The sequence below is a fragment of the Altibacter sp. genome, assembly GCF_019913785.1.
Lineage (GTDB): Bacteria > Bacteroidota > Bacteroidia > Flavobacteriales > Flavobacteriaceae > Altibacter.
The window spans coordinates 1-45,871 of the sequence record NZ_JAIOHK010000022.1 but is presented as its reverse complement, the minus strand read 5'-3'; the positions used below and the strand labels follow the sequence as shown (position 1 = coordinate 45,871).

Sequence of the window (45,871 nt, the reverse complement as noted above, 5' to 3'; positions counted from 1 at the left end):
TAAATGCTTAGTATAAGTAACACTTAAGTTAGGTTCACCCGTGTTTCACCCGTATTTAAGCCTACCTATAAGTAAGGTAACCTACAGGTTACGGGCAGGGAGAGGTATCGATAGTATAACTGTAATTCAGTATATCAATCTGCAACGATTCCTTCTGTATCCAGCATCGGTATTTTTACCAAGTTGCTTTCAGTAATCGAATGGGCCTCAAATACAAAGGAGCGTTCAAATAGTTTTCCTTCCGCAAAAAAAGTAACCAAATATTCATTGGTAAACCCCAATACCTCGTCGGTAATAAGTTCGACTTTATTGGATGTTTCTGGAGCCATATTTCCCAATCCATGTCGCAGGGTCGATGTCTTTCGATCTTCACTATTCCCCCTGCTTAACACCAAAACGGTTTCGATAGTATCCTTTCTCTGGTTCAAGAGATGCACATTCCAATTTTGAGAAAGAAAGTCTTTATCCCATTCTCTAATGGCTACAATTAAAACCTTGCTTGCAACGTGAAATTCAATATCTTTTTTCATGAATTTGGTAACTGAATTTGTTTCCTTCGGAAGACAAATAGGAAGAAATACTAATCGGCGCTTTTAAATTGATCCAAAAAGCGAATATCGTTTTCGCTAAACATACGAATGTCCGGAATTTGATGCAGCAGTAACGCTATTCGATCGATTCCCATGCCAAAGGCAAAGCCGGAATATTCAGAAGAATCTATTCCGCAGTTCTCCAAAACGTTGGGATCTACCATACCACAGCCCATAATTTCTAACCAACCGGTACCCTTGGTCATTTTATAATCGGTTTCGGTCTCAAGACCCCAGTACACATCAACTTCGGCACTAGGCTCTGTAAACGGAAAGTAAGACGGTCGCAATCTAATTTTTGACTTGCCAAACATTTCAGTAGTAAAATACTGAAGGGTTTGCTTAAGGTCGGCAAAACTCACTCCCTTGTCCACATACAGCCCTTCTACTTGATGAAAAAAGCAATGTGATCGTGCTGAAATAGCTTCGTTTCTATACACACGGCCCGGAGAAATCGTTCTAATAGGCGGTTTATTGTTTTCCATATAACGCACCTGTACCGATGACGTATGTGTGCGCAGTAAAATATCGGGATCTGTTTGAATAAAAAAAGTATCCTGCATATCGCGTGCCGGATGGTATTCAGGCAGGTTCAGAGCCGTAAAATTATGCCAATCGTCCTCAATCTCAGGACCTTCAGAAACATTGAAACCAATACGAGAGAAGATGTCAATGATCTTATTTTTTACAATGGAAATAGGATGTCGAGCTCCTAGCGCAATAGGTGCTCCCGGTCGCGAAAGATCACCATAGCTACCTTTGGATTCTTCCGAAGCCTCCAACTTGGCTTTTAGCGCATTCACCTTATCCTGTGCCGCATTTTTAAGTTGGTTGACCACCTGTCCAAATTCCTTCTTTTGACCGTTCGGGACACTTTTAAATTCGGCAAAAAATTCATTCAGCAGGCCTTTCTTTCCCAAATATTTAATTCGGAATTGTTCTATTTCTTCAGTCTTTGTGGTGGCAAAGGCTTCTACTTCGGCAATGTGTTTTTTTATAGTATCAATCATATTCATCAACTACTTTCGTCGTAAAACTACGTATTTCTATTTAATCGCTTCTCGCTCCAAAAAATATTGAACGATGGCTTCCTTCATCAAAACGCTCTGTTCTCCCGCCTTTAAAGGAGGCAATTGCTCCAGTATCTTATAATGTGGCCAGCCTTGTTCGTCAAAAAATTCAAATTCATAATACCCGAAAGGCTCCAACAGCCTGCAAATTGCAATATGCATTAGGTTGATCTTTTCGTCTTTTTTAAATTTCCGATGCAACTGCCCCAGCTCCTGAACTCCTACCAGATAGATCACGGCATCCAAATCTAGGGCTTCACCATCGGCAAACCTATTGCTAAGAAGCGCAACCACTTCTTCCCATCGCTGTTTTAATTGTTCGTCTCTCGCCATATTGAATGCTTCGGCAAAGATACGGGTCTGCCGAAAAATATTGCTAATGCTTCTCTCTAAATATTTCAGCTAAACTATTTGCGAACCATTAAAACGATCTCATATACATCTGAAAAGTGAAATTTAAAAGTTATAGTATCTTTATGACAAATAGATAGTATGAGTATTGTAGACATTGCATTGGGTTTTGTATTATTAATTGGATTTTACGCCGGCTTTAAAAATGGCCTTTTTGTGGCTTTGGCCTCACTTCTTGGGATTGTAGCAGGGGTCTATGGTGCCCTGTATTTTTCCGATTATGCCGCGGGATATATATCGAACTGGTTCGATTGGAGCCCGCAGACTACACAATTAGCGGCTTTTGCAGCCACCTTTTTGGGCATTCTTTTTCTGGTATCCATGGCGGGTAAATTTTTAACAAAAATGGCCGATTTTGCCATGTTAGGTATCGCTAACAAGATATTGGGAGGTGTGTTTAATGCGCTCACCTACGCCTTTATTATCAGCGTTGTTTTTATGTTTGTAAATGCATCATCCGGCTTGAGTGGTTATGTAATTTCTGAAGAAAAAAAGGCAAACTCAAAACTATATGCGCCAATTGCCTCGATAGCACCCATCATTTTACCACATATACTGAAAGAAGTAGATAGAATTGAAACGAAAAAGGAAGAGGAAGAATTGCCCGAAAAATAATTAAAGCTCCTTTAATTCGGAAGTCGGAAGCCATCCGTCCTTTCCATCGGCCAATTCAATACGGCACCATTGATTGTCCTTTTCCAAGATCTGAACCTTGGTCCCCTCATGCAAAATAAAAGCAACTTCACTCCCCAAGGTAGGCTCACTTTTAACCTCGGTGCTTTCGGCAAAAATAATCGCAGGGCGATCTTTTAAAAAGTCGTTATAGGTTTTAAATGCTAGGGTAAGCGAGAATAGCAACACCACAACACAGCCCATAGCAGCTGCAAATAGAAGTCGTTTTTTTTGTTCTGAAGTTGAAAAATAATACAGCAAGAACAAAGTGACAAATAGGATGGAGAACACAGTAGCTGCCATCGCCCATCCATCAAAAGTTAGGATGCCGGAAATTCGTTTATACCATCGTTTGAAAATAGTCTGTGGAAGGGGTTCAATGGCATCTATTCTGGCGTTCTCTGCGAATGCCAAATTATTCTTGATGTCTCTGTCGTTTGGATCAAGTTGTAAGGCCTTTTCATAATAATAAATACTGGGGCCAATATTGTTTAACTTATAGTGTGCGTTGGCTATATTGAAATATAAGGCTGCGGAGTGCTGCTCACTTTGTAAAATGGACGACCATTTGTCCAAAGCCTGCTGATATTTTTCGGCTTGGTACAGATTTTTTCCCTGCTCAAACAAGGCTTCATTCTGAGCCACTCCCGAAACGGAGATCAGTAATATCCATAAAAAAATTATCCTTTTCATTTTTTCTATTCTGAAAAATTTACTGAAGTTGTTTATCAATAGTAGTAATGGTTTCCACCGCCTTATTATAATCCTGTTGAATGGTTACAGTTGATGCGGGTGTATATCTAGCAAATTCACAACTTTGCAACAAACTCTTAAATTGGTCAATAGTCACCCCTGAAACATTTCGTTCGGCTAAGTACACTGCGATCCTGTCCTTGGACATATCGGAAGTTTCTATATTCAATTTTGCCTTTAAATAATTGTGCAACGCCCGTTCTAAAGCTTCATAAAAGGTTGCTTTGTCCTTCATGTTCTTCTTGGCTTCGACCAAATATTTCTTTGCCAAACGCTCTGCTTTGCGAAGTTTATTTCCTTCAAAATCGGCCATGCGCTTTTTGCGTTTTTTGCCTGCAATGATAAACAAGGGTATCAATAGCATTGGCCCGCCCAGCAATGACCAAAACAGCGTTGACTTAAAAAATGGTTGATGTGTTACCGGTTTTAAGTTTGCGTTTAGTTTTATATACTTGAATTGTTCTTTCGAAAGCACCACGGCTTTTTTAGTACCATTCCCTTCGTGTTCGGTTGTCTGTTCAGCGGTAAGAGGACCGTTTTCAACATTGAGTACTATTTCTTTCGATGAAAGAGTTGTGTATCGTTCTGTCTGTGGGTTGAAATAGGAGAATGAAATAGGACGAATAGGATAGTTCCCTTTAAACTGAGGTATAATCGTATAGCGCTCGCTTATATCGCCATTCATCCCGGATAAACCAGTACGTACATTCTCTTTTCGTTCGGGTTCGTACATTTCTAAGGAATTTGGCAATTTTACACTTGGTAAATTAAACAGTTTAATATTTCCATTCCCCGAAACTTTCACGTTTAACTCCAAGGCTTCCCCTGCGTCAAGCGTGGTTTTATTGGTAGTAACATCAAATTGAAAAGTCCCAACCGCACCGTTGAAATTATCGGGACGCCCTGCTGCGGGTAAGGGTTTCACGTTTATGGTTCTGTTTCCTGCCGAAATGGTCTTATTAACACGGGTCATCAATCTACGGCCAAAGATATCTCTTCGGTTACCCTGCACATCGATGGGCACGTCCAAGGTAAGTGGCTCTATGTCTAATTCGCCTGTTTTTTGAGGATATAATACTGTGGTACGCAAGATCACATATCGATAATCCTGCCCCTGATATTTCCCCTCATAGATCTTAAAATTGCCTTGATTGTCAATATTCTGGCTCCAGAAATCGGCATACTTTGGCGTGTCGATTTCACGCCAACTACTTGTAATGCTTACATCGTGAGATACATATAGTTTGTAAACCACCGTGATGGCTTCGTTCAAGTAGGGATTGACATTGGATATTTCGGCTACTAAATGCACATTTTCACTTGCCACATAATCGGCATTATTCTCATCTTTAGGTCGATCCACCGCAGCCGTAACTTCTACCTGAATGGGCGTTGTTTTATAGATCTGTCCATCTACATCGATGGTGGCCTGACCAATGGTAAATTTTCCGCGAGATTGGGGGGAAAGAAAATATGAATAGGTTTTCGAATAGCTTCGTTTCCCGTTAATGTAGGAATTACTAATGGCTTGATTTGGCCCTCCAACCACTCGAAAGCCTTGGAAATCGGGAGGATTGAAATTGTCCCCGTCCTGGTTCATTTCAAAATCGACACGCAGTCGTTCATTGATCCCCAACCGAGTTTTGCTCAATTTAGCCTCAAACTGGACTTGAGCCTGCATGGTGCCAAGGGCAACAAAAAATAGTATGTATATGAAATGCATCCGTTTCATGTCTACCAATCCTTATTAGATTTTACCTGAGCTCCTTTTTGCTTTTTGGCGTTAATTTTATCTTGTACTTTTTTCTCTTCGTTGTTCATTGCCTCCAACAAGTTCTTTATTTGTTGCGGAGATAATTGTCCGGGAACAGGTTGCTGCTGCTGTTTTTCTTTGTCGCCTTCTTCTTCTTTCTTTTCATCGGGCTTTCCTTTATCCTTCTCCTTATCTCCGTCCTTGTTTTCATCTTTCTGATCGCCCTTGTCCTTATCTTCCTTCTCATCCCCTTTATCTCCTTCTTGCTCGTCGCCCTTATCTTCTTTGTTCTCTTTGTCCTGATCCTTATTTTCCTGGTTTTGATCCTTATTGTCGTCACCACCGCCATTCTTTTGTTCTTCTTCTAACATCTTTTTTGCCAATGCAAAATTATAACGGGTTTCATCGTCGGTGGGATTGTTTCGCAATGCATTTTTATAGGCTTCTACCGCTTCTTTGTATTGCTTGGCATTCATAAATGTATTACCTAAATTGTGGAAGGCCTTGTGCTTTTCAGGCTTATTCACTGCTACGGTAGCTGCTTCTTTAAAACGTCGCATCGCCTCGGCATTCAATGTTTTGTTGTAATACGCATTGCCCAGATTGTATTTTCCGGTTTCATCCACCGGGTTTAAAGCAATCGCCTTTCGGTAATCGGCTTCGGCTGTTGGAAAATTATTTTTCTGTAATTTTTCTGAAGCCTCCGATAGGTATTTCTGCGATTCCTTCAACAACCTGTGCTGTTCCTTATCCTTTTGTGCTATCCCATAGGCAGAACAGACAAAAATAAGGAAGAGGACCGCAATTCGCACTGCTGAAACAAATTCAGAAAATAAGGATGTTCTCATAGTTACCATGTTATTCTTTTCGCTCATTGAACAGATTTAATTTTTTCAACCAGGCCGTTTTTCGTTCCAACAGCAATACATCAAAAACCAGCAAAAACAATGCCCCGGCTAAAAACCATTGAAACTGATCTTTAAAATCGGTGAATTGCTTGGCTTCGAATTCTTTTTTCTCCATTCCGTTTAAAATAGCCGTAACGGTTTCAACCACCTCTTTTGTATTCGCACCATCAATATATTCGCCATCCGCTTCTGCCGCAATTTCCTGAAGGGTTGCTTCTCCCAAACGGGTAATTACCTGTTGGTTATTTTCATCCCGTTTATAATACTGAAGTGTTCCATCTTGCTTAATAGGAATTGGACCGCCCTCAATTGTTCCTACACCAATGGTAAAAATGCGAATTCCTTGGCTAGCAGCTTCTTCGGTAATTTCCCTTACATTTCCCTCGTGATCTTCCCCGTCGCTAATTATAAACAACACTCTGTTTGTCTGCTCCTCGTCATTATAAAAGGTCTGTGCCAATTGGATGGCCTCGTTGATGGCTGTACCTTGTGACGAGACCATATCTGTATTCATTCCGGTAAGGAATAATTTGGCCGAAGAAAAATCGGTCGTAATTGGCACCTGCGGAAATGCACTTCCGGCATAACCAATAATTCCGATTCGGTCCCCTGCCAGACTATTTATTATTTGTGTGATCAGCTGCTTCGATTTCTCCAGACGGTTGGGTGCAATGTCTTCGGCCAACATACTTTTTGAAACATCCAAGGCAAAGACCACATCTACCCCTTCACGCTTTACGGTTTCCAGTTTGGTACCAATCTTTGGGTTTACTAAGGCAAAGCTCAGGCAGGCCAATGCCAAACAGACTACCAAAACCTTTAGGACAGGTTTGAAGGTTGATTTGTTCGGACTTAATTTTTTTAACAGAGGCGCATCGGCAAAACGTTTTTGCGTCCTCCTTTTCCAAACAGTTACCAGTAAGAAAAGCAGCACTACCACCGGTATGGCGGCTAGCAGATAAAAATATATGGATGCCTCTAATTGATACAAATTCCTATTTTTTTATTAAACAAAACTCCTAAACAATGTATATCTAACCAATAATTCTATACTCAATAGGGCGAACGCCAGTAATGCCAATGGACGAAATTTTTCATCGTAATTACGGTACTTAAATTCCTCCACATCGGTCTTTTCCAATTTATTAATCTCGTCGTAAATTTCGACCAATTTTGAAGTACTGGTTGCTCTAAAATATTGCCCTCCCGTGGTTTTGGCAATTTCCTTCAACAGGGTCTCGTCGATCTCCACCTGTACACTTCCGTACTGAAAGCTTCCATCGGGTCGAATACCTATTGGACTCTGCGCCATTCCGTTGGTTCCAAGACCAATTGTGTACACTTTAATTCCAAACTCCACGGCCAATTCGCTTGCAATTTTAGGGTCAATAAAACCACTGTTATTCACCCCGTCTGTTAACAGGATAATCACCTTACTCTTTGCTCGGCTATCCTTTAAGCGGTTCACCGAGGTGGCCAATCCCATTCCAATCGCAGTCCCTCCTTCAATGGTCGTATTGTATTTTATGCTATTTAAGGACGACAAAACGATGCTTTTGTCACTGGTCAAGGGTGTTTTTGTATAACTTTCGCCTGCGTATTCTACCAGTCCAATACGATCATTGGGACGATCGTTTATAAATCGGGCAGCCACCGTTTTTAAGGCTTCCAACCGGTTGGGGCGCAAGTCCCGTGCCAGCATACTTGCCGAAACGTCAATCGCCATCACAATATCAATTCCCTTGGTGGTTTTAATTCGGGTAGATTCGTCTACAGTTCGTGGTCGTGCCATTGCAACAATAATTGCAGAGAGGGCTAGCAACCTAAATACAAATAGTATTGGGCGTAGTTTTGTCAACCAATTTTTACTGGTCTTAAAGCCTTTGGTACTGGATATTTTTAAGTTTGCAGTTTGTTTATTTCGCTTCCATACATACCATAGCAGTAAGACCGGAAGTATTACGAACAACCAGAAAAACTGTGGATTTACAAATTCAAAATTCTCAAACATCATTTCTTACTTTCTGAAACTTCTATTTCAACCGAATTGACAACACGTTCTTTCACTTGGGCGGCATAGCTGTCCTCTTTTTTATAATAGATCGCAACTACTTGAAGCGAGTGGCCCTTTCGAAACAGCAATAATTCATATTCCATTTTTTTACTTTTCCCGGTATTCCCGGTTGCCGAAAAATCGAACTCACCGTATAATTTCTCCCCATCCACACCTTCTTCGGTAGAAAAGGTTTCTTTTTTCACAATCATATTGGATGCCCCTTGTTGCTCTAGCATCGACAAAATCCCTTCAGAAATAACATCAAAATTCAATTCGACTCCCTCTGTATAGGTCGCTACATTTACCACTATAAAAAACGAATCTGTCAGACTTCCATATTGAAATAGTTCGTTGGAAATCGTTATTTGTTGTCCCTCCTCCGGTACATTCATGGGTGTGCGAACCAATACTTTAGGGGTTTCAATCAGCACGGCAGGTACTCCGTACTCGCTTCGCACCCATCTTCCTTCCAACAACTCTTTGGTTGGATGCCCAATAACGGTATCTTTAACGTACGACCAGCCGTAGGTCGCCGTTAAAATCCCACCAACCACCAGCAAGGCAAACACGCCCGAAATGGCCCCCATTGCAATGCGCCTATTGCGTTTCCTTATTTTCTGAGCTCGCAGGTATTCCAGATTCTGGAGTAATTCTTCTTCCGAAGGTTCCGGGATTACCTCATGTGTTTCGGTAATAATTTCTTCAATGGTATTTCGGTCGGCTTCTGCCTGTCCGGCCTCTTGTTGCATTTTCGCAAATTTCACCAAATCGGCACGTTTTAGTATCTGGTCCAAGTGGCGAATCGTCTCCATATCAAAATCGAAATGCCCTGCGTCTTTATGCAGCTGAAGTCGAGCGATTAATTCGTCACTGGTACTTTCTAAGGCAGCGTCATCCACCTCACGATCCAAATAGCGCTTTACAATTTCGGTAAGATGCGAATAGTATTCTTTCGATTTGTTTTGCTTCAGAAGGTCCGAGCTGTCCAATTTCTTTAAGGCAACAATGGCTTCTTCGAAGGGCGGTAATTGCTTTTCTTCGGCTTCCTTTCTTTTTTTTCTTCGGAATAACAAATAGACCAAAGCTCCCAGTATAAGTAGTATAGGAAGTACCCAATACAACAGTTTCAGCAAATCAAAAGGCGGATCCTTTACTTCGATAGCGGGTTTTATCTCGAACATTTTCTGCGTGGTAGTATCAACGACAACATCCTTCACTTCTATGATAGTAGAATCTGTTAGATGTGCTTTTTCGTTAATCATCACCCGTTGTTGCGGAAGGGAATATCGGCCCGAATCGAATTGTGTCAATCCGTATTTTTTTATGAGTCGGTAGGTAGCCTGCTCATAGGTAGTATCGACCTTATACGACTCGATTACTTCTAAAGGAAGAAACGTTTGTCCTTCCGGAAAGACGATTAGATCTGTTGTATCTGCCAGTACTTCAATCGTATACCTTAGCTCTTCTCCTATTCTAATTTGAGTAGTATCAATAGAAGATGTGACCTGTGCAAAAGTTAATGTGGTAAGCATAAGACCACAGATCATGGTAAGATATCGCCCAATCGAATAAACCGAATTAAAAACCTTATGTTGTTTAAATCTTTCCATCAACTGCTATCTCTTTTTAAAATAGCCTAATAATTTCTGTACGTAACTCTCGTCAACGCGACAACTCAAAGTGCCGGCGCCACTCTTCAAAAAGGATTCTTCGAAATAGTCGACTCGCTCACGGTAATAGGCATAATAACTATTTCGAACTCCTTTTGAAGCGGTATTTACCAAGAGCAATTCGCCGGTTTCTTTATCTTCCATTTCGACCATCCCGAGGTTCGGGATAGTTTCCTCATGCTTGTCGTAAACACGTATACCGGTAACATCGTGTTTTCCTGCAACTATCTTCAAGGTGTCTTTGTAGCTATCTGTGATAAAGTCGGAAAGCACAAAAACGATGGCCTTCTTCTTCATAACGTTGGTCAGATATTTCAACGCCTGTGCGATGTCTGTCTTTTTACTTTTCGGCTGGTGTTCAATCAATTCGCGAATAATTCGGAGCACATGTGATTTTCCTTTTTTGGGAGGAATAAAAAGCTCTATTTCATCGGAGAAAAGTATGAGTCCGATCTTATCGTTATTCTGCATGGCTGAAAAAGCCAAGGTGGCAGCAATTTCGGTTACAATTTCATTCTTAAACTGCGTATCGGTACCAAAGAACTCGGATCCACTAATGTCTACCATGAGCATCATTGTTAGCTCGCGTTCTTCTTCGAAGACCTTGATAAAGGGTTCATTGTATCGAGCGGTCACGTTCCAATCGATATTTCGCACATCGTCCCCGAATTGGTATTGACGCACTTCGCTGAATGTCATCCCGCGTCCCTTAAATGTACTGTGATATTCGCCACCAAAGACATGGTCGCTCAAGCGCCGTGTTTTGATTTCGATCTTTCGTACTTTTTTAAGAAGTTCTTTTGTATCCACTTGGTTCTTTGTTAAATGCTTCAGATTATTGGTTGGTTACCACTAAACTATGAACGTGCAACTTTAAACGGCTATGGTACTTCTATTTCGTTAACGATCTTGTTGATGATATCTTCAGAAGTAATGTTTTCGGCTTCTGCCTCGTACGAAATACCTATACGATGACGCAATACATCATGGACTACGGCACGAACGTCTTCTGGAATTACATAGCCTCGACGCTTAATGAACGCGTAGCATTTTGAAGCGATGGCAAGATTGATACTTCCCCTTGGAGATGCCCCAAAACTGATGAGTGGTTTTAGATCGGCCAAACGATAATTTTCGGGAGTACGGGTTGCGAAAACGATATCGAGTATGTATTTCTCTATCTTTTCATCCATATACACCTCTCGAACTGCCGCCTGAGCTCTTTTAATCTGATCTAAAGTCACAACTGGATTAATCTGCTCGTACCCCTCTTTTAGGTTTTGACGAATGATAAGTTGTTCCTCAGCAATTTGAGGATATTTGATTACTGTTTTTAGCATAAACCGGTCTACCTGTGCTTCGGGCAAGGGATAGGTTCCTTCTTGTTCGATAGGGTTTTGCGTGGCCATTACCAGAAATGGGCGATCCAATATAAAGGTAGTATCGCCAATGGTGACTTGTTTTTCCTGCATCGCCTCCAGCAGTGCCGATTGCACCTTGGCAGGAGCCCGGTTGATCTCATCGGCAAGTACAAAATTGGCAAAAATGGGTCCTTTTTTTATACTAAAATCATTCGATTTCATATTGTAGATCATGGTTCCTACCACATCGGCCGGAAGCAAATCGGGCGTAAATTGAATTCGACTAAAACTTCCGTGAACAGCCTTAGACAGGCTATTGATCGCCAAGGTCTTTGCCAACCCGGGCACCCCTTCTAGTAAAATATGTCCTTGTCCCAAAAGTCCAATGAGTAGTCGTTCGACCATGTGTTTTTGCCCAATAATAACTTTATTGATTTCTAATGATAGGATATCAACAAAGGCACTTTCCTTTTCAATTTTTTCATTCAATGCGCCAATATCCAAGGCGGTTTTAACTTCTTCCATAGTAATATTATTTTCGAATAAGGGTATCTGTATTAAGGACACGCAAATTGGAGATTTCTACTGGAAATCCCTGTTAACAATTGGTTAAAAATTATACTAAAATAAGGGTGTTTTAGCTGTTGTAATGCCACCCGTTTTCCTATTTTTAAAGAGGATCAAATTTATTAAGTTTCTGAAAAAAATCAAAAAATGAGTCAAAAAATTGCATTGATTACAGGAGCCACTTCCGGAATTGGAAAAGCAACGGCTTCTCTCTTTGCCAAACACGGCATCAAACTTATTTTGTGTGGCAGAAGGAAAGAACGATTGAACGCTATCGCTTCGGAGCTTCAAAAACAAACTGAAGTACATACGTTAAGTTTTGATGTGCGCGATAAGGCTTCGGTTATTGGTTCTCTTCAAAGCATTCCTGCGAGCTTTTCAGAAATAGATATTTTAATTAACAATGCCGGAAATGCGCATGGTTTGGATCCAATTCAAGAGGGAAATATAGAGGACTGGGAAGCCATGCTCGACATCAATGTAAAAGGTTTGCTCTATGTTAGTAAGGCGATTATCCCCGGAATGATTCACAGAAAAAGGGGTCATATTATCAATATTGGATCGACAGCGGGCAAGGAAGTGTATCCCAAAGGAAATGTCTATTGCGCCAGTAAATACGCGGTCGATGCGCTAAACCAAGGCATGCGAATTGACCTCAACGGAAAAGGGATTAAGGTTGGTGCTATAAATCCCGGTTTGGTGGAAACCGAATTCAGCAAGGTGCGCTTTAAAGGAGATTCAAATCGTGCCGAAACCGTGTATCAAGGATATATCCCCTTACAACCTGAAGACATAGCCGATATTATTTGGTTTGCCGTAACGCGCCCTCCCCACGTAAATATAACCGATCTCACCGTGATGTGTCTGGACCAAGCTTCGTCGACTATCGTTAATAAAAACTATGACAACATTTGATATTAATTTTTTAGACCATGTCGCTATAAGAGTCAAGAATCTGGAAGCCTCAGTCGATTGGTATGAACAGGTGCTCGGACTTAAAAAGTATCAGCTACCCGAGTGGGGTGAATTTCCCATTTTTATGTTATCTAATAAGACAGGGGTGGCGATATTTCCTGCAAATGCTATGGATCCGAAAATAAACTCAGCTTCAAGGAATGTAAAAATTGATCATTTTGCGTTTAATTTGACTTCAGAGAATTTTCGAAAGGCAAAGAAACGATTTGAAGAACTAGGTGTACCTTATGAATTTCAAGATCATTTTTATTTTCATTCAATCTACCTAAAAGATCTCGATGGACATACTGTGGAACTCACTGCGCTCGTTGTAGATGAAGCGTCCTTTTACAAATAATTGATACTCCATGATTAACAAACGCCTTTTGATTAAAAACCTGCTTGCTCACAATGATGAGAGCAGTTTCTATGACAAAAAGCGGATGATCGATCTCAGCAACAAGGAGGGAAAGGCCAAATTCTTAAAACATGTATGTGCGTTAAGCAATAGCAATCCTAACAATAATTCGTATATCGTGATTGGTGTGGAGGATGAAACCAACGAGATTCGCGGAGTCGATTTTTTTGACGATAGTAAGATTCAGAATCTAGCAAATGCTTATCTAACTCATGCCCCATTGATTGTCTACGAAAATGTGGCGTTCCCGCATTTACCCGAAGACAAGGTGGTAGGTTTAGTGACCATCCGACCCAATGGAAAAATAACATCGCTGCGAAAGAATATCTGGAAATACTGGGGCGGTTCCATTTTTTTACGCGATGGCAGCATCTCAATGCCGAAGGATTTCGACATCGTGATCGAAGATGTGAACTCGGAGATCGTTCAATCCATTGAAACCAACGCCAAAAATAATATTGAACTCACCCTAGACGGCGTCATCGATTTTATCAATCACCGCCACAGGGATTTGGAATCCAACTACAAGGTTTTTAAAGAATTGTTTGTGGTGTGTTGGGCGGGAAACACCAAACAGGTTAAGGGAGAAACCTACTTTTCGCGAGTGGATATTGAACTCATTAACGAACAGGTGCGTTTGTTTTATTCGGCCCTAGATGAGGTGAGCATTATGTATACTGAAGATGAATTCAAGATCACCGAATATGTGCACTTAGGCCTTAATAAGCAGTACAAATATTATCCTTTGGAGGAAGTGGTAATCACCTTCGGAGAAAATGGTTCGCATCATATTGAGTCGAAATTAATTTTTCAACCCCCTCGTTTCAACAAAAAGACCCTGCACCATATTTACAATGCCAATAACAGTCTGATTGAAAAATTAAAAAAGAATGTGCCTTTAACGGCTTCCGAAGAAAAAGACTTGATAAGCCTGCCGGCGACTTATCTTATTTGTTATCTGAACGACTTCGATGATGCCATGGAAAAATTGTACGAAGCCAAGGCGCTTTTGAAACAAACGAACGGAAATGTATACCAATCGTTTAAGGAATCGGTACGAATCCTTCGGAAAGTGAAATACAATTGATTTATTTTCTCATTATTTTATACCTTTAAACTTCAACAATTTTAATAACAAAACCCATGGGCATTTTCGACAAAATCAAAGAAAAACTAAGTCACGAATTTATAGACATCATCGAATGGCTGGACTATACAGACGATACCATCTGTCATCGGTTCGAGCGCTATCAAAATGAAATAAAGAATAACGCCAAACTCATTGTCCGCGAAGGACAGACGGCTGTGTTTATTAATGAAGGGCAGTTGGCCGATGTTTTTAAACCGGGCACTTACACCTTAAACACTCAAAACATGCCCATACTTACCACCTTAAAAGGTTGGAAATACGGATTTGACAGTCCGTTTAAGGCCGAGGTCTATTTTGTGAATACGCATCTATTCACCGATGAGAAATGGGGCACCAAGAACCCAATCACGCTTAGCGACGATCGTTTTGGATTGGTGGAAATTCGTGCATTTGGAACCTATGCCTTTAAAATTAGCGATCCCGGAAAGTTCCTAATAGACATTGTGGGGACCGATAATAATTTTACCAATTTCGAGATCAACGAACATTTAAAGAGTTTGATCGCAACGCGCTTTACCGATACGGTAGGACAGGCCAATCTGCCTATTGAATTATACGCGGCCAACACTACGGAGTTATCTGAAACTTGTAAAGACGTTATGCAGCCGGAATTTGGCAGCGTAGGGATTTCATTAGAAAAATTCTATATCGAAAACGTCTCCATGCCCGAAGACCTCAAAAAGGAGATCTTCGAATACAGTCGTATTGACAAATTGGATTTAGACAAATTGACCAAATTCAAAACGGCCAAGGCGATTGAAGCTGCCGCTTTGAATGAAGGCGGTACGGCAGGCGCCGGAATGGGTATGGGAATGGGCTTCGTGCTTGCCCAACAGATGGGAGGCATGATGAATCCACAAATGGGCGGACAACAACAGGTACCTATGCAACAGCAGGGAGGCGCTATGCCACCGCCAATGCCAGCGGCCGTTCAATATTTCTATTCTAGTAACGGACAACAGGCAGGACCCGTGAGTTTTGATCAACTTCGTGCCTTATTTGCTAGCAGGACTGTTAATAAGGATACACTTGTTTGGAAACAGGGAATGCAAAATTGGACTGCTATTAGTGAAGTAGAAGAATTGAAAGTCTTCTTGGGTGGGAATACACCTCCACCGCTTCCGGGGCAATAATCCATTATTATTATTTCGAAGCGATTTTATATCGCTTAAAGACTATTATTTTACCTTCTTTAGATTATCGTGGAAGAAACTGCCTCGCAAAAATCGGAACTAAAAAAATCCTGCGTCAACTGTGGGGCAGAATTGCTATATGCCCCCGGTACCACAGAGCTCAAATGTGAGTATTGCAGTTATACACAGTCCATTACCCCTTCCGTAAATGGTTTTGAAGAGTTAGAGCTAAAACCCTATCTCGAAGAATTGGGAAGTCGTTCCCACAGTGAAGAAATTACCATGCTTCACTGTAAAAATTGCGGGGCGCATCAGCATGTGGAAGAAAATTACAAGTCCTTACACTGTGTTTATTGTGGGATGCCATTAATTGTTGAGGATATGTACAAGGAAGATTGGATTCTTCCGGGGGCTGTATTGCCGTTTCAGTTAGATCAAAAAAAGGCACACCAACTTTTTAAGAAATGGGTGTCCGGTTTATGGTTCGCTCCTAATAACTTAAAAAAAGCCGCGATTGATCCGCAAAACACAAAAGGGCTATATGCTCCATTTTGGACCTTCGATGCAAAGCTGTATGCCAATTATACCGGTCAACGGGGTGATTATTATTATGTAACAGTTCCTTATACAACTACCGTCAATGGAAAATCGGTTACTCGAACTCGGCAAGAGCGTAGGACCCGTTGGACCTTTGCATCGGGGAGTATCAGTGGCTTTGTGGACGATACGCTCATTAAGGCATCGCATCAAAAAGCGGGTATTATTCCTCCAAAAGTGGCCAAATGGAATCTGAAAGAGCTCAAACCTTTTGACAGTAGTTTTCTTTCCGGATTTGTCACCGAAAAATATACGATTCCTTTAAAGGACGGATACCTATCCTCAAACGAGGAGGCCCGAAAAATTGCAGATCGCTGGGTACGACAAGATATAGGCGGTGACACCCAGCGGGTTACGTCCATCGATATGAAATTAACCGACGAAACCTTTAAACACATATTGCTTCCGGTCTATATAAGCGCTTACCGCTTTAAGGGAAAACGTTATAATTTCTTCGTGAATGGGCAAAATGGCACCCTCTCTGGGGAGCGTCCTTATTCCTTCTGGAAGATCTTTTTCTTGGTATTGGCCATTGTTATCGTTTTGGGCATCATTATCTTAGTTACACAATTATGAGGACATTAGTCGTAGGTGATATACATGGAGGGCTACGTGCCTTACTACAGGTATTGGATCGTGCTGATATTTCTTCGGAAGATCAGTTTATTTTTATTGGCGATTATGTGGATGGTTGGAGTGAGGCTGCTGAAACAGTTTCATTTTTAATAGCTTTTTCTGAAACCTACAACTGTGTCTTTCTGCGAGGAAATCACGAAGAGTTGTTATATAATTTTCTGAAGGGTGAGCAACACAATCCTATGTGGTTGGCACATGGGGGAGAAGCCAGTAAATTTAGCTATTCCAAACTTTCCGAAGCAGCGCTGCAAGACCATATGCATTTTTTCGAACAACTCAGTAATTATCATATAGATACCGAAAACAGATTGTTTTTACATGCCGGTTTTACCAATATGCACGGGCCGCAACACGAGTATTTTAAAAATATGGTGTATTGGGACCGTACCCTGTGGGAAATGGTATGCTCTATGGATCATTCCATTTCAGAAAAAGATAAAAACTATCCCAAACGCCTGAGCCTTTTCAAAGAAATATACATTGGCCATACGCCCGTTACACGCATTGGGGAAACCACGCCTGTGAATTATGCCAATGTATGGAACATAGACACCGGGGCCGCATTCAAAGGACCACTTACGATACTGGATGTGGATACCAAGGAATTTTGGCAAAGTGATCCTGTTTGGACCTTATATCCTGAAGAAAAAGGGCGGAATTAACAATCGTTTTAAGTACAAAAAAAACCGCTTCTTTCGAAGCGGTTTCAATGCTACTTTAAATATTCTATTACAGATCGAACTTGATCCCCTGCGCCAAAGGCAACTCGGTGGTATAGTTAATGGTATTCGTCTGTCTTCGCATATAGATTTTCCACGCATCACTTCCGCTTTCACGTCCGCCACCGGTATCCTTTTCTCCTCCAAATGCGCCTCCTATTTCGGCACCTGAGGTCCCAATATTTACATTGGCTATCCCACAGTCGCTTCCGGCTACCGACAAGAAATGCTCGGCTTCTCGCAGGTTATTGGTCATGATGGCCGAAGACAATCCTTGATTAACTCCGTTTTGAAGCTCCAAAGCATTTTCTACCGTACCGCTGTATTTCAATAAATATAAAACCGGAGCAAATGTCTCGTGTTGTACAATTTCGAAACTGTTTTTAGCTTCTGCAATGGCCGGTTTTACATAGCAGCCACTTTCGTAGCCTTCACCACTTAATACACCGCCTTCAACAATAAGTTTACCTCCTTCAGCGACCACTCTTTCCAATGCCGACTCATACATCTTTACCGCATCTTTGTCGATCAGTGGGCCTACGTGGTTATTTTCGTCAAGAGGATTACCAATTCGCAATTGCCCATAGGCCGCTACGATAGCATCTTTTACCTTGTCATACATACTCTCGTGAATAATTAATCTTCGAGTAGAAGTACAACGTTGTCCGGCCGTACCAACCGCTCCAAACACGGCACCGATTACGGTCATTTTAATGTCGGCATCCGGGGTGACGATAATCGCATTGTTCCCGCCCAATTCCAACAAAGATTTTCCTAGGCGTTCTCCTACAGTCCTTCCAACAATTTTCCCCATACGTGTAGATCCGGTCGCAGAGATCAATGGCACTCTTTTATCGGTTGTCATGAATTCACCTACGCGATAGTCTCCATTGATAAGACATGAAATCCCCTCAGGCATATTGTTCTTTGCAAATACGCTGGCGGCGATTTTCTGACAGGCAACGCCACAGAGCGGTGCTTTTTCTGAAGGCTTCCAAACACATACGTCACCACATATCCAAGCTAAGGCTGTATTCCACGCCCAAACAGCTACCGGGAAATTAAAGGCCGAAATAATTCCAACGACCCCCAATGGGTGGTATTGTTCATACATACGGTGTCCCGGACGTTCGGAGTGCATGGTTAATCCGTGCAATTGTCTTGAGAGTCCGACAGCAAAATCACAGATATCGATCATTTCTTGGACTTCGCCCAAGCCTTCCTGATAACTTTTTCCCATTTCATAAGAGACTAATTTCCCAAGAGGTTCCTTTAGTTTTCGTAACTCTTCTCCAAATTGACGAACAATCTCACCACGTTGTGGCGCAGGGATTAAACGCCAACTTTTAAAAGCCGAAGTGGCCTTGTCCATCACTTTTTCGTAATCTTCCTTTGATGTGGTGGTCACTTTTCCGATTAATTTTCCATCTACGGGAGAAAACGAGGCCAATGCCTCACCTTCCGAAAACCAATCGTTTCCGGTGGAAGTTCCTTTGTTTACTTCTTTAATTCCTAGTTGTTCGAGGGCTTCTTCAATTCCAAAGGATATTGCTACAGTTGACATAATTATAGAGTGTTTTTATTCGCGAATTTATGAGCTGCGAAGGTACACAATACCGCGAAGATTTTGAAATGAATCCTATAGAGTTTCTATATGGCGGGAATTGAAGTTTGAATAGTGACTTATTCGGCCGTAAAACGAGGGTCGGTTTCCATAACGGTGCCGCATTTATCACAGCTGCGGTGCGTCTCACTACCGTAGAATATTTTAAAATGTTTTAAAAAATCTCTTTCAATGTCTTCTAGCTGAAAATACACCTCGTACAGTTTATTGTTGCAATTATCACAAAACCACATCAGACCGTCTTTGGCACCCGTTGCAAATCTCTTTAATTCAACCACCAGTCCTATAGAGTCTTCCATACGAACCGGGGAATGTGGAATTTTGGCAGGGTGGAGATACATATCGCCCGGACCTAGTTTCATGGTTCTTTTTTTACCATCTTCCTGAATATGTACTTCTATATTCCCTTCAAGTTGGTAGAACAACTCTTCGGTTTCGTTATAGTGATAATCCTTTCGGGCATTCGGCCCGGCGACAATCATTACAATATAATCTCCGGCATCAGTATAGAGATTTTTGTTTCCTACGGGAGGTTTTAACAATTCCCGATTTTCTGAAACCCACTTCGTTAAATTGAAAGGTCCTTGAATAGCCATAGCCGTATCTTTATTATTTTCATAAAAATACGGCAAAAGCTTTAAAAGAAAAAAAGTAGAGGAGTTTTACTTTCTATAGAATAGTTGTGTAAAATAATATTTTCCGTCGGAAGACTGCATGACTCCAAATCCGGAGTGCGTATAGTTTCCTTCGATAATCTTTTTATGTCCGGCACTATTTAACCAGGCCGTCACTACTGCTTCGGGAGTTGTATAGCCATACGCCACGTTTTCGGCAACTACCTGAGCACCTCGTTGTTTAAGTGCTTCAGAGCGTATACCAAAATTATCATGGCTAATTTTTTTCAAGTCGATCATATATTGGGTATGATCTACTGCGTACGCAGAGGCATATTGTTGATCCCTGGCAATTGCCGAAAGACCTTGAGTAGCTCTGTGTTCATTGATCAGGTTTAAAATGGCATCTGCCATAACCCAGTCGGTTTCTTGAGCAAGATTAAGATCAATAGAATAGTTTGCTTCTTCGACAGCTACCCCTTCGTCTTTTTGACATGAGGTAACAAGGCACATTAGTACCATAGCCAGTAGGCCTGTTTTAAGTAGGTTCATAATACGGGGGGCATCAAATTTGGGGCATGATGCTGGTTCAAATATAAAAAAATATCTTACACAAAATGCCTTTCATCGATTTTTTAAAGCCTTTCATCGATTTATTTGATTGTATTCATATATATTTCCTACAAGAAAAAAAGAGACGACCCAAGGAAAACACTGGATTTATGGTTATCTTGGTCCATAAAATGGTCTATATGAAACAATTAAAAATTTTAACACTTTTAATCGGTGTTTTTGTGCTTTTCAGCTGTATTTCTAAAGATAATTCGTCGGATTCTTCTTACAAAACAACAGATACTGTTAAAAATTCTTCCGAAAAATTCGGGCTTGTTATTCATGGCGGGGCCGGTACCATTCTAAAAGAAAACATGAGCGATTCTTTGGAAGCTGCATACAAATTGAAGTTGGAAGAAGCCATTCGGGTAGGTCACGAAATCCTCAAAAATGGTGGCACTGCCATGGAGGCTGTCACCAAGACCATTAATGTGATGGAAGATTCGCCTTTATTCAATGCAGGCAAAGGCGCGGTATTTACGCACGAAGAGACCAATGAATTGGATGCTTCGGTGATGGACGGGGCTACCTTGGATGCAGGAGCGGTCGCAGGTGTTACACATATTAAAAATCCCATCGACCTCGCTTTAGCTGTCATGAACGATTCTCCACATGTGATGCTAAGCGGAAAAGGGGCAGAAGTTTTTGCGGTATCCAGAGGTTTTGAATTAGTAGACCCTTCTTATTTTTATACCGAAAACCGATTTCAGTCTTTACAACGCATTAAGGAGAAAGAAAAGACCGAACTAGATCACGATGGAAAAACTGCCTTTATAGATCCTTTTATAAAAGATTCGAAATTTGGAACGGTGGGTTGTGCCGCCTTGGATAAAAATGGAAATCTAGCTGCCGGAACCTCAACCGGAGGGATGACTAACAAGCGCTGGAACCGAATTGGGGATGCGCCAATTATTGGAGCAGGAACCTATGCCAACAATGCAACCTGCGCCGTCTCGTCTACCGGCTGGGGCGAATATTTCATTCGGGCTATGGTGGCGCACGATATTTCGGCACTTATGGAGTACAAAGGGCTTTCCTTAGAAGAAGCGGCTCGTGAAGTGATTCAGAAAAAAGTACCCGCCTTGGGAGGCGATGGCGGCATTGTCTCTATTGATAAAGACGGAAATGTCGCAATGGAATTCAATACGGCAGGAATGTATCGAGCGCACATGAATGCTGAAGGAACATTGACTATAGGTATTTATAAGGAGTAAGTGTATGAACTCGCCGTATTACGCAGTAATTTTTACATCGACCCAAACTTCTCACACCGAAGGCTATGCTGAAATGGCGGAAGCCATGGAAAATCTAGCCAAAATCCAACCCGGTTATCTCGGTTTGGAACATGCCCGAAGCGAATTGGGAATTACCATAAGCTATTGGGAAAGCTTGGAGGCCATTTCGAACTGGAAGAAAAATCTAGATCATTTGGAAGCGCAGCGTTTGGGAAGGTCCAAATGGTACGAATGGTATAAGATTAGAATCTGTAAAGTGGAACGAGAATATGAATTTCAACGATCATAGCCGAAAGCGACGCAACCTTTTCTATTCTTTCTAATCTATTTCATATAAAACACGAGACTGCCCTTGGCCAGTATTACAGGAACCTATCTAAACTATCGCTACAGGAGAAAAAATACATCTATACTTTAACAAACATATTTACATAGATGAATTTTAACAAGCACCTCTCCATTGTCTTTTTAAGTGCCATTTTTATTACCTTTTTATTTTACCGTCAGTCGTTAGGGCTCAATCTGGTCTTGTTCGAAGTTTGTTTTATTGCCGGTTTACTGCTTTCAAAAGCACTTCCAAAAACCGGAACGGGGCTCTTTTGTCTTTCTGCCTTACTTATTAGTTTGTTTGCTACGCTCATCACACACTCCCTCTTTGCGTATATCGTCCATTTTGTGGTCCTGTTTATATTTGTGGGTGTTCTAAATTACCCGAAAGTCACCTCCCTTGTCAATGCAGTGGGACTGGCATTTTCTTCTACTGTCGAAACACAAGCTATGTTTATTAAAAGGGTGTTTCGAGCAAAAATAAAAGGTAAAAACCTAGGTGGTTTTCTGTGGAAGTCGAGAATTTTTATCATTCCGTTGGGCATCATTTTTATATTCCTAATTATTTATAGTGCCTCAAATCCAATCTTTAGTGATCTTATTTCTGAAATTATTCAGACTGTAAACAAAGGATTCCTTTTTCTATTTAAAGATCTTGAAATCGCACTTTTTTTAACCTTTTTCCTCGCTTTACTAATAAGCAATTTTCTTGTGTTTAGAACGCCAAATTCAGATATCGTCACCTACGACCAAAATGCGAAAGAGCAGTTGCGCAGAACAAAAGTTAGAAGAAAACGCTTTTTTAAACTTCCCGCGCTGCGCAATGAATTCAAAGCCGGTATCTTTCTTTTTATCATTTTGAACATACTACTCCTTGTCCTAAACATTACCGACATCTACTGGGTGTGGTTCAACTTCGAATGGGAAGGGCAAAGTCTCAAACAATTTGTTCACGAAGGCACCTACTTATTAATTTTTTCCATCCTAATTTCGATGGCGGTCGTGCTGTATTTCTTCAGAAAAAATCTCAATTTCTATCCTAAGAATAGGTGGTTGAAATATCTGGCCTACGCCTGGATTGTACAGAATGCAATTCTGGCATTTTCGGTTGTAGTTCGCAATTTGTGGTATATCAACTATTTTTCTTTGGCCTATAAGCGAATTGGCGTTTTCATTTTTATAGTATTGACCCTTTTTGGTTTACTTTCGGTATTTATAAAAATTCGGCATAAGAAATCTGCTTTCTATCTTTTTAAAACAAATGCCATAGCGCTGGTAGCTGTTTTGGTCATTTCTTCAGCGATCAATTGGGACTCCCTGATCGCGAAGTATAATTTCAGTCATTCAAACACGGCATTTCTACATTTGGAATGGTTGGCGACTTTGTCTGATAAAGCCTTACCACATCTCTCAAAAACTAAAGCGGAACTCGCAGGTATTGAAACTATTCAAAGGCAGAAATTCGAGGATCCGAGATTGACCGAAAATTATCCCGAATACTTCAACATCATCGAGAAGAGGAAAGCGGCCTTCAAAGAAAGGTGGGAGTCTAAGTCTATTTTGTCATGGAATTTAGCCGAATATTTGGCCTATAAAAAGTTGTTTATCCCCTAAACACAATTACAAGTAGGAAATTAAGCCAAATACTGAACCACTGTTAAACTCTTCACAAATGCCAAAATGCATATACGAAGCAGCAACAATCCCTCGTTTTATAAGCCACCACCTTCCCTAAAATTTGCTTAATTTTTAAAGACGAGTGTCATTTGTCCTTTAGCAACTGACATCGAAAACACCGTTGTAATCATAATTGAGAACAGCATCGAAATTACGCATCGCTTTTTGTAACTTTAATTCGCTTTAAACCATCATTTATGAAAAATCTTCATCGATTACTCGCGTTCGCTTTCTTCCTAATTCTAACTTCTTGTGGCGATAAAAACGACCCTTCAGAAACCGACAATCTATTCAAATTCAAAGACTATATTAGTTATAATACCTACGGAAATCAATCCATCGCAGCACCTATCCGTATTGAACTAGCCAAAAACCTAGAACAATTCGACATCGCTCAAGAACTGCCTTCAGATTACCTTAAAATATCTCCTAAAACCAAAGGAAAGCTACTCATTGAAAATGGTAGCACCCTAATTTTTCAACCTGAAGAATATCTAAAGCCCGACACCGAATATACCGTGACGGTTAAACTGAATAAGCTATATGAAGATGTAGAAAAAGAGTTTAAACACTACACCTTCAGTTTTAAAACCATTACTCCAAACTTTAAGATAGACCTTGGCAACCTACAATCCTATTCCAAAAAATGGCAATACGTAGAAGGAGCTATAGAGGCTTCAGACCTCATCAGTTTAAAAAAAGCGAAGCAATTGGTTTCGGTAAAACAAGGCAAGAAAAAACTCGAACTAAGGTGGTCTTCCGAAGAGGGACATGCAAAATTCTTTAATTTCAAAATTGATAGCATTCAGCGAGATATAGAAGATTCGGAGATTGAAATCAGTTGGGATGGCAAAGCCATCGATAGTAAAACAAAGGGATCAAATACCTTCGCTATTCCGGGTCAAAACAATTTTACAGTGGTCGATGTAAAAAGCACTCTCGCTCCACAAGCTTCCCTTTCTATAAATTTTTCCGACCCTTTGCGGGACAGTCAGAACTTTTCGGGATTAGTCGCAATTGAAAATACCACCGATCTGCGCTTCGAAGTAGACGGAAACGTATTGCATGTTTATCCGCCAAATCGCGTGATAGGAAATGTTCGGGTAACTATTTTTAACGGGATTAAAAACACGGATGGCTTCTCCTTAAAGAAGGAGTTTTCCGAATTGATCTCCTTCGAACAGCTAAAACCGGCCGTACGTCTTATTTCCAGCGGAAGCATCTTGCCCAATGCCGCTTCTACCCCACTTTACTTCGAAACCGTAAATCTATCCTCGGTGGATGTTCGGGTTATAAAGATCTTCGAGAACAATATGCTACAGTATTTACAGTCGGCCGATCTCAATGACGCCAATTACTACGACCTCCGGAAAGTGGGGAGGCGAGTGGCTAAAAAGACCATTAACCTACAAGGAAACAGTATTGGCGACAATGGTCTATGGAAGGCCTACGCTTTAAATCTTTCTGAATTTTTTAATGCCGATCCCGGTGCGCTTTACCGCGTAGAAATTAGTTTTAAGAAGGAATACAGCAACTATGACTGTACTGCTTCGGAAAGTACTTCGGAAACGGATAATGAGGATGACTACTACGAAGACGATTATTATTACGAAGAAGAGTATGCCGTTGCCGACACCGGCGATGAGGACGAACGCGAAGAGCGATACTGGGATAACGAATTATACCGCTGGCGCAACTATACCTACAATTGGCAACAACGCGACAATCCCTGTCATGATGCCTATTACAACGAAGACCGAGTGACCAGCACCAACATTTTAGGCAGCGATCTGGGCCTGATCGTGAAAAAAGGAAACAATCGTAGCTATCATTTTGCTGCCAATAATCTTCTGACCACAGATCCTGAAGCAGGTGTAAAAATTAATCTCTATAATTATCAACAGCAACTCCTAGGCAGCGTTACGACAGAATTGGATGGTCTCGCCCTCTTCGACAGTGATAAAACGGCGGCTTATGCCGTTGCTCAGAAAGGCAATAACTATGCCTATGCAAAATTGGAAGACGGAAATGCCCTATCGCTGAGTAATTTCGACGTTTCGGGACAACAGTTACAGAAGGGGTTGAAAGGATTTTTATATACCGAAAGAGGGGTGCATCGTCCCGGAGATAGCATTCACCTAACCTTTGCTTTAAACGATGTTGCAAATCCCTTGCCGAAAAATCACCCTGTAAAATTGGAAGTCACCGATGCCCGTGGAAAACTGGTACAACGAAATGTGGCTACATCGGGAGTGAATGGCTTTTATTATTTTCCAATAATGACGGAGCCTACGGCGCCTACCGGAAACTGGAATGCCACCATTACAGTAGGAGGTGTTTCCTTCAATAAGACATTAAAAGTAGCTACTATAAAACCTAACCGACTCAAAATAAAACTGGATTTTGACGACGAAATTCTGGATGCCAGTAAGCCCATTAAAGGAACTGCAACCGGATTATGGCTTCACGGAGCGCCGGCCCGGAATTTAAAAATCGAGATGACAACCACGCTTCGAGCCACAAGCACGGCCTTTGATGCATTTAAAAATTACAATTTCAATGATCCTATCCGTAGTTTCGATGCGGTAGAGTTACCTATGTTAGACACCAAGCTTTCTTCGGAAGGAACAACCACTTTTTCTGAAAAATTGGAAATAAGTAACAATGCTCCCGGCATGTTGAAAGCCACTTTTCTCACCAAAATATTTGAAGGTGGGGGTGATTTCTCCATAGATGTCTTCTCCAAGAATGTAGCTCCTTTTAGTCATTTTGTTGGTCTTCGGTCTCCCGAAGCGCACCGCTATGGTTCTTATTTCACCGATGAGAATACAGTATTCGATGTCGCATCGGTTGATGCACAAGGGAAAGCGAGTGGCAATAGAGAACTGGAGGTAAAAGTATTTCGAATTGAATGGCGCTGGTGGTGGAATAGAAGTCAGGACAATCTTTCCCGCTATGAAAGTGCATCGGTCCACCGACCGGTACAGGAGTTTAAGGTAACCACCAACGGAAACGGAAAGGCAAATTTCACATTAAATATTCCCGAAAAGGAAGGCGGGCGGTATTTGATTCGGGTAATCGATACACAATCTGGTCATGCCACAGGACGAATTACCTATTTCTACAAAAATTGGTGGAAAGCGCCAATGGATGGCGATGCAGAAAGTGCTAAGATGCTTGTGTTTTCAGCAAACAAAGAAAAATACAATGTGGGTGATGCAGCCACAGTTACCTTTCCTTCCGGAAGTAAGGGGCGTGCCTTGCTAAGTATTGAAAATGGCACTGAAGTATTGTCAACTCAATGGATCGAAACCAAAAAAGGGGAAACGAAGGCGACCATTAAAATGACCAAAGAAATGGCGCCCAATGTATATGTAAATATTTCATTATTGCAACCTCACGAACAGACCAAGAACGATCTCCCTATTCGCTTATACGGTGTCATACCATTACTAGTAGAAGATCCTTCCACCGTTTTACATCCCGAGCTGGAGATGCCCAAGGTGCTGAAACCCAAAGAAAAATTTACGATACAAGTTTCTGAAAAAGATGACAAGCCCATGACCTATACCATTGCTATGGTAGATGAAGGCCTGTTAGATCTTACCCGTTTTGAAACCCCTAAAATCCATGAAGCGTTTTATACCCGTCAAGCACTTGGGGTAAAAACTTTCGATATCTACGATTATGTCATTGGCGCTTACTCAGGAAGCGTAAATAACATTTATGCGATTGGTGGAGGTGATGAGGCTGCGGGCGCCAAGAACCGTAAGGCCGATCGTTTTAAACCCGTGGTGAAATATTTGGGACCCTTCGAGTTGAAAGCGGGAAAAAAAGCAACACATGAAATTACTATGCCCAATTATATCGGGTCGGTACGCACCATGGTCATCGCCGGAACCAATCCGAAGAGTGCCTACGGAAAAACCGAAGTTACTACTCCGGTTCGGAAGCCTTTAATGGTATTGGCCTCACTTCCGCGGAAGCTATCTCCCGGTGAAAAAGTGACGCTTCCGGTCACCGTATTTGCCATGGAAAAGAAGGTAAAGAATGTCACGATTACTGTAAAAACAGGAGATGCTCTAAAACCCCTAGACGGAAGCTCAAAAAGCATTTCGTTTACAGAACTTGGGGAACAAATTGTGAACTTCGAATTTGAAGTATTGCCTACCGAAAAAATACAAACCATAGAAGTTTTAGCTTCAGGAAATAGTGAAAAAGCAAGCTATAAAGTTGAAATCGATGTAGAGAACCCAAATCCTATTTCACAAAAAACACTTCAGCTTACACTTTCAGAAAATGGCACAGAAACTATCAACTTCGAGACCTTTGGTGTTGCGGGTAGTAACGATGCCTTACTTGAATTTTCAACCCTGCCTCCCATGGATTTCGGCAAACGTATGGAGTATCTTATTCGGTATCCCCATGGCTGTGTTGAGCAAACTACTTCGGCGGCATTTCCGCAGTTGTTCCTCGCCGATGTATTTGACATAACCTTTGATAAGAAAAAGGAAATCCAAGGAAATATTGAGGCAGCCATCCGCAAATTAGGCACCTACCAAAACGCGAGCGGCGGAATGAGCTATTGGCCAGGAGAAGGCGAATCTGATGCCTGGAGTACCAATTATGTGGGTCATTTTATGCTAGAAGCCAAACAGAAGGGATATGCCTTACCGCTCACTTTTATGAGCAATTGGTTGCGCTATCAGCAAAACAGTGCTCGACAATGGCGCAATAGTGATACGCGCTATAATTCTAGTTTACTACAGGCCTATCGCTTGTATACGCTAGCACTGGCGGGTCAGGCCGAATTAGCCGCCATGAACCGCTTACGTGAGTCGAAGCACCTGAGCAACGATGCCAAATGGCGTTTGGCAGCAGCCTATGCATTGGCTGGCAAGAAGAAAGTAGCAACTCAAATTGCACAAAGTGCCAACATCGATTTTAAACCGCAGCGTTACGATTATTACACCTATGGTTCTCCATTCAGAAACAAGGCAATGGCTTTAGAAACCATGGTGGCCTTGGGTGATCCAAAGCAACGCGACTTAGCCGTTTCACTGGCTAAATCACTATCTTCTCAAAACTGGTACAGCACACAAGAAACCGCTTATGGTTTATTGGCAATGGCCAAAATGATTGAAAAAAATGGCGGAAAGGCCATGAGTATAACCTTCACGCAAAACGATAAGGTGACGGTCATAAATACCGATCGTGCAGTGGCTCAGCGATCAATTGGTCATATAATGGGTAGCAACTCGGTCACAGTTTCTAACAAAAAAGCCAATGTCGTATATATGACCCTGATCCAAAAAGGGAAGTTACCGCTAGGCGATGAACTCACCGAACAACGGAACTTAAGTGTAAAAATGCAGTATTTGGATGGGGATGGAAACGCTTTGGATATAAGTAAATTACGTCAAGGAACCGAAATTACAGCCAAAGTTTTGGTGACGAACTCATCAAATGATTATGCCGGCAACGTAGCCCTAGCCCAGATCTTTCCGAGTGGTTGGGAAATTGTGAATACCAGTTTTACCGAATTAGGTGGTGGTGCTTCAAGCAAAGCCCGTTATACCGATATTCGGGACGACCGAGTGAATTTCTATTTTGATCTGCCTGCAAAGGGATCCAAAACATTTACAGTCAAATTGAACGCGTCGTATTTAGGCACGTATTACCTACCCGGAGCACAGACCGAAGCCATGTACGACAATACCTACTACGCCCGAAACAAGGGGCAATGGGTCACGGTGCAACAATAGGTGTTTTATGAACTTAAAGCGACAACATATCATCAACTATCTTTGGCGGCACAAAATAAAATTTGGTGCCCTGTTCCTGCTTTTTGTGGGATGGTTGTTCTGTCTTCCGGCACCTTTATTCAAGGTGCCTACAGCTACCGTTGTGGAAAGCAAAGAAGGCGTTATGTTAGGGGCTCGTATCGCAGAGGACGGACAGTGGCGGTTTCCTAAAATGGATTCGGTGCCCTACCGATTTGAACAGTCAATATTACTTTTTGAAGACGAGTATTTTTACCAACACCCCGGCTTTAATCCTGTTTCCATGGCAAAGGCCTTGTGGCAAAATCTTACTACCGATTCTCGTCGTGGAGGAAGTACGTTGACGCAGCAAGTCATTAGGCTGTCCCGTGAAAATAAAGAACGTTCTTATGTCGAAAAACTCATCGAACTCTTTCAGGCGACCCGTTTAGAAGCGGGCTATTCAAAAAAGGACATCTTGACGTTTTATGCCTCTTATGCGCCCTTCGGGGGCAATGTAGTAGGCCTGGAAACTGCTTCATGGCGTTACTTCGGAATTCCATCCACCGAACTGAGTTGGGGGCAATCGGCTGCCTTGGCAGTATTGCCAAACGCCCCCGCTCTGATCTTTCCGGGGAAAAATGAGGCGATCTTACTGAAAAAGCGAAACGCACTGCTTTTAAAATTGTTTCAGAAAGGTAGTATCGATCAAATGACCTATGAACTAGCGCTGGAGGAGGCATTGCCCGGAAAGCCTTTCCCGCTTCCGGACGTTGCTTCACATCTAACCGAAAAGATTCGCAGCGAAAATCGCGGGGAACGCATTCAAACAACAATTGCGTATGGCCTTCAGCAAAAAATAAACAGAATTACGAAAGAACATCATTTTACCCTCGCTCAGAATCAAATTCACAATCTGGCGGTATTAATCCTCGATGTAAATACCAGAGAAGTACTTGCCTATGTTGGCAATGCACCTACTTCAAATGAGAACAATAATTATGTAGACGTTATTGACAAATCGCGAAGCACGGGAAGTCTGTTAAAACCATTTTTATACGCTTCCATGTTGGATAGTGGCGAGTTGTTGCCCGATATGCTGGTGGCCGACATTCCAACCACCGTGAATGGCTACACGCCCGAAAACTTCGATAAAAAATTTAACGGGGCCGTTCCCGCTAGTGTGGCCTTGTCGCGTTCTTTAAATGTTCCGGCAGTGAGGATGCTTCGGGAATATGGCCTGGAACGGTTTCATAAACGTGTAAAGCAATTGCATTTCAACGGCATCGATTATCCGGCCAATCACTATGGTCTGGCCTTAATTTTAGGAGGTGCCGAAAGTTCCTTATGGGATATCACCAACGCCTACGCCGGAATGGCAGCAACCTTAAATTATTTTAATGCATCCTCCAGTGCATACCGATCTAATGAATTTGTTGCTCCTATTTACATTAAAGGAAAAGAAATCGACTTCGGAAAAACACAAAACAACGCACCTATCTTTAATGCAGGAGCTATTTATCATACCCTTAATGCCCTTCAGGAGGTAAACCGCCCCGAAGGAGAAGTGAATTGGAGCTTTTTTAGCAGTGCACAGCCCATCGCTTGGAAGACAGGAACCAGTTTCGGCTTTAAAGATGCCTGGGCCGTTGGGGTCACCTCCAAATACGCCATTGGAGTCTGGGTAGGAAATGCCGATGGTGAAGGTCGCCCCGGACTTACAGGAATCCAGGCGGCGGCACCTGTTTTGTTTGATGTCTTGGAAATACTTCCAAAAAGTGAGTGGTTTGCGATACCATACGATGAATTGACCGAAGCGGAGCTATGCAAAAAAAGCGGTCACTTAGCCGGTGTCTTTTGTGAAGAAACATCCATGGAATGGATTCCGAAAGATGGCGCAAAAAGCACTGCTTGCAACTATCATCAACGGGTATTTTTAAATAGCACTGAATCCTTACAGGTAAATACAAGTTGTTATCCCTTGGCAAATATGGTGCAAAAAAGCTGGTTCGCCCTGCCTCCTGTTTTGGAATATTACTACGCGCCCTTGCACCCCGAATACAAACCTCTTCCGGCCTTTGCACAAGACTGCCTAAAAGAAGGAGAGCAAAAAATGGATTTTATTTTTCCGAAAAGAAACGAGGCTATCTTACTGCCAAAGGGATTTGATGAAAATATAAACGAAGTTATTTTTAAATTGGCGCATCGAGCTCCCGAAACAACCGTTTTCTGGTATCTGGATGATCGCTATTTAGGTACCACCGAAACCTTTCACGAACTTGCCATTGCCCCGAAGCCGGGGAATTATATCTTAACTGTAACCGACAGCGACGGAAATGAACTCAAACAACGGGTTGAAATTGCGAAAGCTTCGTTATAAATATTTCGCTTCCTGCTAATTTCCTATTTTAGTGGCATGCGAATCCACTTCAAAGTCATTTGTGTTTTTTTGGTTGTTCTAACGGCCTGTGACAGCTCGAAAAATGACGTCGAATATCAGTCTCTAACCGGTGATTGGCAGTTTTCGGAAGTGAACGACACGCTGTGGATGCCTGCAAAAGTACCCGGTACGGTACAAGCCGATTTGTTGTCTATCGGAAAAATCCCGGATCCCTTTATTCAAAACAACGAAGATACTATTCAATGGGTTTCTGAAAAAAACTGGTTGTATAAAAGGCGATTTTCGGTTTCCGAAGCCATCTTAAAAAAGAAGAAACATATTTTAAAATTCGATGGGCTGGATACCTATGCTTCGGTTTATTTTAATGATAGCCTCATCTTACAAGCCAACAATGCCTTCCGAAGCTGGGAAATAGATCTGAGTGATGTCCTTAAGGCTGAAAATGAATTGCTAGTGCAATTTCAATCTCCCGATTCCATCGAAACAGCCGAAACAGCTAAACTAGATTATGAACTACCCGAGGCACCTAGAGTCTTTACCAGAAAACCACAATTTCAATACGGCTGGGATTGGGGCCCTACCATTAAGACGATAGGAATTTGGAAGAGTATCACATTGGCCTCCTATGACATAGCCCGCTGTACCGATGTTTTTCTGGAGACCACATCCATCTCAGATAGTCTGGCTGAGGTGGTGGCAAAACTCACCATTGAAACGCCCCATTACAATGAAATAACCGTCGAAATAACCAACCGGAATACGGACGAATCATTTGTTTCGTCTTTTGAAATTTCACCAAATCAGACCCAATATGACATTCCTTTTACCATTAAAAACCCTAGTCTTTGGTGGACGCATAATTTAGGAGATCCATTTTTATATGACATTGACGTAGATCTTAAACAAGGAAGGAAAAAACTCGAGCGTTATTCGAAAAAACTCGGGATTCGAAGCATTGAATTGATCACCGAAACGGATTCCATTGGCGAAAGTTTCTATTTCAAACTCAATGGAAAACCCGTCTATATGAAGGGTGCCAATTATATCCCGCAACAAATCATGCACCCCAAAGTAGTTCGGGAAGAATATGAGAATTTAATCACCGATGTAGTTGCTGCCAATATGAATATGCTTCGTATTTGGGGCGGTGGTATCTACGAGGATAATTTGTTTTATCAATTGTGTGATGCCAAAGGTGTTTTAGTGTGGCAAGACTTTATGTTTGCCTGCGCCATGTATCCCGGTGATGCCAATTTTCTGGAAAACGCCAAACAAGAGGCCATTGAAAATGTAAAGCGACTAAGGCAACACCCCAGTATAGCCCTGTGGTGTGGCAATAACGAAAATAGTGAAGGTTGGTATCGTTGGGGCTGGCAGGAGGGGAAAACAGATGCGCAAAAGCAAGAAATATGGAGTGGATATTACGCCTTGTTTAATCATATTCTGCCGAGAGTAGTAGATAGTCTGAGCCCGGCAATTGATTATTGGGAGAGTTCCCCCAAATATGGTCGTGGCGACAAACGCTATCAATTTGAGGGCGATGCCCATGACTGGTGGGTCTGGCACGATGGCTATCCTTTTGAGCATTTTGAAGAGGCGGTACCGCGTTTTATGAGTGAGTTCGGATTTCAATCCTTTCCAAGTTATGAGGCCATACGGTATTTTACCGAGCAAGATTCCATCGATATTTCTCATCCCTCCTTCGCTTCGCATCAAAAACACAAAAGGGGATTTCAGCTAATTCGTGAGTATATGGAGCGCGATTATCCGGTCCCCGAACGTGATGAAGATTATGTATATGTGAGTCAGTTATTACAGGCTTATGGAATCACGAAAGGAATTCGTGCCCATCGCAGAGCCAAACCTTATAATATGGGTACTTTGTATTGGCAATTGAACGACTGCTGGCCGGTGGTTTCCTGGTCGAGTATTGACGGCTTGGGTAATTGGAAAGCCCTGCATTATAAGGTAAAAAGGGCCTTCGAAAATCTGTTAATTGCTACGGAGGAAAAGAGCGACTCGGTTTCTGTTTACGTCGTCAATGATACCTTTTCCGAAGTAAAAAATACATTGGAGATGGAGCTATTTGATTTTTCAGGCAATCTTATTTGTAAAGAACAATTTCCTTTTATAAGTACTCCAGACAGCAGTTTGATGGCTGCTGCTTTTCCTTTAGGCGATTGTCACTTTGATTCGGAAGCTTCCGTACTGCGCATTCGGTTTGCAGAAGCCGAATACCTTCATTATTTCACAAAACCGAAAGCGCTGCAACTACAGCAAAGCTCCATTAAAACTGAAATCGTTACCACCGAAACAGGTTTTTCAATACGGCTTTCTTCAGAAACACTTCAAAAAGATGTATTTTTAAGTACAAAAGGCAAGGGCGTGTTCGATGAAAATTTTTTCGATCTATTGCCTCATACACCAAAAACAATTCATTTTAACACAGCCGATAAGTCAACGCCAAGACTAACTATTAAAACACTCAATCAACTAATAGCGAACTAATGCGATACACCTTTTTTTTTACCGCCATGGCACTCTCATTTCTGTGTTCAGGATGTTTTTCTGAACAAGAAATATCGCTAGATCAGCTAGCATTAATTCCAAAACCACAACAATTCGAATTGGGTGAGGGTACTTTTTCGCTGAACAAAAACACCAGCATATTTTGCGAAGCAGAATTTAATATCGCAGAAGATTTTCTTCGAGAATACCTTCAATTTGGTGCCGGAATACCGCTAAATCCGGAAACAAGAGACCAGGCTGATATTCAAATTAAATTAGACACATCGCTTGCGAAGGAAGGCTATTCTTTGGTTATTTCAGCGGAGAATATACTACTTTATGCGGCCGATGCAGGCGGGGCATTTTACGGAGTACAGACGCTTCGGCAATTACTGCCTGTTCAACTTGAGCGTCAGAATACAAAAATTCAGAAATCCATTGCCGTCCCCCAATTAAAAATATTCGATGCTCCAAAATTTGCTTATCGCGGCATGCATCTGGATGTGGGACGCCATTTTTTTCCGAAGGAATTCATCAAAAAATACATTGCCAATATGGCCTTATTAAAAATGAATTATTTTCATTGGCACCTCACTGAAGACCAGGGATGGCGGATCGAAATTAAAAAATACCCCAAACTGATGAGTCATGCGGCGTATCGGGAAGAAACCCTTGTTGGACATTATAATGAGACCCCGCAACAGTTCGATGGTCAGCGCTATGGCGGTTATTACACTCAGGAAGATATTACAGAAATTGTTGCATATGCTGCAAAACACAATGTCACCATCATCCCGGAAATTGAAATGCCGGGACATGCACAAGCTGCCGTAAGTGCCTACCCTGAATTGGGCTGTACGGGAGAGCAGGTGCCGGTTGCCACCAAATGGGGTGTCTTTGAACATATTTATTGCCCCAATGAAAATACCTTTACCTTTTTAAAAGATGTACTGGAAGAAGTAATTCCGTTATTCCCGGGTGACTATATTCATATTGGTGGAGACGAGGCTCCTAAAACCCAATGGGAAAAATGTGCGCACTGCCAAAAACTTATAAAAGACCTCAACCTGAAAGACGAACACGGTTTACAGAGTTACTTTATAAAAGAGATGGAAGTCTTTATCAATAGTAAGGAGAAAAAGATCATTGGATGGGACGAGATTCTGGAAGGGGGCTTGGCGCCTAATGCTACGGTCATGTCCTGGCGTGGTATGCAAGGTGGAATTGATGCCGCCAAGCAAAAACATCCTGTGATTATGACCCCTACTTCGCATGCCTATTTCGATTACTATCAGGCAGATCATCCAGACGAACCCTTGGCTATTGGTGGTTTTCTACCCCTAAAAAAGGTGTATTCCTTTAATCCCGTTCCCAAGGAGTTAACCACCGAAGAAGCCTCTTTTATTTGGGGTGCTCAGGGCAATATTTGGACGGAATATTTGAAAACCGAGGCTCAGGTAGAATATATGGCCTTCCCAAGAATGTTGGCTATGAGTGAGGTAGTTTGGAGTGGCGCTTCTGAAAATTTGGAGGATGACTATCCTGAATTCCTGTCACGCCTTGAACCATTTTTAGCGCGATTGGATGCCTTAGTCATCAATTATGCGAACCATTTATATGAACTGGAAGGAACTGTGATAAAGAAGGATGGCAGGGTTTTTTATGAGCTTACAACACCTACTGAAGGAAAAGAGATTCGATATTCCGTAAATGATTCGGCCTTTAAAAAATATAACACACCCATTTCGATAACCGCCAACTCCAGTATTAAGGCAAATGTTTTTAAAAATGTAGAAAAGCTGGGGCGGGACTTTTCAGAACAGCTTGTATTTCACAAAGGAATTAGGGGAACCATTGCGTTAAACGTGTCGCCACATCCTTCCTATGGGGCCGGTGGTGCAGAAGCACTGATCAATGGGATTTCGGGAAGCGACACCCGTTATGGCGATAAGGAATGGCTGGGCTTTTGGGGAGATGATTTGGAAATATTAATAGATTTTGGTGAAGCAACAACAATTAATAAGATAAGTCTTCGGTTTTACGATGCCAACGGGCAGTGGATCTACGCACCCGAGATGGTTACTTTGTATTTGACTGCGGCTGATGGTCAAATAGTTGCTATTTCATCCTTGGTGGAAAAGGACACAACTACTAATTTAGCATATGTAAATTTGGTGCTTCCCGATATATCCGAAGCAGTATACGGACAATTAAGATTGAAAATTCCTAGTTTCGGAATTATTCCGAACGGAGCTCAAGGTGCCGGAAACAAGGCTTGGACGTTTATTGATGAAATAATAATAGAGTAATGATCGTAGAAATCTGCGCCAATAGTTTCGAAAGTGCCAAAGCCGCCAAGGAAGGCGGTGCAGACCGCATTGAATTGTGCACCGAACTTTCGGTGGGAGGATTAACCCCAAGTCATGGCTTGATCGAAAAGATTATGACCGAGTTGGATATTCCCGTTCATGTGTTGATCAGGCCCCGAAGCGGTAATTTTACCTATTCAAAAGACGAAATCGAGGTGATGGTAAAAGACATTGCCTACTGTAAAAAACTGTGGTGTTCGGGCGTGGTATGTGGAGCGCTTAGGTCTGATAATGATATTGATGTAGAAACTACCAGGCGTTTAATGGCCGCGGCCGCAGGAATGGATTTTACCTTCCATCGTGCTTTCGATTGGAGTCGTGATCCGCAAATTGCGCTTGATGCACTCATCCGCTTAGGAGTGACACGACTATTGAGTTCCGGCCATCAACCAAAGGCCATAGAAGGCATCGAATTATTAAAAGAACTAAAAACCCTTTCCAAAGGACGCATTGAAATCATGCCGGGAAGTGGTATTTCCCTAGATAATGTCTTAGTTTTTAAGAATGCCGGCTTTAAAAGTGTCCATCTTTCAGCAACCACAAAGAAGCAAGTCCTTCAACGAAGACCGGGTGTTTCTATGCACAGTGCCACTCTTTTTGAAGAGGGAATTGTGCCGGTGTCGAATTTAGAAACGATTCGAAAGCTCATTGCAAAAATAGCATAACATCTTCCTGTTAGTTTCCAGGTAGACTGCATTAATTTATTTAACAAATATTTAGCAATCCTTTTGTTCGGTGTGTTCCGAACCAACGCTATATTTGTATAAACTTTATGAAATGAACACCTGTTCGAAAGAGAAATCAGATTTAATTGAAGAAATTGGCTTAAACTTCGAAAACAAGCATCATTTCACGCCTCTTGCGGGACGCATCTATGCTTTTATGATACTTTCGGATGATGAAGGCCATAGTTTTGAAGATTTTGTAGAAATTACGTCTGCCAGTAAAAGCTCGGTTTCTACCAACCTTAATCTCTTGGTACAGCTGAAATATGTCGAATTTTTTACAAAACCCGGAGATCGAAAAAGATACTTTAGGCCTACAAAAAATTACCTGAAAATTACCCTTGAAGAGTATTTAAACACTATTAACAAGGAGCTAAAAATCGTTGAAAAGATAAATAAATTCAATTGTAAGTATCACCCCCAAAAGTTTACAAAGAGTGAATCCATTGGATTGATATTTCAGCAATATCTCGAATCTCAAAAAAAGAACCTGAAATCTACGATAGATAAGATGGTTTCATTTCATAAAAACAGTACCGCCTAAACCAAACAAGTTATGAATAAGCTAACCTTATACCTGCTCCCGCTCATAGGATTTATACTTATTTCCTGCTCCGATAAAGACACATCTCAGGCTGTAAATCGGCAGGCACTTGTGACCTATCCGGTCACAAAAATTACGACTAAAACAGTGACATCATTTACTAGTTATCCCACCAGAATTGAAGGTGTGGTGAATAGTGAAGTTCGGGCAAAAGTCTCGGGATATATTACCGATGTACTCGTTGATGAGGGTCAAAACGTAAGAAAAGGGCAGCTGCTCTTCAAATTGGAAACCCAAGCATTGAGTCAGGACGCAGCGGCCGCTAAGGCCAATGTAAATGCTGCCCAGGTGGAGGTTGATAAATTAAAGCCTCTGGTTGAAAAAAATATAATTAGCAATGTACAGTTGGAAACCGCTAAAGCAAAACTGGCTCAGGCACAAAGCAATTATAACAGCACCATTGCAACTATCGGCTATGCAAATATTAAAAGCCCGGTCGATGGTATTGTAGGTTCAATTAACTACCGGAAGGGTGCCTTAATAAGCGCCCAGGATCAAACTCCAATGACAAGAGTTTCGTCTATTGAAGAGGTTTATGCCTATTTTTCGATGAATGAAAAGGAATTTTTGAGTTTTGTGGGAAATTCAGAAGGGAATTCCATGGAAGATAGAATTAAGGCATTGCCCGAGGTGACTTTAATACTGGCCAATGGTAAAGAATACTCTGAAAAAGGCAAAATCGAAACTATTTCGGGTGACATCGATGCTCAAACCGGAACCGTTACCTTTCGCGCAAAATTTGACAATAAAGCAGGTTTGCTTCGGAATGGCAGCAGTGGCACAATAAAAGTTCCTATTCAATTTGAAGATGCCTTAATTGTTCCTGCTTTATCAACCTATGAGGTACAAGGAAACACCTTCGTTTATAAAGTAGTTGGTGACTCGTTGGTTACATCGGCTATAACAATCCTTTCAGTAATCGACAATATTTACGTGGTTAATTCAGGGGTAGAAGATGGGACCATAATCCTAGCAAAGGGGGCTAATAAGCTAAAACCAGGAACAAAAATCAATCCTTTAGTTGTATCATTAGACAGTATTTTAAATTCGTTCAAACCGGTTTTTAAATAAGAAAATATGCTAAAGACATTTATAGAAAGGCCGGTCCTCTCCACTGTTATCTCCGTCATTATTGTGATTTTGGGAATTTTAGGGCTTTCGCAATTACCAGTTACACAATACCCCGATATTGCGCCACCCACTGTTCAAGTAAATGCTTCCTTTCCGGGAGCCAATGCCGAAACAATTTTGGAAAGTGTAATCATTCCTATTGAGGAACAGATTAATGGAGTGGAAGGAATGACCTATATAACTTCCAGTGCCAGCAATACAGGGAGTGCAAGTATTTCGGTCTTTTTTGAACAAGGCTACGATCCCGATATTGCCGCGGTGAATGTACAAAACAGAGTATCACGGGCAAATTCCATTTTGCCGGCAGAGGTGATCCGCGCCGGAGTAACAACCACCAAAAGGCAAAACTCAGCCTTGCTCTACGCAGGTCTATATTCGACCAATCCCGATTATGACGATACTTTTATTCAGAATTACCTCAATATTAATGTAAAACCCGAACTACAGCGTATTAATGGAGTAGGTGATGTAAATGTTTTTGGCGGCAAGGATTATTCGATGCGGGTATGGTTGGATCCTGCAAAAATGGCAAATTATGGATTAGTCCCATCCGACGTAACTGCGGCAATTGGAGAGCAAAGCCTCGAAGCTGCGGCCGGATCACTGGGTCAAAATGCGGGTGAATCTTTCGAATATGTTCTAAAGTACAAAGGGCGTTATAAAACAGCCCAAGAGTATGAAAATATTATTATAAAGGCGCTTGGAAATGGTAAATTTCTACATATTAAAGATATAGGAACGGTAGAATTGGATGCCTTTTCGTATTCGTCCTTGTCGCGCTCCAAAGGCCATCCGGCGATTAGCTTCGGAATTTTTCAAACGCCCGGTTCCAACGCTCAGGAAATTATTGAAATAATTTATGTAAAGCTGGAAGAACTTAAGGAAGACTTCCCGGAAGGACTGGATTATATTATAAATTACGACACGAATAAATTTTTAACGGCGTCCATCGACAAGGTAAAACTCACTTTAATAGAGGCCTTTCTGTTAGTATTTTTAGTCGTTTTTATCTTTCTACAGAATTTCAAGTCTACCTTAATTCCCGCTATTGCAGTCCCGGTATCAATTATCGGTACATTTTTCTTTCTGGGTGTATTGGGGTACTCTATCAATTTATTGACCCTTTTCGCTTTGGTGTTGGCCATTGGGATAGTGGTCGATGATGCCATCGTCGTGGTTGAAGCCGTCCATACAAAGTTAGAAGAAGGTGCAAAAAGTGCCAAAGAAGCATCCGTAAGTGCGATGAATGAAATTGCCGGTGCCATTGTATCCATAACCTTGGTTATGGCGGCGGTTTTTATACCCATAACCTTTATAAAAGGACCTTCAGGGGTTTTTTATGAGCAATTTGGTGTAACATTGATCGTGGCAATATTAATTTCGGCATTAAACGCTCTCACCTTGAGTCCGGCACTTTGTGCTATTTTTCTAAAGCCACATTCCGAAGAACATAAAAAGAAAAACCTACTACAACGGTTCTTTTTGGCATTCAATGCGGGATTTAAAGCCACTACCAGAAAATATATCCATTCACTTGGCTTCTTGGTAAAACACAAATGGATTACGGTTGTAATGCTGGTTTTAGCTACGGTATCCATTTTTTGGGCGGATAGTAGTACCCCAAAAGGATTGGTCCCAAAAGAGGACCGTGGGGTTATCTTTATGAACGCCGAATTACCTCCTGGTTCCTCCCTTGACCGGTCGTACCAGATCGCCCAGAATTTGTATACACAAATGCAATCGATTGAAGGAATAAGAACTGCGACGGTTATTGCCGGACGAAACTTCTTTTCAGGTTCGGGAAGTTCAAATGCGATGGGCTTTATTATTCTGGAGCCTTGGGAACTTCGGAAAACCGATGCGACATCCGTTGACGGAATTATTGCACAACTCAATGAAAAAACAACCGCTATTAGTGATGCAAAAGTAATTTACTTTAGCCCTTCGAGTGTGCCGGGATTTGGTAGCGCCGATGGTTTTGAAATGCAACTAATAGATCGTGCCTCCGGCGAATTAAAAGCCTTGGACGAAACCACCAATGACTTTGTAAATGCCTTAATTCCGCAACCCGAAATTGCCTACGCCTCCAACCCGTTTAGCACCAATTACCCGCAACTTCAAATGGACATCAATATCGCAAAGGCAAAGGAATCGAGTGTGACCGTGAATGAAATTCTGAGTGCCTTACAAGGGTATATTGGCGGGGCATATACTGCTAATTTTAGTCGCTTCGGAAAACAATTTAGAGTATTTGTTCAGGCCTTACCTGAAGACCGAGTGGATGAAGAAAGTCTCAACAGTATGTTTGTGAGAACTCCCGGAGGTCACATGGCGCCTATTTCTCAGTTTGTAAGTCTGGAACGAATATACGGTCCACAGACTGTGACTCGCTTTAATTTGTTTAATTCGGTGAGTGTAAACGGATCTTCGGCACCGGGGTATAGCTCTGGAGATGCTATTGCAGCCATACAAAGAGTGGCCGAAGAAACACTGCCCAATGAGTACGATGTGCAGTTTTCTGGATTGACCCGTGAGGAGATCGCCTCTTCGGGGCAGGCAGGAATTATTTTCCTGCTGAGTATCATTTTCGTCTACTTCTTATTAGCGGCACAATACGAAAGCTATCTGCTCCCCTTTTCAGTGATTCTCTCCCTGCCAATCGGCGTGGCAGGAGCCTATTTTTCAACAATGATTGCCGGACTTGAAAACAATATTTACTTCCAAATTGCCCTAATCATGCTTATTGGATTACTGGCCAAAAATGCAATTCTTATTGTAGAGTTTGCCCTCCAGCGCAGACGTGAAGGTATGCCCCTTGCCGAAGCTGCCATTGACGGAGCAAGAGTGCGATTGCGACCAATCTTGATGACATCTTTTGCTTTTATTTTCGGGTTGATGCCCTTAGTTTTGGCAACAGGAGTTGGAGCGGCCGGAAATCGATCCATTGGAACCGGTGCTGTGGGAGGTTTATTTATAGGAACCGTCTTGGGCGTATTTGTAATCCCAATTCTGTTTATCTTTTTTCAGTTCCTTCAGGAAAAAATAACAGGTCCTCCACATAAAGTAATCTCTAAAACTTCCCATCAAACTGACTAATATGAGAACTTCCCAACTATATCGTTTACTCATACTTATTGCGGTCCCGTTCTTGCTTGTTTCCTGCTTTGCCGCCAGAGAATATGAGCGCCCCGAAAATATTGGACAAGCCGAATACTTCCGTACAGATCAGCTTCTGAAAGACAGCGTTTCGATTGCAACCTTAGACTACAAGGTCCTGTTTCAAGATCCCTTACTTCAGAAATATATAGAAGAAGGCTTGGCAAACAATATAGACATACGGATTGCAATTCAGCAATTGGCAATAGCCGAAGCATACATGAAGCAGGGTAAGGTGAATTCACTTCCAACAGTGACCGGCAATGCCGTGTATACACATCGGGAGCTGCGCGACAACGACCAATTTGTTGGCTCCAATCAATACGAAATTAACGCAGGACTTTCATGGGAAGTCGATATTTGGGGCAAATTGCGAAGCAGTAAACGAGCGCTTGTTGCTTCCTATTTGCAAACGGTGGCGGTACATCAGGCAGTGAAAAGTAGATTGGTGGCCAATATTGCGTCCACCTATTACCAACTTGCAGCCTTGGACGAACAAATAAAAATTACCGAAAAGACCATCGAAACCAGGTCTTCGGGCCTAGAAACAACGCAGGCTTTAAAAGAAGCCGGGAATGTCACCGAAGTGGGCGTACAACAAACCGAAGCACAGTTATATACCGCCCAGGCTATTTTGATAGACCTTAAAAATGAAGCTCGGCTTTTAGAAAATGTAATGTCGATACTGCTGGGTAGTCCCATGCGTGAAATAGCTCGAAATACACTGGAAACACAACAAATTAATACAACACTTTCAATTGGTGTTCCTGCACGCCTCTTAGAGAATCGCCCCGATGTGAGAGCCGCCGAATACAACCTTATAAATGCCTTTGAGCTTACCAATGTAGCGCGATCTAATTTCTATCCGTCGATTACCTTGTCTGCTTCGGGAGGATTGCAGAGTATTGATATTGAAAAGCTCTTCGATGTTAATTCGTTGTTTGCCACCGTTGTTGGCGGACTTACACAACCCATTTTCAACGGACGAAAGATCAAAACGCAATATGAAGTATCTCAGGCACAGCAAGAACAAGCAAAATTGAATTTTAAGTATGCCATGTTACAGGCCGGCAAGGAAGTTTCGGATGCGTTATTTGTGATTGAAGCTGCTTCAGAAAAAATTGCGATAAAGGAAAAAGAATTGAATGCGTATAGTCTTGCCTCTGCGTATTCGGAAGAACTTCTAAAAAATGGATATGCAAATTATTTGGAAGTACTTACGGCAAGAGAAAATGCCCTCAATTCTAATTTAAGCTTGGTGAGTGCGAAAAATAGTCGGTTACAGGCCATCGTCGATTTGTACGAAGCACTAGGCGGTGGTTGGCAATAAAAGATCAACGCAGCGGAAATCCCTTCGCAGCCCACCATGGGTGTATTTCAATAACCAATCTTCCCGCTTTTACCATTGGATCCATCTTAGCAAGACTGTCGGCCATTTTTAAAGTCGGTACATTGTAAATCGTAATCCCTCGAATCTCACCATCGTCCCCAAACGGCCCCGATATATCCGCATAACCTTCCTCATACATTCTTCCTAAATGTGCCAAATGCAGCACTTGTAAGCTATCGGTCTCTTCCTTCGATTGTGATCTGTTGGGACCTCGCTTTAAGAAAGCGATAAAATATTGTTGCATCAGGGTGGTGTCCCCAGTTTTGGTGTCCACATAGTCGAAGATTTCGAAACCATTGCCCAAAAGTTCTTCCTTGAGCTGCGCTACCGATTTTTTAACAACAACCGAATCCTTTAATTCCTGTAGGCTGCTTCGATCATTGTCAGGATGATGTCCTTCCTCGCTATTTTTACAGCCAAAACTTACTGCCAGAAGTAGTAAGAGTATACTGAGATTTCTAGTGTTCATGTTTCCAGTTTTTATACGGGTTCTTACTTAATTGAGAGTTGTAATAGGGAATTTTTCCGGTTACTTCCTTCCCCAACCAAGAGGGTTTTTCAAAGGGTTCATTTTCTGAACCAAGCTCTATTTCGGCGATAATAAGCCCTTGATTTTCTGCTAAAAACTCATCGACTTCAAATATATGGCTTCCAATTTTTACTTCGTGCCGAATCTTTTCTATAACCGTTTCCTCACACAATTTTAGCAGGGTCTCGGCATCGGTGACATTAATTTCAGTCTCCCATTCGGTTCGAATGGTTCCGGCATGGTTCGACTTCCCCTTGACTGTGAGAAATCCTTGGTTTCCTTTAATCCGAATACGTACAGTGCGTTCGGGATCTGTGTTTAAAAACCCCTGAACAATTCGAGTGGCCTGATACGCTTCCTCTTTAAAAACCGCGGAAGTAACTAAGAATTTTCGTTCTATCTCGATCATTGGGCGGCTATTTCGATAATTTTTTCGGAGGTGATCCGAGTTGCTGAAAACCCTTTCCTCGCAAGAATCTGCATCGCTTTGGCAATGGCTTCGGGATGGATCATTTTGTACTTCTTCGGAACCAAAAATCCAAAAAAGTTCATAAACACCTGCGCCATTCGTTCTCCCATTCGTTTTTCGTTTCGATTCCCACCAATCAATGACGGTTGTAAAACATAGCTGTGCTTTATCTCTTGCCGAAGAACATCCCGCTCCATTTCACCTTTGACTCGATTATAAAATACACGACTCTTAGGGTTTGCGCCTAGGGCAGAGATGACGATAAAAGTATTCATTCCGTTCTGTTTCGCAAGTTTTGCCCCTGACACAGGAATCCCATAATCTATCTTTCGATAGGTTTCTTTATTGGGCGTCTTGGCCTTCGTAGTACCAATACAGCAAAAAACAACATCCCCAATAAATTGATCGGAAACTGTTTGCAATTCGAAAAGGTCCAGTAGGTGTTCCTCCAATTTAGGATGGGTTTTTCCAACTGAATTTCTAGAAAAAACTTTAACCTTATTAAAAAAACTATCCTCCAATAAATATTCCAGTAGAATACTTCCAGTCAAGCCGGTTGCCCCCAATATAATCGCAGTTTTTGACATTAAATATGGTTTCAGAAAGGTGAGAAGCCAAAATAGGATTCATTCATATACAATCTGACCTTAAAGATATTAAATTTACAAGATGGAGAGCGAATTACCCATTCGGAAAATCATTCACGTTGATATGGACGCCTTTTATGCTTCCGTAGAACAATTGGACAACCCCGATTTACAGGGAAAACCGGTTGCGGTGGGAGGAAGTTCTAAACGAGGCGTGGTAAGTGCGGCGAGCTACGAGGCAAGAAAATTTGGCGTCAGAAGTGCTATGAGCGGTGTTTTGGCTCTTAAATTATGCCCCGACCTCATTTTTGTTCGTGCCAATTTTGAGCGATATCATGAAGTATCGAAAATAATTCGGAAAATCTTTTTTGAATATACCGATCTGGTAGAACCCCTTTCTCTAGATGAGGCTTATTTGGATGTGACCAAAAACAAAAAAGGAAACCCCAGTGCTACTTTAATTGCTGAAGAAATTCGGCAAAAAATAAAGGACAAAACTGGATTGAATGCATCGGCGGGTATATCAATCAATAAATTTATCGCCAAAGTAGCCAGTGATATCAATAAGCCCAACGGACAAAAAACCGTCCCGCCGGAAGAAGTCGTTGCATTTTTAGAAAAGCTGGATGTAAAAAAATTCTACGGCGTAGGAAAGGTGACAAAGGAAAAAATGTATTTGCTGGGGATTTATACCGGAAAGGACCTAAAAAGTAAGTCTCGAGAGTTCTTGGAA

The 45,871-nt window shown here is 41.8% G+C and carries 37 protein-coding genes; 20 read left to right on the top strand and 17 right to left on the bottom strand.

Annotated features, from left to right (window positions below):
* Nucleotides 1-134: 134 nt before the first annotated feature.
* Genes K8F54_RS03075 through K8F54_RS03065 form a run of 3 tightly spaced genes read right to left on the bottom strand, consistent with a single transcriptional unit; the run spans nt 135 to nt 1,993 of the window.
* Nucleotides 135-530, bottom strand: a complete 396-nt coding sequence (locus K8F54_RS03075) for a hypothetical protein (protein WP_290786838.1) — start codon at nt 528-530, stop codon at nt 135-137.
* A gap of 50 nt (nt 531-580) precedes the next feature.
* The gene (pheS, locus tag K8F54_RS03070; RefSeq protein ID WP_290786836.1) at nt 581-1,600 is read right to left on the bottom strand and encodes a phenylalanine--tRNA ligase subunit alpha; all 1,020 of its coding nucleotides are present in this window, start codon (nt 1,598-1,600) and stop codon (nt 581-583) included.
* Nucleotides 1,601-1,636: 36 nt separating this feature from the next.
* Nucleotides 1,637-1,993 carry a hypothetical protein gene (locus tag K8F54_RS03065; RefSeq protein ID WP_290786804.1) on the bottom strand — a complete coding sequence of 119 codons (357 nt, stop codon included), beginning with the start codon at nt 1,991-1,993 and terminating at the stop codon, nt 1,637-1,639.
* A 159-nt stretch (nt 1,994-2,152) separates the two neighbouring features.
* On the opposite strand from K8F54_RS03065, the gene K8F54_RS03060 reads away from it, so the two are divergent.
* A complete protein-coding gene (locus K8F54_RS03060; protein WP_290786801.1) occupies nt 2,153-2,686 on the top strand; it encodes a CvpA family protein in 534 nt (177 codons plus the stop codon).
* Here K8F54_RS03060 and K8F54_RS03055 read toward each other — a convergent pair whose 3' ends face one another.
* The 8 genes from K8F54_RS03055 to K8F54_RS03020 form a co-directional block, all read right to left on the bottom strand.
* Nucleotides 2,687-3,436 (bottom strand): tetratricopeptide repeat protein, encoded by a 750-nt coding sequence (locus K8F54_RS03055; protein ID WP_290786798.1) that lies wholly within the window; start codon nt 3,434-3,436, stop codon nt 2,687-2,689.
* A 19-nt stretch (nt 3,437-3,455) separates the two neighbouring features.
* Nucleotides 3,456-5,228 carry a BatD family protein gene (locus K8F54_RS03050; protein WP_290786795.1) on the bottom strand — a complete coding sequence of 591 codons (1,773 nt, stop codon included), beginning with the start codon at nt 5,226-5,228 and terminating at the stop codon, nt 3,456-3,458.
* Between the two features lie 2 nt (nt 5,229-5,230).
* Entirely contained in the window at nt 5,231-6,097 is an 867-nt protein-coding gene (locus K8F54_RS03045; RefSeq protein WP_363299153.1) for a tetratricopeptide repeat protein, read from the bottom strand.
* A 10-nt stretch (nt 6,098-6,107) separates the two neighbouring features.
* Nucleotides 6,108-7,148, bottom strand: a complete 1,041-nt coding sequence (locus K8F54_RS03040; protein ID WP_290786792.1) for a VWA domain-containing protein — start codon at nt 7,146-7,148, stop codon at nt 6,108-6,110.
* A 15-nt stretch (nt 7,149-7,163) separates the two neighbouring features.
* Entirely contained in the window at nt 7,164-8,168 is a 1,005-nt protein-coding gene (locus K8F54_RS03035) for a VWA domain-containing protein (RefSeq protein ID WP_290786840.1), read from the bottom strand.
* A complete protein-coding gene (locus K8F54_RS03030) occupies nt 8,168-9,823 on the bottom strand; it encodes a DUF4381 domain-containing protein (protein ID WP_290786789.1) in 1,656 nt (551 codons plus the stop codon). Before K8F54_RS03030 ends, K8F54_RS03035 begins: the two co-directional genes overlap by 1 nt.
* A 6-nt stretch (nt 9,824-9,829) precedes the next feature.
* Nucleotides 9,830-10,693, bottom strand: coding sequence for a DUF58 domain-containing protein (locus K8F54_RS03025; RefSeq protein WP_290786786.1), 864 nt, complete (start codon nt 10,691-10,693; stop codon nt 9,830-9,832).
* Between the two features lie 71 nt (nt 10,694-10,764).
* Nucleotides 10,765-11,769, bottom strand: coding sequence for a MoxR family ATPase (locus K8F54_RS03020; RefSeq protein ID WP_290786783.1), 1,005 nt, complete (start codon nt 11,767-11,769; stop codon nt 10,765-10,767).
* Between the two features lie 189 nt (nt 11,770-11,958).
* Here K8F54_RS03020 and K8F54_RS03015 point away from each other — a divergent pair, with 189 nt between their 5' ends.
* The 6 genes from K8F54_RS03015 to K8F54_RS02990 all read left to right on the top strand — a co-directional run bounded on the left by K8F54_RS03015 (nt 11,959) and on the right by K8F54_RS02990 (nt 17,361).
* Entirely contained in the window at nt 11,959-12,726 is a 768-nt protein-coding gene (locus tag K8F54_RS03015) for an SDR family NAD(P)-dependent oxidoreductase (RefSeq protein ID WP_290786780.1), read from the top strand.
* On the top strand, nt 12,713-13,123 hold the full coding sequence (locus K8F54_RS03010; RefSeq protein ID WP_290786777.1) for a VOC family protein: 411 nt from the start codon (nt 12,713-12,715) through the stop codon (nt 13,121-13,123). The genes K8F54_RS03015 and K8F54_RS03010 overlap by 14 nt, the downstream gene beginning before the upstream one ends.
* A gap of 10 nt (nt 13,124-13,133) precedes the next feature.
* On the top strand, nt 13,134-14,270 hold the full coding sequence (locus tag K8F54_RS03005; protein ID WP_290786775.1) for a DUF5929 domain-containing protein: 1,137 nt from the start codon (nt 13,134-13,136) through the stop codon (nt 14,268-14,270).
* Nucleotides 14,271-14,326: 56 nt separating this feature from the next.
* Nucleotides 14,327-15,466: an SPFH domain-containing protein gene (locus tag K8F54_RS03000; RefSeq protein ID WP_290786772.1), complete on the top strand. Its 1,140-nt coding sequence runs from the start codon at nt 14,327-14,329 to the stop codon at nt 15,464-15,466.
* A gap of 69 nt (nt 15,467-15,535) precedes the next feature.
* Nucleotides 15,536-16,639, top strand: coding sequence for a DNA helicase PriA (locus K8F54_RS02995; RefSeq protein ID WP_290786769.1), 1,104 nt, complete (start codon nt 15,536-15,538; stop codon nt 16,637-16,639).
* A complete protein-coding gene (locus K8F54_RS02990; RefSeq protein WP_290786766.1) occupies nt 16,636-17,361 on the top strand; it encodes a metallophosphoesterase family protein in 726 nt (241 codons plus the stop codon). Before K8F54_RS02995 ends, K8F54_RS02990 begins: the two co-directional genes overlap by 4 nt.
* Before the next feature lie 67 nt (nt 17,362-17,428).
* On the opposite strand, the gene K8F54_RS02985 is transcribed toward K8F54_RS02990, so the two are convergent.
* The 3 genes from K8F54_RS02985 to K8F54_RS02975 all read right to left on the bottom strand — a co-directional run bounded on the left by K8F54_RS02985 (nt 17,429) and on the right by K8F54_RS02975 (nt 20,208).
* Nucleotides 17,429-18,982 carry an aldehyde dehydrogenase family protein gene (locus tag K8F54_RS02985; RefSeq protein WP_290786763.1) on the bottom strand — a complete coding sequence of 518 codons (1,554 nt, stop codon included), beginning with the start codon at nt 18,980-18,982 and terminating at the stop codon, nt 17,429-17,431.
* A gap of 119 nt (nt 18,983-19,101) precedes the next feature.
* Complete coding sequence (locus tag K8F54_RS02980; protein ID WP_290786761.1) at nt 19,102-19,638, bottom strand: 3-hydroxyanthranilate 3,4-dioxygenase; 537 nt, start codon at nt 19,636-19,638, stop codon at nt 19,102-19,104.
* Between the two features lie 66 nt (nt 19,639-19,704).
* The gene (locus K8F54_RS02975) at nt 19,705-20,208 is read right to left on the bottom strand and encodes a CAP domain-containing protein (RefSeq protein ID WP_290786759.1); all 504 of its coding nucleotides are present in this window, start codon (nt 20,206-20,208) and stop codon (nt 19,705-19,707) included.
* Between the two features lie 200 nt (nt 20,209-20,408).
* Here K8F54_RS02975 and K8F54_RS02970 point away from each other — a divergent pair, with 200 nt between their 5' ends.
* From K8F54_RS02970 to K8F54_RS02915, 12 genes are all read left to right on the top strand, one after another.
* The gene (locus tag K8F54_RS02970; protein ID WP_290786757.1) at nt 20,409-21,482 is read left to right on the top strand and encodes an isoaspartyl peptidase/L-asparaginase; all 1,074 of its coding nucleotides are present in this window, start codon (nt 20,409-20,411) and stop codon (nt 21,480-21,482) included.
* Nucleotides 21,483-21,486: 4 nt separating this feature from the next.
* Nucleotides 21,487-21,792, top strand: coding sequence for an antibiotic biosynthesis monooxygenase (locus tag K8F54_RS02965; RefSeq protein WP_290786755.1), 306 nt, complete (start codon nt 21,487-21,489; stop codon nt 21,790-21,792).
* A 146-nt stretch (nt 21,793-21,938) separates the two neighbouring features.
* On the top strand, nt 21,939-23,444 hold the full coding sequence (locus K8F54_RS02960) for a DUF4173 domain-containing protein (RefSeq protein WP_290786753.1): 1,506 nt from the start codon (nt 21,939-21,941) through the stop codon (nt 23,442-23,444).
* Nucleotides 23,445-23,704: 260 nt separating this feature from the next.
* Nucleotides 23,705-29,272, top strand: a complete 5,568-nt coding sequence (locus K8F54_RS02955) for an MG2 domain-containing protein (RefSeq protein ID WP_290786751.1) — start codon at nt 23,705-23,707, stop codon at nt 29,270-29,272.
* Between the two features lie 7 nt (nt 29,273-29,279).
* Complete coding sequence (gene pbpC, locus K8F54_RS02950; protein WP_290786749.1) at nt 29,280-31,649, top strand: penicillin-binding protein 1C; 2,370 nt, start codon at nt 29,280-29,282, stop codon at nt 31,647-31,649.
* Between the two features lie 36 nt (nt 31,650-31,685).
* Nucleotides 31,686-34,178 (top strand): glycoside hydrolase family 2 protein, encoded by a 2,493-nt coding sequence (locus tag K8F54_RS02945; protein WP_290786747.1) that lies wholly within the window; start codon nt 31,686-31,688, stop codon nt 34,176-34,178.
* Nucleotides 34,178-36,487, top strand: coding sequence for a family 20 glycosylhydrolase (locus tag K8F54_RS02940; RefSeq protein ID WP_290786745.1), 2,310 nt, complete (start codon nt 34,178-34,180; stop codon nt 36,485-36,487). Before K8F54_RS02945 ends, K8F54_RS02940 begins: the two co-directional genes overlap by 1 nt.
* Nucleotides 36,487-37,212, top strand: coding sequence for a copper homeostasis protein CutC (locus tag K8F54_RS02935; RefSeq protein ID WP_290786743.1), 726 nt, complete (start codon nt 36,487-36,489; stop codon nt 37,210-37,212). The genes K8F54_RS02940 and K8F54_RS02935 overlap by 1 nt, the downstream gene beginning before the upstream one ends.
* A 112-nt stretch (nt 37,213-37,324) precedes the next feature.
* The gene (locus K8F54_RS02930) at nt 37,325-37,816 is read left to right on the top strand and encodes a transcriptional regulator (protein WP_290786741.1); all 492 of its coding nucleotides are present in this window, start codon (nt 37,325-37,327) and stop codon (nt 37,814-37,816) included.
* A 12-nt stretch (nt 37,817-37,828) separates the two neighbouring features.
* On the top strand, nt 37,829-38,947 hold the full coding sequence (locus K8F54_RS02925; protein ID WP_290786739.1) for an efflux RND transporter periplasmic adaptor subunit: 1,119 nt from the start codon (nt 37,829-37,831) through the stop codon (nt 38,945-38,947).
* A gap of 6 nt (nt 38,948-38,953) precedes the next feature.
* Nucleotides 38,954-42,103 carry an efflux RND transporter permease subunit gene (locus K8F54_RS02920; RefSeq protein ID WP_290786737.1) on the top strand — a complete coding sequence of 1,050 codons (3,150 nt, stop codon included), beginning with the start codon at nt 38,954-38,956 and terminating at the stop codon, nt 42,101-42,103.
* A 1-nt stretch (nt 42,104) separates the two neighbouring features.
* On the top strand, nt 42,105-43,493 hold the full coding sequence (locus tag K8F54_RS02915) for an efflux transporter outer membrane subunit (protein WP_290786735.1): 1,389 nt from the start codon (nt 42,105-42,107) through the stop codon (nt 43,491-43,493).
* A gap of 4 nt (nt 43,494-43,497) precedes the next feature.
* Here the strand turns inward: K8F54_RS02915 and K8F54_RS02910 are convergent, their stop codons facing one another.
* From K8F54_RS02910 to K8F54_RS02900, 3 genes are read right to left on the bottom strand one after another with little or no spacing between them, the layout of a single operon-like run.
* Nucleotides 43,498-44,022: a YciI family protein gene (locus tag K8F54_RS02910; protein WP_290786732.1), complete on the bottom strand. Its 525-nt coding sequence runs from the start codon at nt 44,020-44,022 to the stop codon at nt 43,498-43,500.
* Nucleotides 44,012-44,491 carry a CYTH domain-containing protein gene (locus K8F54_RS02905; RefSeq protein WP_290786730.1) on the bottom strand — a complete coding sequence of 160 codons (480 nt, stop codon included), beginning with the start codon at nt 44,489-44,491 and terminating at the stop codon, nt 44,012-44,014. Before K8F54_RS02905 ends, K8F54_RS02910 begins: the two co-directional genes overlap by 11 nt.
* A complete protein-coding gene (locus K8F54_RS02900; RefSeq protein WP_290786728.1) occupies nt 44,488-45,138 on the bottom strand; it encodes an NAD(P)H-binding protein in 651 nt (216 codons plus the stop codon). The genes K8F54_RS02905 and K8F54_RS02900 overlap by 4 nt, the downstream gene beginning before the upstream one ends.
* A gap of 82 nt (nt 45,139-45,220) precedes the next feature.
* Here K8F54_RS02900 and dinB point away from each other — a divergent pair.
* The coding region (gene dinB / locus K8F54_RS02895) for a DNA polymerase IV (RefSeq protein WP_290786726.1) at nt 45,221-45,871 on the top strand (651 nt) is incomplete at its 3' end.

Coding starts and splice junctions, on each gene's coding strand:
- K8F54_RS02985 (WP_290786763.1), bottom strand. CDS start 18,982: ATGTCAACTGTAGCAATATCCTTTGGAATTGAAGAAGCCCTCGAACAA.
- K8F54_RS03055 (WP_290786798.1), bottom strand. CDS start 3,436: ATGAAAAGGATAATTTTTTTATGGATATTACTGATCTCCGTTTCGGGA.
- K8F54_RS03005 (WP_290786775.1), top strand. CDS start 13,134: ATGATTAACAAACGCCTTTTGATTAAAAACCTGCTTGCTCACAATGAT.
- K8F54_RS03015 (WP_290786780.1), top strand. CDS start 11,959: ATGAGTCAAAAAATTGCATTGATTACAGGAGCCACTTCCGGAATTGGA.
- K8F54_RS03060 (WP_290786801.1), top strand. CDS start 2,153: ATGAGTATTGTAGACATTGCATTGGGTTTTGTATTATTAATTGGATTT.
- K8F54_RS02925 (WP_290786739.1), top strand. CDS start 37,829: ATGAATAAGCTAACCTTATACCTGCTCCCGCTCATAGGATTTATACTT.
- K8F54_RS03000 (WP_290786772.1), top strand. CDS start 14,327: ATGGGCATTTTCGACAAAATCAAAGAAAAACTAAGTCACGAATTTATA.
- K8F54_RS02980 (WP_290786761.1), bottom strand. CDS start 19,638: ATGGCTATTCAAGGACCTTTCAATTTAACGAAGTGGGTTTCAGAAAAT.
- K8F54_RS02945 (WP_290786747.1), top strand. CDS start 31,686: ATGCGAATCCACTTCAAAGTCATTTGTGTTTTTTTGGTTGTTCTAACG.
- pbpC (WP_290786749.1), top strand. CDS start 29,280: ATGAACTTAAAGCGACAACATATCATCAACTATCTTTGGCGGCACAAA.
- K8F54_RS02915 (WP_290786735.1), top strand. CDS start 42,105: ATGAGAACTTCCCAACTATATCGTTTACTCATACTTATTGCGGTCCCG.
- K8F54_RS02965 (WP_290786755.1), top strand. CDS start 21,487: ATGAACTCGCCGTATTACGCAGTAATTTTTACATCGACCCAAACTTCT.
- K8F54_RS02940 (WP_290786745.1), top strand. CDS start 34,178: ATGCGATACACCTTTTTTTTTACCGCCATGGCACTCTCATTTCTGTGT.
- K8F54_RS02990 (WP_290786766.1), top strand. CDS start 16,636: ATGAGGACATTAGTCGTAGGTGATATACATGGAGGGCTACGTGCCTTA.
- K8F54_RS02900 (WP_290786728.1), bottom strand. CDS start 45,138: ATGTCAAAAACTGCGATTATATTGGGGGCAACCGGCTTGACTGGAAGT.
- pheS (WP_290786836.1), bottom strand. CDS start 1,600: ATGATTGATACTATAAAAAAACACATTGCCGAAGTAGAAGCCTTTGCC.
- K8F54_RS02935 (WP_290786743.1), top strand. CDS start 36,487: ATGATCGTAGAAATCTGCGCCAATAGTTTCGAAAGTGCCAAAGCCGCC.
- K8F54_RS02920 (WP_290786737.1), top strand. CDS start 38,954: ATGCTAAAGACATTTATAGAAAGGCCGGTCCTCTCCACTGTTATCTCC.
- K8F54_RS02955 (WP_290786751.1), top strand. CDS start 23,705: ATGAAAAATCTTCATCGATTACTCGCGTTCGCTTTCTTCCTAATTCTA.
- K8F54_RS02930 (WP_290786741.1), top strand. CDS start 37,325: ATGAACACCTGTTCGAAAGAGAAATCAGATTTAATTGAAGAAATTGGC.
- K8F54_RS03050 (WP_290786795.1), bottom strand. CDS start 5,228: ATGAAACGGATGCATTTCATATACATACTATTTTTTGTTGCCCTTGGC.
- K8F54_RS02970 (WP_290786757.1), top strand. CDS start 20,409: ATGAAACAATTAAAAATTTTAACACTTTTAATCGGTGTTTTTGTGCTT.
- K8F54_RS03020 (WP_290786783.1), bottom strand. CDS start 11,769: ATGGAAGAAGTTAAAACCGCCTTGGATATTGGCGCATTGAATGAAAAA.
- K8F54_RS03030 (WP_290786789.1), bottom strand. CDS start 9,823: ATGGAAAGATTTAAACAACATAAGGTTTTTAATTCGGTTTATTCGATT.
- K8F54_RS02905 (WP_290786730.1), bottom strand. CDS start 44,491: ATGATCGAGATAGAACGAAAATTCTTAGTTACTTCCGCGGTTTTTAAA.
- K8F54_RS02975 (WP_290786759.1), bottom strand. CDS start 20,208: ATGAACCTACTTAAAACAGGCCTACTGGCTATGGTACTAATGTGCCTT.
- K8F54_RS03035 (WP_290786840.1), bottom strand. CDS start 8,168: ATGTTTGAGAATTTTGAATTTGTAAATCCACAGTTTTTCTGGTTGTTC.
- K8F54_RS02910 (WP_290786732.1), bottom strand. CDS start 44,022: ATGAACACTAGAAATCTCAGTATACTCTTACTACTTCTGGCAGTAAGT.
- K8F54_RS03075 (WP_290786838.1), bottom strand. CDS start 530: ATGAAAAAAGATATTGAATTTCACGTTGCAAGCAAGGTTTTAATTGTA.
- K8F54_RS02960 (WP_290786753.1), top strand. CDS start 21,939: ATGAATTTTAACAAGCACCTCTCCATTGTCTTTTTAAGTGCCATTTTT.
- K8F54_RS03065 (WP_290786804.1), bottom strand. CDS start 1,993: ATGGCGAGAGACGAACAATTAAAACAGCGATGGGAAGAAGTGGTTGCG.
- K8F54_RS03010 (WP_290786777.1), top strand. CDS start 12,713: ATGACAACATTTGATATTAATTTTTTAGACCATGTCGCTATAAGAGTC.
- K8F54_RS03045 (WP_363299153.1), bottom strand. CDS start 6,097: ATGAGAACATCCTTATTTTCTGAATTTGTTTCAGCAGTGCGAATTGCG.